The sequence below is a fragment of the Campylobacter sputorum genome (genome assembly GCF_002220775.1).
Taxonomy (GTDB): domain Bacteria; phylum Campylobacterota; class Campylobacteria; order Campylobacterales; family Campylobacteraceae; genus Campylobacter_F; species Campylobacter_F bovis.
The window spans coordinates 634,386-692,056 of sequence record NZ_CP019685.1 but is presented as its reverse complement, the minus strand read 5'-3'; the positions used below and the strand labels follow the sequence as shown (position 1 = coordinate 692,056).

At 28.4% G+C, this 57,671-nt stretch carries 57 protein-coding genes, 7 tRNA genes, 1 other RNA gene and 2 pseudogenes (2 of these 67 cut by a window edge); 23 read left to right on the top strand and 44 right to left on the bottom strand.

Annotated features, from left to right (window positions below; translation table 11 throughout):
- The 4 genes from CSPB_RS03535 to CSPB_RS03520 all read left to right on the top strand — a co-directional run.
- Positions 1–680: the 3' portion of a hypothetical protein gene (locus tag CSPB_RS03535; protein WP_151899138.1), read on the top strand. It extends 205 nt beyond the left edge of the window; only the last 680 of its 885 coding nucleotides appear in the window; its start codon lies off the left edge, out of view; its stop codon occupies positions 678–680.
- The gene (locus CSPB_RS03530; protein ID WP_089193165.1) at positions 677–1,447 is read left to right on the top strand and encodes a tetratricopeptide repeat protein; all 771 of its coding nucleotides are present in this window, start codon (positions 677–679) and stop codon (positions 1,445–1,447) included. Before CSPB_RS03535 ends, CSPB_RS03530 begins: the two co-directional genes overlap by 4 nt.
- 835 nt (positions 1,448–2,282) lie before the next feature.
- Positions 2,283–2,585, top strand: coding sequence for a F0F1 ATP synthase subunit C (locus CSPB_RS03525; protein WP_033915787.1), 303 nt, complete (start codon positions 2,283–2,285; stop codon positions 2,583–2,585).
- A 43-nt stretch (positions 2,586–2,628) separates the two neighbouring features.
- Positions 2,629–2,714 (top strand) — tRNA-Leu (locus CSPB_RS03520).
- Between the two features lie 2 nt (positions 2,715–2,716).
- Here the strand turns inward: CSPB_RS03520 and CSPB_RS03515 are convergent.
- The 5 genes from CSPB_RS03515 to CSPB_RS03495 all read right to left on the bottom strand — a co-directional run bounded on the left by CSPB_RS03515 (position 2,717) and on the right by CSPB_RS03495 (position 7,389).
- Positions 2,717–3,760, bottom strand: a complete 1,044-nt coding sequence (locus tag CSPB_RS03515) for an AI-2E family transporter (protein WP_089193164.1) — start codon at positions 3,758–3,760, stop codon at positions 2,717–2,719.
- On the bottom strand, positions 3,744–4,757 hold the full coding sequence (ruvB, locus tag CSPB_RS03510) for a Holliday junction branch migration DNA helicase RuvB (protein ID WP_033915789.1): 1,014 nt from the start codon (positions 4,755–4,757) through the stop codon (positions 3,744–3,746). Before ruvB ends, CSPB_RS03515 begins: the two co-directional genes overlap by 17 nt.
- Before the next feature lie 10 nt (positions 4,758–4,767).
- Positions 4,768–5,442: a tetratricopeptide repeat protein gene (locus tag CSPB_RS03505; protein WP_089193163.1), complete on the bottom strand. Its 675-nt coding sequence runs from the start codon at positions 5,440–5,442 to the stop codon at positions 4,768–4,770.
- A 9-nt stretch (positions 5,443–5,451) separates the two neighbouring features.
- Positions 5,452–6,246: a 3-methyl-2-oxobutanoate hydroxymethyltransferase gene (gene panB / locus CSPB_RS03500; protein ID WP_089193162.1), complete on the bottom strand. Its 795-nt coding sequence runs from the start codon at positions 6,244–6,246 to the stop codon at positions 5,452–5,454.
- Between the two features lie 78 nt (positions 6,247–6,324).
- Positions 6,325–7,389 (bottom strand): FUSC family protein, encoded by a 1,065-nt coding sequence (locus CSPB_RS03495; RefSeq protein ID WP_089193161.1) that lies wholly within the window; start codon positions 7,387–7,389, stop codon positions 6,325–6,327.
- A gap of 148 nt (positions 7,390–7,537) precedes the next feature.
- On the opposite strand from CSPB_RS03495, the gene CSPB_RS03490 reads away from it, so the two are divergent.
- Together CSPB_RS03490 and ssrA are read left to right on the top strand one after the other, a co-directional pair.
- Positions 7,538–7,945: an Hpt domain-containing protein gene (locus CSPB_RS03490; protein ID WP_089189263.1), complete on the top strand. Its 408-nt coding sequence runs from the start codon at positions 7,538–7,540 to the stop codon at positions 7,943–7,945.
- 32 nt (positions 7,946–7,977) lie between these two features.
- Positions 7,978–8,338: a transfer-messenger RNA gene (gene ssrA / locus CSPB_RS03485) on the top strand.
- 638 nt (positions 8,339–8,976) lie between these two features.
- On the opposite strand, the gene CSPB_RS03480 is transcribed toward ssrA, so the two are convergent.
- The 5 genes from CSPB_RS03480 to CSPB_RS03465 all read right to left on the bottom strand — a co-directional run bounded on the left by CSPB_RS03480 (position 8,977) and on the right by CSPB_RS03465 (position 9,410).
- A tRNA-Lys gene (locus CSPB_RS03480) sits at positions 8,977–9,052 on the bottom strand.
- Positions 9,053–9,058: 6 nt separating this feature from the next.
- Positions 9,059–9,135, bottom strand: a tRNA-Asp gene (locus tag CSPB_RS03475).
- 14 nt (positions 9,136–9,149) lie between these two features.
- Positions 9,150–9,225: transfer RNA gene (locus tag CSPB_RS03470), tRNA-Val, on the bottom strand.
- Between the two features lie 3 nt (positions 9,226–9,228).
- A tRNA-OTHER gene (locus tag CSPB_RS08525) sits at positions 9,229–9,303 on the bottom strand.
- A 31-nt stretch (positions 9,304–9,334) separates the two neighbouring features.
- Positions 9,335–9,410: transfer RNA gene (locus tag CSPB_RS03465), tRNA-Lys, on the bottom strand.
- Positions 9,411–9,575: 165 nt separating this feature from the next.
- On the opposite strand from CSPB_RS03465, the gene CSPB_RS03460 reads away from it, so the two are divergent.
- On the top strand, positions 9,576–10,784 hold the full coding sequence (locus CSPB_RS03460) for a GGDEF domain-containing protein (protein ID WP_089193160.1): 1,209 nt from the start codon (positions 9,576–9,578) through the stop codon (positions 10,782–10,784).
- 39 nt (positions 10,785–10,823) lie between these two features.
- Here the strand turns inward: CSPB_RS03460 and CSPB_RS03455 are convergent, their stop codons facing one another.
- From CSPB_RS03455 to CSPB_RS03425, 7 genes are all read right to left on the bottom strand, one after another.
- Positions 10,824–11,582 carry a flagellin gene (locus CSPB_RS03455; protein ID WP_089193159.1) on the bottom strand — a complete coding sequence of 253 codons (759 nt, stop codon included), beginning with the start codon at positions 11,580–11,582 and terminating at the stop codon, positions 10,824–10,826.
- Positions 11,583–11,632: 50 nt separating this feature from the next.
- The gene (hisD, locus tag CSPB_RS03450) at positions 11,633–12,922 is read right to left on the bottom strand and encodes a histidinol dehydrogenase (RefSeq protein WP_089193158.1); all 1,290 of its coding nucleotides are present in this window, start codon (positions 12,920–12,922) and stop codon (positions 11,633–11,635) included.
- Between the two features lie 25 nt (positions 12,923–12,947).
- The gene (locus CSPB_RS03445; protein ID WP_227484147.1) at positions 12,948–13,628 is read right to left on the bottom strand and encodes a 1-aminocyclopropane-1-carboxylate deaminase; all 681 of its coding nucleotides are present in this window, start codon (positions 13,626–13,628) and stop codon (positions 12,948–12,950) included.
- 166 nt (positions 13,629–13,794) lie between these two features.
- Positions 13,795–14,823 carry an OmpA family protein gene (locus CSPB_RS03440; protein WP_089193156.1) on the bottom strand — a complete coding sequence of 343 codons (1,029 nt, stop codon included), beginning with the start codon at positions 14,821–14,823 and terminating at the stop codon, positions 13,795–13,797.
- Positions 14,820–16,157, bottom strand: coding sequence for a MotA/TolQ/ExbB proton channel family protein (locus CSPB_RS03435; protein ID WP_089193155.1), 1,338 nt, complete (start codon positions 16,155–16,157; stop codon positions 14,820–14,822). Before CSPB_RS03435 ends, CSPB_RS03440 begins: the two co-directional genes overlap by 4 nt.
- Positions 16,158–16,167: 10 nt before the next feature.
- The gene (gene fbaA / locus CSPB_RS03430) at positions 16,168–17,232 is read right to left on the bottom strand and encodes a class II fructose-bisphosphate aldolase (RefSeq protein ID WP_089193154.1); all 1,065 of its coding nucleotides are present in this window, start codon (positions 17,230–17,232) and stop codon (positions 16,168–16,170) included.
- A gap of 11 nt (positions 17,233–17,243) precedes the next feature.
- The gene (locus tag CSPB_RS03425; RefSeq protein ID WP_089193153.1) at positions 17,244–18,056 is read right to left on the bottom strand and encodes a peptidylprolyl isomerase; all 813 of its coding nucleotides are present in this window, start codon (positions 18,054–18,056) and stop codon (positions 17,244–17,246) included.
- A gap of 126 nt (positions 18,057–18,182) precedes the next feature.
- Between CSPB_RS03425 and nth the strand changes: the two genes are divergently transcribed.
- Both nth and CSPB_RS03415 read left to right on the top strand, forming a co-directional pair.
- Positions 18,183–18,824 carry an endonuclease III gene (nth, locus tag CSPB_RS03420; protein ID WP_089193152.1) on the top strand — a complete coding sequence of 214 codons (642 nt, stop codon included), beginning with the start codon at positions 18,183–18,185 and terminating at the stop codon, positions 18,822–18,824.
- Positions 18,821–20,098 (top strand): M28 family peptidase, encoded by a 1,278-nt coding sequence (locus CSPB_RS03415; protein WP_089193151.1) that lies wholly within the window; start codon positions 18,821–18,823, stop codon positions 20,096–20,098. The genes nth and CSPB_RS03415 overlap by 4 nt, the downstream gene beginning before the upstream one ends.
- Before the next feature lie 38 nt (positions 20,099–20,136).
- Here the strand turns inward: CSPB_RS03415 and ychF are convergent, their stop codons facing one another.
- The 9 genes from ychF to CSPB_RS03370 form a co-directional block, all read right to left on the bottom strand.
- Positions 20,137–21,240 (bottom strand): redox-regulated ATPase YchF, encoded by a 1,104-nt coding sequence (gene ychF / locus CSPB_RS03410; RefSeq protein WP_089193150.1) that lies wholly within the window; start codon positions 21,238–21,240, stop codon positions 20,137–20,139.
- Positions 21,240–22,691, bottom strand: a complete 1,452-nt coding sequence (locus tag CSPB_RS03405) for a leucyl aminopeptidase (RefSeq protein ID WP_089193149.1) — start codon at positions 22,689–22,691, stop codon at positions 21,240–21,242. The genes ychF and CSPB_RS03405 overlap by 1 nt, the downstream gene beginning before the upstream one ends.
- Positions 22,675–23,286, bottom strand: coding sequence for a DedA family protein (locus CSPB_RS03400; RefSeq protein WP_089193148.1), 612 nt, complete (start codon positions 23,284–23,286; stop codon positions 22,675–22,677). Before CSPB_RS03400 ends, CSPB_RS03405 begins: the two co-directional genes overlap by 17 nt.
- Before the next feature lie 2 nt (positions 23,287–23,288).
- Complete coding sequence (gene apt / locus CSPB_RS03395) at positions 23,289–23,837, bottom strand: adenine phosphoribosyltransferase (RefSeq protein WP_089193147.1); 549 nt, start codon at positions 23,835–23,837, stop codon at positions 23,289–23,291.
- 9 nt (positions 23,838–23,846) lie between these two features.
- On the bottom strand, positions 23,847–24,179 hold the full coding sequence (locus CSPB_RS03390; protein ID WP_033915535.1) for a membrane protein: 333 nt from the start codon (positions 24,177–24,179) through the stop codon (positions 23,847–23,849).
- A 1-nt stretch (position 24,180) separates the two neighbouring features.
- A complete protein-coding gene (gene rpiB, locus CSPB_RS03385; RefSeq protein WP_089193146.1) occupies positions 24,181–24,618 on the bottom strand; it encodes a ribose 5-phosphate isomerase B in 438 nt (145 codons plus the stop codon).
- An 83-nt stretch (positions 24,619–24,701) separates the two neighbouring features.
- Positions 24,702–25,127: a glycine zipper 2TM domain-containing protein gene (locus tag CSPB_RS03380; RefSeq protein WP_089193145.1), complete on the bottom strand. Its 426-nt coding sequence runs from the start codon at positions 25,125–25,127 to the stop codon at positions 24,702–24,704.
- 55 nt (positions 25,128–25,182) lie between these two features.
- Entirely contained in the window at positions 25,183–26,301 is a 1,119-nt protein-coding gene (gene truD, locus CSPB_RS03375; RefSeq protein WP_089193144.1) for a tRNA pseudouridine(13) synthase TruD, read from the bottom strand.
- The gene (locus tag CSPB_RS03370) at positions 26,279–27,100 is read right to left on the bottom strand and encodes a thiamine-phosphate kinase (protein ID WP_033915610.1); all 822 of its coding nucleotides are present in this window, start codon (positions 27,098–27,100) and stop codon (positions 26,279–26,281) included. The genes truD and CSPB_RS03370 overlap by 23 nt, the downstream gene beginning before the upstream one ends.
- A gap of 93 nt (positions 27,101–27,193) precedes the next feature.
- Here CSPB_RS03370 and CSPB_RS03365 point away from each other — a divergent pair, with 93 nt between their 5' ends.
- Complete coding sequence (locus CSPB_RS03365; RefSeq protein ID WP_089193143.1) at positions 27,194–28,291, top strand: DUF5644 domain-containing protein; 1,098 nt, start codon at positions 27,194–27,196, stop codon at positions 28,289–28,291.
- Positions 28,292–28,323: 32 nt separating this feature from the next.
- Here the strand turns inward: CSPB_RS03365 and hcp are convergent, their stop codons facing one another.
- The 6 genes and pseudogenes from hcp to CSPB_RS03340 form a co-directional block, all read right to left on the bottom strand.
- Positions 28,324–29,655, bottom strand: coding sequence for a hydroxylamine reductase (gene hcp / locus CSPB_RS03360; protein ID WP_089193142.1), 1,332 nt, complete (start codon positions 29,653–29,655; stop codon positions 28,324–28,326).
- A 112-nt stretch (positions 29,656–29,767) separates the two neighbouring features.
- The gene (locus CSPB_RS03355) at positions 29,768–31,576 is read right to left on the bottom strand and encodes a menaquinone biosynthesis decarboxylase (RefSeq protein ID WP_089193141.1); all 1,809 of its coding nucleotides are present in this window, start codon (positions 31,574–31,576) and stop codon (positions 29,768–29,770) included.
- A gap of 103 nt (positions 31,577–31,679) precedes the next feature.
- Positions 31,680–32,189 (bottom strand): annotated as a pseudogene (locus CSPB_RS09060) (methyl-accepting chemotaxis protein); the annotation flags it as partial.
- 354 nt (positions 32,190–32,543) lie between these two features.
- Positions 32,544–33,533 (bottom strand): annotated as a pseudogene (locus CSPB_RS09055) (Cache 3/Cache 2 fusion domain-containing protein); the annotation flags it as partial.
- Positions 33,534–33,679: 146 nt separating this feature from the next.
- Complete coding sequence (locus CSPB_RS03345) at positions 33,680–35,854, bottom strand: DNA translocase FtsK (RefSeq protein ID WP_418219544.1); 2,175 nt, start codon at positions 35,852–35,854, stop codon at positions 33,680–33,682.
- A gap of 39 nt (positions 35,855–35,893) precedes the next feature.
- Complete coding sequence (locus tag CSPB_RS03340; RefSeq protein WP_089193139.1) at positions 35,894–38,020, bottom strand: flagellin N-terminal helical domain-containing protein; 2,127 nt, start codon at positions 38,018–38,020, stop codon at positions 35,894–35,896.
- 127 nt (positions 38,021–38,147) lie between these two features.
- Between CSPB_RS03340 and CSPB_RS03335 the strand changes: the two genes are divergently transcribed.
- Positions 38,148–38,888: a YaaA family protein gene (locus CSPB_RS03335; protein WP_227484146.1), complete on the top strand. Its 741-nt coding sequence runs from the start codon at positions 38,148–38,150 to the stop codon at positions 38,886–38,888.
- Positions 38,889–38,942: 54 nt separating this feature from the next.
- A tRNA-Leu gene (locus CSPB_RS03330) sits at positions 38,943–39,029 on the top strand.
- A gap of 9 nt (positions 39,030–39,038) precedes the next feature.
- Here the strand turns inward: CSPB_RS03330 and CSPB_RS03325 are convergent.
- Complete coding sequence (locus CSPB_RS03325; RefSeq protein ID WP_033915547.1) at positions 39,039–39,536, bottom strand: helix-turn-helix domain-containing protein; 498 nt, start codon at positions 39,534–39,536, stop codon at positions 39,039–39,041.
- Positions 39,537–39,670: 134 nt separating this feature from the next.
- On the opposite strand from CSPB_RS03325, the gene CSPB_RS03320 reads away from it, so the two are divergent.
- Positions 39,671–40,240, top strand: coding sequence for a YceI family protein (locus CSPB_RS03320; RefSeq protein WP_089193138.1), 570 nt, complete (start codon positions 39,671–39,673; stop codon positions 40,238–40,240).
- A gap of 15 nt (positions 40,241–40,255) precedes the next feature.
- Here the strand turns inward: CSPB_RS03320 and CSPB_RS03315 are convergent, their stop codons facing one another.
- Complete coding sequence (locus CSPB_RS03315) at positions 40,256–41,059, bottom strand: carbon-nitrogen family hydrolase (RefSeq protein WP_089193137.1); 804 nt, start codon at positions 41,057–41,059, stop codon at positions 40,256–40,258.
- Entirely contained in the window at positions 41,056–42,978 is a 1,923-nt protein-coding gene (locus CSPB_RS03310; RefSeq protein WP_089193136.1) for an ABC-F family ATP-binding cassette domain-containing protein, read from the bottom strand. The genes CSPB_RS03315 and CSPB_RS03310 overlap by 4 nt, the downstream gene beginning before the upstream one ends.
- Positions 42,979–43,097: 119 nt before the next feature.
- Here CSPB_RS03310 and CSPB_RS03305 point away from each other — a divergent pair, with 119 nt between their 5' ends.
- Genes CSPB_RS03305 through CSPB_RS03290 form a run of 4 tightly spaced genes read left to right on the top strand, consistent with a single transcriptional unit; the run spans position 43,098 to position 47,064 of the window.
- Entirely contained in the window at positions 43,098–43,763 is a 666-nt protein-coding gene (locus tag CSPB_RS03305) for a response regulator transcription factor (protein ID WP_089193135.1), read from the top strand.
- Positions 43,757–45,094 (top strand): sensor histidine kinase, encoded by a 1,338-nt coding sequence (locus tag CSPB_RS03300; RefSeq protein WP_089193134.1) that lies wholly within the window; start codon positions 43,757–43,759, stop codon positions 45,092–45,094. Before CSPB_RS03305 ends, CSPB_RS03300 begins: the two co-directional genes overlap by 7 nt.
- A 36-nt stretch (positions 45,095–45,130) precedes the next feature.
- Positions 45,131–46,453, top strand: coding sequence for an MATE family efflux transporter (locus CSPB_RS03295; protein WP_256363471.1), 1,323 nt, complete (start codon positions 45,131–45,133; stop codon positions 46,451–46,453).
- Positions 46,429–47,064, top strand: a complete 636-nt coding sequence (locus CSPB_RS03290; RefSeq protein ID WP_089193133.1) for a M48 family metallopeptidase — start codon at positions 46,429–46,431, stop codon at positions 47,062–47,064. The genes CSPB_RS03295 and CSPB_RS03290 overlap by 25 nt, the downstream gene beginning before the upstream one ends.
- 14 nt (positions 47,065–47,078) lie before the next feature.
- Here CSPB_RS03290 and CSPB_RS03285 read toward each other — a convergent pair whose 3' ends face one another.
- Complete coding sequence (locus tag CSPB_RS03285; protein ID WP_089193132.1) at positions 47,079–48,536, bottom strand: sulfatase-like hydrolase/transferase; 1,458 nt, start codon at positions 48,534–48,536, stop codon at positions 47,079–47,081.
- A 409-nt stretch (positions 48,537–48,945) separates the two neighbouring features.
- On the opposite strand from CSPB_RS03285, the gene CSPB_RS08520 reads away from it, so the two are divergent.
- The 4 genes from CSPB_RS08520 (at position 48,946) to CSPB_RS08795 (ending at position 50,222) form a co-directional block, all read left to right on the top strand.
- Positions 48,946–49,173 carry a hypothetical protein gene (locus tag CSPB_RS08520; RefSeq protein WP_151899137.1) on the top strand — a complete coding sequence of 76 codons (228 nt, stop codon included), beginning with the start codon at positions 48,946–48,948 and terminating at the stop codon, positions 49,171–49,173.
- 638 nt (positions 49,174–49,811) lie between these two features.
- A complete protein-coding gene (locus CSPB_RS08580; protein ID WP_161492181.1) occupies positions 49,812–49,958 on the top strand; it encodes a hypothetical protein in 147 nt (48 codons plus the stop codon).
- Between the two features lie 14 nt (positions 49,959–49,972).
- Positions 49,973–50,137 carry a type II toxin-antitoxin system YafQ family toxin gene (locus CSPB_RS08800; protein WP_319803224.1) on the top strand — a complete coding sequence of 55 codons (165 nt, stop codon included), beginning with the start codon at positions 49,973–49,975 and terminating at the stop codon, positions 50,135–50,137.
- On the top strand, positions 50,109–50,222 hold the full coding sequence (locus CSPB_RS08795; protein ID WP_227484145.1) for a type II toxin-antitoxin system RelE/ParE family toxin: 114 nt from the start codon (positions 50,109–50,111) through the stop codon (positions 50,220–50,222). The genes CSPB_RS08800 and CSPB_RS08795 overlap by 29 nt, the downstream gene beginning before the upstream one ends.
- A 316-nt stretch (positions 50,223–50,538) precedes the next feature.
- Here the strand turns inward: CSPB_RS08795 and CSPB_RS08940 are convergent, their stop codons facing one another.
- Positions 50,539–51,099 carry a type II secretion system protein gene (locus tag CSPB_RS08940; protein WP_089193131.1) on the bottom strand — a complete coding sequence of 187 codons (561 nt, stop codon included), beginning with the start codon at positions 51,097–51,099 and terminating at the stop codon, positions 50,539–50,541.
- Between the two features lie 151 nt (positions 51,100–51,250).
- Here CSPB_RS08940 and CSPB_RS03270 point away from each other — a divergent pair, with 151 nt between their 5' ends.
- Positions 51,251–51,928, top strand: a complete 678-nt coding sequence (locus tag CSPB_RS03270) for a lipid-binding SYLF domain-containing protein (RefSeq protein ID WP_089193130.1) — start codon at positions 51,251–51,253, stop codon at positions 51,926–51,928.
- A gap of 121 nt (positions 51,929–52,049) precedes the next feature.
- Here the strand turns inward: CSPB_RS03270 and CSPB_RS03265 are convergent, their stop codons facing one another.
- The 7 genes from CSPB_RS03265 to CSPB_RS03235 are packed head-to-tail and all read right to left on the bottom strand — an operon-like array spanning position 52,050 to position 57,310.
- Positions 52,050–52,421 carry a fluoride efflux transporter FluC gene (locus CSPB_RS03265; RefSeq protein ID WP_089193129.1) on the bottom strand — a complete coding sequence of 124 codons (372 nt, stop codon included), beginning with the start codon at positions 52,419–52,421 and terminating at the stop codon, positions 52,050–52,052.
- A complete protein-coding gene (locus tag CSPB_RS03260; protein ID WP_235606497.1) occupies positions 52,418–53,095 on the bottom strand; it encodes a lysophospholipid acyltransferase family protein in 678 nt (225 codons plus the stop codon). The genes CSPB_RS03265 and CSPB_RS03260 overlap by 4 nt, the downstream gene beginning before the upstream one ends.
- Complete coding sequence (locus tag CSPB_RS03255; RefSeq protein ID WP_089193128.1) at positions 53,073–54,368, bottom strand: SH3 domain-containing protein; 1,296 nt, start codon at positions 54,366–54,368, stop codon at positions 53,073–53,075. Before CSPB_RS03255 ends, CSPB_RS03260 begins: the two co-directional genes overlap by 23 nt.
- On the bottom strand, positions 54,365–55,030 hold the full coding sequence (gene purQ / locus CSPB_RS03250; RefSeq protein WP_089193127.1) for a phosphoribosylformylglycinamidine synthase subunit PurQ: 666 nt from the start codon (positions 55,028–55,030) through the stop codon (positions 54,365–54,367). Before purQ ends, CSPB_RS03255 begins: the two co-directional genes overlap by 4 nt.
- A complete protein-coding gene (purS, locus tag CSPB_RS03245; RefSeq protein WP_089193126.1) occupies positions 55,027–55,263 on the bottom strand; it encodes a phosphoribosylformylglycinamidine synthase subunit PurS in 237 nt (78 codons plus the stop codon). Before purS ends, purQ begins: the two co-directional genes overlap by 4 nt.
- A gap of 8 nt (positions 55,264–55,271) precedes the next feature.
- On the bottom strand, positions 55,272–55,991 hold the full coding sequence (gene purC, locus CSPB_RS03240) for a phosphoribosylaminoimidazolesuccinocarboxamide synthase (RefSeq protein WP_227484144.1): 720 nt from the start codon (positions 55,989–55,991) through the stop codon (positions 55,272–55,274).
- Positions 55,992–56,002: 11 nt separating this feature from the next.
- Positions 56,003–57,310 carry a S41 family peptidase gene (locus CSPB_RS03235; RefSeq protein ID WP_227484143.1) on the bottom strand — a complete coding sequence of 436 codons (1,308 nt, stop codon included), beginning with the start codon at positions 57,308–57,310 and terminating at the stop codon, positions 56,003–56,005.
- Between the two features lie 192 nt (positions 57,311–57,502).
- Here CSPB_RS03235 and CSPB_RS03230 point away from each other — a divergent pair, with 192 nt between their 5' ends.
- On the top strand, positions 57,503–57,671 hold the 5' end (the start) of the coding sequence (locus CSPB_RS03230) for an ATP-dependent Clp protease ATP-binding subunit (RefSeq protein ID WP_089193125.1). 2,408 nt of this gene lie beyond the right edge of the window; the window shows 169 of its 2,577 coding nt (coding positions 1–169); the start codon lies at positions 57,503–57,505; the stop codon falls past the right edge of the window.

Genomic DNA, 57,671 nt, shown 5'->3' with positions numbered 1-57,671 from the left:
AAATTAATGATTTCTTAGGGCTTATATCAAATTTAAAAGAACAAAAAAATTGCCATGTAGTTTTGATTTTTAATATTGATAAACTTGATGATAAGATATTTAATGTATTTTCTGAAAAATGTATTGATTTAAATTTAGATTTTAATCCAAGCATTAAAGATCTATTTGAAATTGATAAAAAAGAAATTTCCATAGATAAATATTTTAATAAAGAGACTGTATTATCAGAATTTGAGAAAATAGAACTTAAAAATTTACGCACGATTTTTTATATATTTGAGGCACTAAATGATTTTGCCAAGTTTATGAAAAATCAAAAATTTTATGATAAAAATAAAATTTTAATTAATCTCATCAAATCTTTTATAATATGCAAAGAATTTACTATACTAAGCGATATAGAAAAAGGTAAGTTTGAAAATAATGAAAGAAGATTAGATATTTTTGATGTTTTTATAAATTTCGATGGTCAAAAAAGCAATGAAATTTTAAAAAATTATCTAAAGAAAAACTATAAATCTCCAAATTTAATTAAAAATAATAAATCACAATTTGATTTGTATTATGAGTATTTTGTAGAAAATAGAATTGATATTGCCATATTTGAAGATAGTATAGAGTATTTTAAATGTTCTTGTATTACAAAAAAAATTGAAAATATTTTAAAGGATAAAAATTGAAAAAAATTATTTTAATGTTATGTATATTTTTTATAAGTTGTTTAGCAAACGAAGAAAAACTTTATAATTCTATTATTGATATTTGCAAATTTAAAGTTGACGATTTTGTATGCAATCTTATAAATAATAGCAATATAGATTCTGAAACTTTTAAAGCCGGTATTCAAAAAACTCTCAAAAATTGCAATTCTGGTAATGGAATAAGTTGTTCTAATTTGAGTATATTGTATGAGACAGCTAATATGTATAAAAATGCTTTTAATTATGCCAAAAAAGATTGTGATTTGGATGATAAAACGGCTTGTAGAAAACTTGGCTTATATTATATATCTGGTAAAGGAACAAAACAAAATATACAAAAAGGATATAATTATCTTATTAGAGCTTGTGAAAAATTAAACAATGGAGATAGTTGTAGTTTACTAGGTTTTCTTTTTATAGAAGTAAAAAAATATCAGTCGGCTTTAAAATATTTTACAAAAGGTTGCGATTTGGATAGTGCAGAAAGTTGTGCTAGTTTAACTTATTTGTATTCTAATGGTTTAGGAACTAATATGGATATGAAAAAGGCATTTGATTATTCTAAAAAAGGTTGTATTGATTTAGAAGACGGTCTTTCTTGTGGTTCACTTGGTTTTATACTTATGGGAAATGAAAGTAAAGATAGTAGAACTGCTGCAAAAAAATTTTTTGGAATTTGTTGTTCAACAACCAAAGCAAAAGAATGTTGCAATGAATATCAAAATCTAAACGAGCAAGGATATTAGAAACTAAAATAAAGAAGATATTAATAATATTATTTGCAATAAATTCTACATTACATTCATCTGAAATAAAAGAACTTCAAACTAAATGCAAAAATGACAAAGAAATTAACAGGACTTTACGCTTGTATAAATCTTGCTAAAAAATATTTAAAAAATGATATAAATAAAGCAATGAAAATTTTCATACAATATCAAAGCCTATCAATAAAGAAAGTTTTATAAAACAAGCTCAATATTTAGCAGAATTAAAATGTTCTAGCGTAACTAACTACAGAAAAGTAGCTATAACGAGTTGTTCTGTTCTAGGAGAAATTTATTTTGATAGAAAAATGGCTATAAAAATATTCATATTGCAAAAGAGTATTATAACTTAGCATGTAATTCAAATAACCCAGATAATATTGGAAAATTTATATCAGCTACAAGTTGTTTAATGTTTAGCAAAATTATGAAAAATGAAAAATTAAATAAAGAAAGTGAATATTTTTATAATTTGGCTTGTAAAAAACAGCCAAATCTTTGTGAATAAAAACATTTAAAATAAAATTCTTTTAAAGTATTTTTCCATTTTTTAGTTCAATATTTAATACTTTATAGCTTTTTTAATAAGTTATTTAAATTTTATCTCCTTATTAAAATACATTTTATAAAAACTATATTTATATAGCTACAATAAATAAAATTATAAAATATTTTAGAAATTTTTGTGTTTAAAATTTGATACAAAATAAATATTAATCAAAACAAAAGGAAATATTGTATAAAATTAAAACTTGCGAAGTTTTAAGTAGGGGTAATGATCCGAACTAACTTTAGCTTTTTATGGAGGTATAGTATGAAAAAGATAGTTTTTCTACTTGTTGCATTAACTGGTTTTGCATTCGCAGCTGATGGTGAGATGATTAGATCATATTCTGTTTTAGCTGCTGGTTTAGGCTTAGGTATCGCTGCTTTAGGTGGCGCTATAGGTATGGGAAATACAGCTGCTGCTACCATTTCTGGAACAGCTAGAAACCCAGGAATTGGCGGTAAATTAACAACAACTATGTTTATTGCTCTTGCGATGATTGAAGCACAAGTTATTTATGCTTTGGTTGTTGCACTTATAATCCTTTATGCTAACCCATTATTAGGCTAGTATTTACTTTCCCGCAAATTTGCGGGAAAATCTATTATTTTGTGCGATCATGGTGGAATTGGTAGACACGCTATCTTGAGGGGGTAGTGCACTCCGTGTGTGCGAGTTCAAATCTCGCTGATCGCACCATATCAAACTTCTTTATCGTTTAGTATCATATATAGTTTTAGTGTTGATAGAAAAAAAGTAACAATTGCAGGTCCTAATATAATTCCCCAAAATCCAAAAGTAGATATTCCTGCAAACATAGAGAAAAATATCAGCAATTCATTTATATTTGCAGGTTTTTCTACCATTTTTTTGTTTATAAAAGCTATTATTAGCGGTTTTATAAAGTTATCCGCTATTGTTGATATCACAACAATACTATAAACTAATATAATAATACCGCCAATCAAATTACCTTGAGTCATTTCAAAAATAGTAATTGGGACATAAACAAGTGCGCCACCAACTATTGGTATGAGCGAAGCAAATGCAAACAAAACACCAGTAAGTAGTGGATTATAGCCATATATACTAGAAATTATCGCAAAAAGTGAGCCTTGTAAAACAACATTTATGATAGTTGAATATATAACAACGCTCATTGTATTTGCAAGCTCTGAAAATATAAAATCTAAATCATTTTTTTCCATTGGCATTATATCTTTTATAAATTTAATCAAAAAAGGACCATATAAATTTGCAAAAAAGTAAAATACAACAATAAGTCCCATATCTATAACAAAATTTGCACTAGATTTGCCTATGATGCCTACATAATCTATAGATTTACTAATTAGTGCTTTTATATCTATACTAGAAATAAATGCCTTTATTCTTGGCTCTAAAAAAGAAAAACTATCTGGTAAATTAGAAATAAAATTTTTAATATTTTCTATAATAATCGAAATATTATTCATATCTATCTCGCTAGCGTGTTTTGCTAAAGAAATAACAGCATAAATGAGTGGAACTAAGAAAAATACACACAATAATATTGTTATAAGAATAGCAGAAATGATCTTTCTTCCGTTTGTTATTTTTATAATCTTTTGTTCCAAACTAGCAGTAGAAACAGCCATCAAAACACCTATAGTTATAGTGAGCAAAAATGACTTAAAAAGATACAACACACAGCAAGATACAAATAGTATAATTGCTATAAAAAATTTATTATTTGTCGTTTTCATCAAAAAGACCTTTTATATGTTTTATACCAAAAAAAGATAGAGTTTTTGCACTAGCTATCCTACCTTTTGCGGTTCTTTGTATATATCCATTTGCTAACAAATATGGTTCTATAACATCTTCAACCGTTCTTTCATCTTCACTAAGTGCCGCTGATATAGTACCAAGGCCTATTGGTTTATTGGATGAGGCTAAGACATTTAAATATTTAATATCTTTTTCATCAAAACCAATATCGTTTATACCAAGGGCATTAAGGGCTCCTTTTGCTCTATTTTCATTTATTTCATCTTCGTGATTAACCTCAGCAAAATCCCTAATACGCCTTAACAATCTCAAGGCTATTCTAGGTGTACCGCGAGATCTTTTTGCTATTTCAAGGGCAGCTTTTTCATCACATATTTTATCTAATTTCAAAGAAGCACTTTGTATGATTTTGCAAAGTTCACTATCTTTATAAAACTGCAACCTAAAGTCCATACCAAACCTATCTCTAAGAGGAGCAGATATCATTCCAGCACGAGTTGTTGCCCCTATGAGAGTAAATTTTGGTATATCTATTTTTATGGTTTGAGCAGCTGGACCTGAACCTATAATGATATCAAGTCTAAAATCCTCCATTGCTGGATATAAAATTTCTTCTATAGCAGGAGACAACCTATGAATTTCATCAATAAAAAGCACATCTCCTAGCTGTAAATTTGTAAGAATTGCAGCCAAATCCCCGCTTTTTTCTATAGTAGGAGCAGAAACCATTTTTATATTTGAGTTCATCTCATTGGCTATTATACAAGCAAGCGTAGTTTTACCTAAACCTGGAGGACCATAAAAAAGCACATGATCCAAACACTCATTTCTTTTTTGAGCCGCTTTTATAAAAACTTTTAAATTTGCTTTTATTTTTTCTTGCCCTATATAACTATCAAAAGAAGTTGGACGAAGCGAACTCTCATATTCGTTTTCAAATGTTGTTTTTTCTATCTCTACTATTCTGTCCATTTTATATATTCTACTTTTTTATATGATTTTTTAAAAAATCATCCCCAGAAAGTTCTTTTTCGTATTTGCAACCTAGATCATCTCCTAGTTCACATCCTTTCTTAAAATACTCTAATGCTTTAGTAAAATCTCTTTTAACACTAAAACCATTTGCATACATTCCCCCAACATTTGTACATCCCATAGCATTTAACAGCTTGCAGCCTTTTTCATAATATTCATAAGCTTTATTAAGACTCTGTGTTGCTCCTTGTGCATTTTCATACTGAAAACCAGCATTTGTACAAGAATAACCATCTCTTAATTCGCAAGCTTTTTCAAAATTTTTTAAGGCTTGCGCTAAATCATCTTTGCTAGATTTACCGCCTTTATATTGAGATATGGCTAAATTTTTACAACCTAAAGTATCGTTTAAATCACAAGCTTTTTTATATAAACTCATAGCCTTTTTCTCATCTTTTTTATAACCCAAGTCATCATTATCAAAAATAAAACCTAAATTTGTGCAACTTTGTGCATCTTTGTTATCACATAAATTACTCCAAATATCATGTGCTTCTTTAAATTTGCCCTTATTATAGTATTCGTAAGCTTTATCAAATTCTTTTTGATTTATTGAACCTTCAAAAGCAATCAAATTAATTGCAAACATTAAAAATAAACTTACGATAATACTGATTTTCATATACTTCCTTTATTTATTATATTCAAAATTTTCACTTGGAAAAAGCGAATTTTTCACTTCATCTTTGTATGATTTAACAGCTTCTTTAACTAAAGTGGCACCATTTAAATACTGCTTTACAAATTTTGGTCTAAAATCTTCAAATAAACCAAGCATATCAGACCAAACTAAAACCTGTCCATCAACATGCAAACCGCTTCCTATGCCTATTACAGGAACTGGAACTTGTTTTGAAATTTCAGCTGCAACGCTACTTAAAGTTCCCTCTAAAACAAAACAAAATGCACCTGCTTCATATATAGCAAAAGCGTCATCTAGCAATTTATTAAGCCCATCTTCACCTCTGCCTTTTATCCTATATCCACCCTCAAACCTAACTTTTTGGGGCATAAGACCTATATGACCTACTACGCTTATCCCCTCATTACAAAGAGCTTTTATATGTGGAGCTATATTTTTTCCACCTTCTATTTTTACTGCATCACAAGAAGTTTCTTTATAAATTTTAATAGCATTTTTTATTGTATGTTTTATATTTGTTGTGCTACCAAATGGCATGTCTGTAACTATAAAACTATTTTTTGCACCATTTTTTACAGCTTTTGTATGATAAATCATATCTTCAATAGTTGCACTTATGGTATCTCTTTCACCCTTAAAACTCATATTTAAACTATCACCAATTAAAATCATATCGGCAAATTCATCAAATAATCTTGCAAAAAGAGCATCATAAGCTGTTATCATAACTATTTTTTCTCTGTTTTTTTTAGAAATAATATCAGTTGTGCTAAGTTTTTTCACATTTTCTCCATAAGAATTATATTCAAAAGATTCTATCAAAAAATAACTACAATAAGACTGAAATAACTAAACTCTTATTTATTTTTTTATAAAAAACAAAACTATATGTCTAAGAATAATATTTCTAAATTTAATGCTATGTAGACAAATTCCACCTATAAAACCTATAAAGCTACCAAACACTATATCTTCAAGCCTAGCTACTATTAAGTATGTTGCATCGGCACTTAAAACGCCATTTATCTCAGACATATAAACCGTAAGAGGCGTTATAAAAATAGAAGCAATGCCATAATTTCTAACAATACTAAACTCTATCAAAAAAGTTAAAATTGCTATTAAAATTGCTATTTTATATCCATCTAAATACATAGATAATAGTAAATATGTTAAAAATATACCAATACAAGTACCTAAAATTCTATGTATCTGTCTTGTCCATTTGCTTTTTAATGTCATTCCTTGAAGTATGGCTAGTGTTGAAATAGGCACCCAATAAGGTTTTTCAAAACCCATAAAATTTCCTAAGAATACACTAAATGATACAAACACGCCAATTATGACAGAATCTAGCACAACATTATCAAATCCATCATATTTTATTTTTGGTATTGGGTCTGGTTTTATAAATTTAACAGTGCTTAATCCATATAAAAATGAAACAAAACAAGCCCAAATAGTTCCAAGCATAAAATAACCACTAATTTGTATCAAAGCTTCTGTTTTAAAAGGCATAAAAGCTGCAAGAGTAGCTATCATTATAAAAAAGAAATTTCCAGGATTTGGCAATTTATAAAATCTCACTATCATAGTTGTTATTGTTGTAATAATTCCTAAAATAATAGGAAGTAAAGATGGCTTTATATGCGAAAAACTACCAAATACAAATGATACAATCATACCAAAACTACAAGCCATAAGCACTACCATTCTGTGATAAATAGGAGTTTTTAATGTATATAAAAAAACAAGTCCAGCTAAAGAAGCAACGGTTGCTTGTTGGATATATCCAAAAATTTCTCCAATAAAAATCGGTCCAGATGTTGATATAGCCGCACTAAGAGGCATATGCCAAGGACGATCTGTTTTATTTATTGTAAATAAATTTTTTATTTCATAAAAAATTTTATTGAGTATACTCAAATATTTCTCCCAAATTTTATAATAAATTTCAAAATATAATAATTTTGTGTTATACTAACAAACATATATTAAAATTTAAAAAATATATAAATTTTATTTTATCAAAAAATTTTATACTCAATCTTAATCAAGAATCCAAGGAGTAAAAGTGGGAATATTAAAAACCATAGAGGTAGATTTTCCTAGTGATTTGGTAGAAGACTTTTTGTCACACTATAGTCTTATGTGTGAACTTATGGAACCTTTGATTATAAAATTAGAAAGAGAAGATTTATATAAAGATAGCATAAATGAGCTATTTAGAATTTTTCATAACATTAAATCATCTGCTTCTTATATGAAATTAGACACTATATCAAAACTAGCAATGATGTGTGAAGATGTGATGGAAGAAGCAAGAATGCTAAAAGGTCCAGCAAATACAGAATTTACAGACTGGCTACTTTTAGTAAGTGATCAATTCACCTCTTTTTCAAATGATATAAATGAAGATAAAGAATATTTTAGCATATTAAATCCAAAAATAATAGCAATACCTACAAAACTTGACATTTAAATATTTTTATAGTATATTTTGCGAAATTTTATGGGGATGATTTGGCTTCGACAGGAGTAGATTACCCATAGTTGCATGTCGCTTTGGATATAGCGTATAAAATCCAAATTAAATTTAAACGCAAATAACGTTAAATTCGCTCCTGCTTACGCTAAAGCTGCGTAGGTTCAGTTGAGCCTTGCATTGTACTGATACTATTTAGGCACAAAAGCAAGTAATTTTAAATAGTGTAGTTCAAATGCCTGACAAGCATTTGTGCGAATTTTTTGTCTTAGTTTAAAAGAAAGCTTTGGAAAGTGAGCTCTTTTAAATGAAATTTTCACTTTTGCTAAACATGTAGATGCTGTGGATGTTTATTTTTGGACTGCGGTTCGATCCCGCACATCTCCACCAATTTAACAAAAAATCATCAACTAAAAAAAATAACAAAATTCAAAAATTCTCATACTTCTAAAAAATTATGCAAATAATGGATTAGTTAACATTTAAGCTTTTTATATAGTAAAAAAAATGAAAATAAAAATTGTTAAGATTAAGTCACAAATTTTAAAAAAGTTTATATCAAAGTTTATATGATTATTTAACTTTTTTACTAAAACTTTTATAAAACAATAAACTATATATTATCACAGCCTTAATAAGTTAGCAATATTAAAAAATCTAATTAATTATAAAATTAATAAGTAAAATATAAAATTTTATAATGATTTTAATATCCTAAAAATAGACAAATTGTAGTAATGATAAAAATAGCCCTCCTATAACAAGAATTTTATATCATTGTCTACATATCTTTTTATATCTATATAAATTTGAAACATCATTCAAATAACACAAAAAATCATTTTTTATATATACTGAACTAAAAAAACTTTTATAAATTTTATAATGAAAACTAACATAAATAACTATCAAAAATATTAAAAATAATAAATTTAACATTATTTATCCTTAATTTGCAATGTATCGAAAAAATATTCTTATTTATTATAATGACATAAAAAAGTAATTTATAAACTAATATAAAATAATGGTGTCCTGCGTTGGATTCGAACCAACGGCCCCCTCATTAAAAGTGAGATGCTCTACCGACTGAGCTAGCAAGACAAGAAGTGGCGCAGCGGACGAGGCTCGAACTCGCGACCTCCGCCGTGACAGGGCGGCATTCTAACCAGCTGAACTACCGCTGCACCAAGTAATGACATGGTGGTCGCTATAAGACTCGAACTTATGACATCCACCTTGTAAGGGTGGCGCTCTACCAACTGAGCTAAGCGACCAAATGGCGACCCTTGCAAGATTTGAACTTACGTTATTACAAAGAGATGTAATGTCCTGAGCCACTAGACGAAAGGGTCAAATCACAAAGTAACGCACTTTATATAACAATGGTGTCCTGCGTTGGATTCGAACCAACGGCCCCCTCATTAAAAGTGAGATGCTCTACCGACTGAGCTAGCAAGACTTTTTAAAAAAACGAAATTGTATTATATACAAATATTGATATTTTGTCAAGAAAAATACAAAATTTTTATATGTTAATAAAATTGATACAAAAATCTACATTTTATTAACAAAAAATATAGATTTATAAACAAAATTAAAATATAACAAATTTATTTGCAAATTTATGATAGAATTAACAGAAATTTATATAGAAAGTTTAGTTATGGCTATATCATCAGTAGATAAAAAGATTGTGGACTTACTCAATAAACCTAAAATAAAAATGTTTGTTTGGAATGAAACTTTTGAAACCGGTATTGATATAGTAGATAAACAACATAAACATCTAGTTGATTTGATAAATAATATAGCAGAACAGATAAATTTATCAACACTTGATTTTAAAGATATGATTTTTTTCTTACAAGAGGTTATAGACTACACCGTTTACCATTTTAATGATGAAGAAAAGCTTATGAAGAAAGTTAAAATCAATAAAGATTTTTTCTCAAATCATAAAAAAAATCATAACACATTTATACATACAGTTAAGGAATTAGCTTCATCTATAAATGAAGAAAATATGCTTATGAACGCAAAATCTCTATTGGATTTTTTGATTAATTGGCTTGCGTTTCATATACTTGGCCAAGATAAAATGTTTGGAGCACAATATCATATGATAAAAGATGGCTTAACTCCAGACGAGGCTTATGAAAAACTTACTAAAGATATAGATAATAAAACTGAGCCCTTGGTTCACTCACTAACAACTCTTTTTAGTATTTTAACAGATAGAAATCAAGAACTTATGGAGCTTAAAAATAATCTTGAAAAAAAAGTAAAAGAAAAAACAAAAGAACTTATGGCTAAAAATATCGAATTAGAGTATCTTTCACAAACAGACCAACTTACAGAGTTAAAAAATAGACGCTTTGGAATGGAAGTATTAAAAAGATTTTACGAACAACTATCTGAGGGGGGGGGTGTATTAAGCATTATTATACTTGATGCCGACAATTTTAAATGTGTAAACGACGAATTTGGTCATAATGTAGGAGATAATGTATTAATAGCTCTTTCTAATGTATTAAAAGAAAATATAAGAACAGATGATATAATTTGCAGAATTGGTGGAGATGAATTTTTGATAATTTGTCCATATACAAATAAAAGCGGTGCATTAAAATTGGCAAAACACTTGCTTAAAGCTATAAATAGTATAAAAATAATACTTGGAAAAAGAAATTCAAAAAAAATTTATTGGCAAGGTAGTGCTAGTTTAGGAGTTGCTAGTAGTGAAGATAACGCAAAATCTTTTCAAGATTTAATAAAAATAGCAGATATAAAAATGTATAAAGCAAAAAATAGCGGAAGAAATTGCGTAAGATAATAAAAACCTAACTTGTTATAAGCTAGGCTTTATAATTATTTATCTAAGCAAATTTGCTATTTGATTTTGTGCATTTTGTAAGTTAAATGCAGAAGCATAAGCTCTAGAGTTTATAAGCAAATTAGCCTGATTGAAATCATTTACATTGTTAGCAATGTCGTTATTTTGAAGATTGCTCTCGCTTGCTTGAATATTCACATTTGTATTCATAGCAACATTTACACCACTCATTATACCATTTTGCGCTGAACCAATATCACTTCTAAGAGAGTTTATATTACTAATAAAATCTTGAATACTTTGTTGATTATTTAGATCTATTGTGCCAAAACTTGGTGCATTTAAAGATATACTTGCATTTCCATTACCAGTAACAAATTCCATGCTTCCACTAAAAACATTTTTACCATTAAAACTAGCACTAGAAACAGCATCTTTCATAGAATTAACTAAAGCATTTGCTTCATTTTGAATCATTTTCTTTTGATCACTATTTAAAGCAGCACTATTCATAGAAACTGAAAGCTCATTTATCCTATTGGCACTTTTAGTGATATTACTTAAAGCACCATCGGCAATTTGAAGTATTCCTATCGCATCATTTGCATTCGCAACGCCCTGCTCTATTGATGAACTCTGTGTTCTAAGTGAATCAGCTATGCTCATGCTAGCACCATCTGTGCTAGAAATAGCTCTATTAGCAACTACAGCTTCTAATGCCTTGTTTGCATTGTTTTGAGCTTGGTTTAAATAGTAATTTCCGTTTGCTGAGTTTGTATTTAAACTATTTATCTGCATAACATCTCCTTTGTTTGCATTTTTGATAATTATAACACAATTAAATAAACTTATTGTTTATTAAATCGTAATTCTACTGATTTTTTATGAGCACCAAGCCCCTCAGCTTCTGCAAGAGACATACATGCTTCACCTAATTCATCTATACCATTTTTACTAATTGATATAATTGAACTTTTCTTAACAAAATTATTGACACTAAGTGGAGAAAAAAATCTAGCACTCCCTCCAGTTGGCAAAGTATGATTTGGTCCCGCTAAATAATCGCCCATTGCTTCAGGCGTATTATGCCCTAAAAATATAGCTCCAGCGTGTTTTATCTTATGTAAATAATCAAATGCATTATCAGTTGCTACCTCAAGGTGTTCAACTGCTAATTCATTCATAAGAAAAACAGCTTCACGCATATCTTTTGCAACAATCATAGCAGCTTTATTTTCTATGCTAGCTCTTGCAATTTTTTCTCTTTGCAATGTCGGTAAAACAGCATTTATTTCATCTTTAATCAAATTTGCAAATTTCTCATCATCAGTTATTAAAAAACTACTTGCTATCTCATCATGCTCTGCTTGAGAAAGTAAATCAACAGCTATATGTTTATAATTTGCACTATTATCAGCCAAAACACCTATCTCACTTGGTCCTGCTATCATATCAATATTTACATCCCCAAAAACAAGTTTTTTAGCAGTTGCTACATATATATTTCCAGGACCTGTTATAACATCTACTTTTTTTATACTTTGTGTTCCATATGCCATAGCTCCAATTGCTGAAGCACCACCAACTTTATATGCATTTTTAATACCAAGTAGATACATAGTAGCTAAAAGCAAGTTATTTACACTGCCATTTATAGCAGGAGTGCAAATTGTTATCTCTTTTACTCCAGCAACTATTGCAGGAATTGCATTCATTAAAAGCGAACTAGGATATGCTGCTTTTCCACCAGGTATATAAAGTCCAGCCCTATCAACTGGTGTAACTTTTTGACCCAAAATTGTGCCATTTTCTTCAAAACTAAGCCAAGTTTTTTCAATCTGTTTTTCATGATAAGATTTTATTCTATCATATGCAATTTTTAATGCTTTTTTTAAATTCTCATCTAAAGAATTATATGCGTTTTTCATTTCATCATTAGAAATTTTTAGAGCATTTGTAGCATCCCATTTGTCAAATTTAGCAATCTGCTCTACTAAAGCCTCATCACCTCTTTTTTTTATATTATCCATTATGTCTTTAACAACTGGTATAACGCTGCTCATATCATTATCTGATCTATGAACTAATTTGTCAAACTCACTTTGAAAGTTTTTATCTGTTGATTTTAGTATTTTCATATAAGTCCTTTTTATAATAATTATACTATAAATTTGAAATACCTTTATATTTATAACGCTCTAGTTGGCTTATATTGCCTATAATTCCACCTTGATGTATATAAAGAATAGGATTTTTAAATTTATCTAAATTTGAAAAAAGAGTTAAAAATCCAACCGGATCATAAATCAAATCAAATTGTATTTTTGTTTCATCAAACAACTCTTTCCAAATTTCATAAAGTTCTTTTTTGATATCTCCAAAAGTATATTTTTTTGGAGGATTTAAAATTTGAACCTTAGAGTTTGGATCAAGTTCATAAATTTGCTCTTTTAAATAATTTGTATCGCCAACGCAAGGTGTGGTAAAAACATTAAATTTTATATTTTTTGATAGATACGCTGCACTTGCACCAGTTCCACTTGGTAAAAAGATATCAAATTTAATGTTTTGTTTTTTAGAAAAATTATCTATAAACTCGGCTTGTTTTACAAAACCAAATTCGGCTTCTTTTTGAGCTACGCCCTCTTTTATAAAAAGTGTTTTGGTATCGACTAAATTTTTTGCAAAATTTTCTCTATCTTTATCCACAAAATATTTCATACCATTTTCAATGGCAAATTTAAAGTTTCCAACGGGATTTTCTTTTAGCTTATTGCCAATATGATCGCATACATAAATAAAATCTAAATTATGTCTTTTTGCAAAAACACTTATGCTATACATTGCATTTGACTGATTTGAGCCATAACTTACTATTTTATCAAATTTACTAATGTCAAAATGTAAAAAATACTCTAACTTTCTAGCTTTATTTCCATTAAAATCACCGTCAATTAAATCATCTCTTAAAATGAAAAAATTAACATTTCTAAAAGAAATTTTATCAATTCTAGTTATTTTTAAGCTCCAGAAATTTCTCTATCTCTTCCATAGCTTCTTTGTTTGAGATGGAAAATTTTATTTCTATTCTTCTTGATGCAACTTTATCTTCTATTCCATCTTTTTTAATTGTATCCAAAAAACTTCTTCCGCTTGCTACAAGATATTTTTGTAAATTTTTGTCATTATTCCAAGTGTATATAAATTTCATAACCTCATAAGCTCTTTTTTGAGATAAATCAAGATTGTAAAGATAGCCGCCATCACTATCTGTATGCCCTTCTATCATAATTTGATCGATATTTGGACGAATTTCATCGCTAAGTAAAACATTAAGATATTTTTGCAATGTATTTTTTAAATACTCTTTTGAATCTTCTTTAAGATTCCATGAAACCACATCAAAAAGTACTGATGAAAGAAGAGATATAGCTCCACTATTTTTGTCTATTTTAATGTCATTTCCAAGCTCTTTTTGCAAAGTTTCTATAACTTTTACTCTTATGCCACTTAAACTTTTTACTTTTTGTTTTGTAACATTAAAATCGCTATAAAGTTCATTATATTTAATATCTTTATCAGCAATAACACTTTGTAAATTTAAAATCTCATTTTGAAGCATAATTACAGTTGAGTTAAGATCATTAAGCGTTAGGTTTGCATCTTGTAATTCTTGCTTGAATGTCAAATTTGAGCTTTCAAGTTTGGTAGCATTTGATTCTAAATCAATAAGTCTTGCACTAATCCACTCGTTTAAAATTTCTAGTTGTTTGTTTTGGTCTTGTGCTGCATTTAAATTTTGCAATACATCGCTAAGAATTTTCTGTTTTTTTTCAAGTTCTTTATTGCTAAGTTCTAAATTTTGTTCTTTTAAAATTAAATTTTGTTTAAGGATACTTAAATCGTGTTTTGCAAAGAAATATCTAATAAAAATAGCTCCCAAAACAAGAATAAATACAAAAAGTAATCCAGCCATCAAATCAGCATAAGCTATCCAAAAATTACTATTTGTATCGTTATGAGAGTTTTTTACTTTCATTTACTACTTTCTTGGGACATATCTTCATCTAATTTATTAATTTTATCTAAAACTTTATTAACCTCTTCATCTAATTTATCAACATTTTTCTTATATTCACCAATCATCTCTTCGCTATTTGTATCATAAATATCAGAATTTTCTTTTTCAAAAACCTCTTTAAAAGATTTCATTCCCTCAAAAATGCTCTTTTGAAAACCTTCCATAGATATCTTTTGCTTATCTAAAATATTTTCACTAAATTTACTTAATGAAAGATTAAATTTATAAATATTTTCTTCAAAAGTAGATATTATTTTTTCTATCTTACTCAATCTATCTTCAGAAAGATCGTGCAATCTAGTATATTGTTTAGAAAAATCAAGTTGCAATTCTTTAAGATTTGAACTAAATGCATGAAGTATGTTTAACATTTCTGCATGAACTTTTACTATATCTTTTTGATCTCTTTGCGAGCGAAGAAGCATATCTGAAGTATGTTTTATATGTTCTGAGCTAAGTTTGACTGCTTTTTCTTCTGTAAGAAGAATATTTTTAAATGTTTCAAATTTTTTCTCAACAGAATTATTTAATTCATTAAAAAACTCTTGATTTGCAACATAACCGAAAATAACGCCTATTTTATCAAAATGTTTTAAACTCTCACTTAGATATCTCTGTTCTATATCTTCTTTTGTCCAAAAAAATCCGCTTGTATCATTTCTAAGTCTATTTATAATTTTCTCAAATCTACTCATACCATATTTTTCAAAAAACAACCACCATAATGCAAGGAAAATACCATAAATAGATATATAAAATGCAGTTCCAACACCACTAAGAAGCCCTGAGATTTCTATTTCTAAATTACCAAAATTCTCAGTTTCAAATTTTGGCATAGAAATAGCAATACTAAGAAATGTCCCAAGAATTCCAAGCATTGGAAAAACAACTGCTCCAACAGATGCAAAATGCTCGTTTCTTGCATGTCTTGAATGGTTTTCTACAAATTCATCAAAACCGGCATTTGATCTTTTTTCACCAGCTATTGTAAGTAAATTTTTTATGATGTATTTTCTTAAATCTTTTTTAAATTCATCAAGTTGATGCTCGAAAATACTGCACCCAAGCTCTGCACTATGTCTTGCAAAAATCAAAGATACAATATAAATAACACCCATCATAATTACAGTATGCAAACCAACTTCAAAATTTATATATTTAAAATATCCCAATAAAAACACAATATAAAAGATAGTAGGCAAAACTATAATCTTAAAATAAACCAATCTAGTTTGACTAGCCTGAATCTCACTTAAATTTAACTCAGAAAATGCATCATTTTTCAAATCCATTAAAACTACCTTAATTTTTATTGACACAATTTAAATTTTCGTAAGCCACACTAAGTCTTTTTATAACGCTTTCTTCGCCACATCTTAGCCATTTTCTAGGATCGTAATATTTTTTATTTGGCTTATCTTCACCATCTGGATTGCCGATTTGACCTTGCAAATAAGCTCTATTTTCAAGTTCATATTCTCTTACACCATCCCAAAATGCCCACTGAGTATCTGTGTCTATATTCATTTTAACAACGCCATATCTTACGGCATCTTTTATGTCTTTTATCTCACTTCCACTTCCACCATGAAAAACAAATTTAATAGGTTTGTCATCTTTTAAATTTAATTTTTCTTTTAGATATTTTTGAGAATTAGCTAAAATTTCGGGTCTTAAAACAACATTTCCTGGTTTATAAACACCATGAACATTACCAAAACTAGCAGCTATACTAAAAGCATCTCCTATCTTAGAAAGTCTTTCATACGCTAAAGCCACATCTTTTGGCTGTGTATACAAAAGTGCATTATCAACGCTAGTATTGTCAACACCATCTTCTTCGCCACCAGTTACTCCAAGTTCAATTTCTATTGAAACACCAAGTTCTTTAAAACTTTTAAAGTATTCTTCACAAGTTGTTAAATTTTCATCTAAACTTTCTTCGCTTAAATCAAGCATATGAGAGCTAAAAAGTGGTTTTTTATGCCTAGCAAAATATATTTTATTTGCCTCAACTAAACCATCTATCCAAGGAAGTAGTTTTCTTGCAGCATGATCTGTATGCAAAATAACTGGAATCCCGTAGTGTTCAGATAAAATATGAACATGTTTTGCTCCTGCAATCCCGCCTATTACACCAGCATTTGGACAACCTTTGCCTGCATAAAAACTAGCGCCTCCATTTGAAAATTGGATAATAACGGGCGAATTAACTTTCTTAGCTGTTTCTAAAACCGCATTTATAGAGTTGCTACCAACCACATTTACAGCAGGAATCGCAAAGCCATTTTCTTTAGCATAATCATATAGTCTAACAACATCATTACCAAATAATACACCTGGTTTTACTACATCTAAAACGCCCATTTTATCACCTTTTATTTAGAATAAGTTATTTTTGCATTTTGTTTTAAATCTTGAATCTTACTTTGCATTTTGCCTTTAAATTGCTGCAATTTAAGTGAATTTTCTACCTCATCTTTTACATCATTATAAGGTATTGTTCCTTCTGGTCTTTCATCTTCTTTTAATATAACATGATAACCAAATTGTGATTTTACTGGATTTTTACTAAGTTCGCCTTTTTTAAGACTTGCTACAGCATCAGCAAAAGGTTTTACCATTTTTGATTTTTCAAACCATCCAAGCTCTCCACCTTGTCTTGCACTTCCATCATCTATTGATTTTTCTTTAGCAAGTTCTGCAAATTTATTTTCTAAATCTTTACCTTTAAATGCTTGTAATGATTTTATAGCATCTTTTGCTCCTTTTTCATTATCTATAGCAAATAGTATATGTTTAGCTTTTAATTGTCCAGGTCTTTTAAAAAGTCTATCTTTGTTTGTATCATAAAATTTTTTAATATCTGCTTCACTAACTTTTATATCATCAAAAATCTTTTTCATATAAATATCAGCCATTATTTTTTCTTCTAAATTTTTCAAAGATTTTGTATATTCAGGCTCTTTTTGAATACCGATTTTTTTAGCATCATCTACTATAAGTTTATATTCTATTGCTTGATCAATAAGTTGCTTTTTATGTTCTGGCGACATTTTATTTAATTGTATACCAGGGATTGCCTCAAGTTCTTCAGATGTTATGTTTTGCCCATTAACAGTTGCTAAAACCGCTGCATTTAAACTAATAGCCGTAGCTAAACTAAGTGTTGTAAAAACTAATTTTCTCATAAATTTTCCTTTATTTTTTTGTTTTAAATAAACAGTTTTAATTATATCATAAAACAAATTTATCATTTATAAATAAAACTTACTTTTTTAAAAAAAATTAATCAATATTTAGATAAACTTAAATTCATGAATAAAAAAGATATTTTAACAATAAAATCTCGTCTTATAGAAAATTATAAAGATGCAAAAAGCGAACTTAAATTTAATAACCTTTATGAACTTATAGTATGCGTTATGCTCTCGGCACAATGCACTGATAAAAGGGTAAATTTAATAACTCCTAGTTTGTTTGAAAATTATCCTGATGTCATCTCGCTTTCAAAAGCAAATTTAAATAGTCTTAAAACAATAATAAATTCATGTAGTTTTTTTAACAACAAAGCTTCAAATTTAATAAAAATGGCAAAAAATGTGGTTGAAAATTTTAACTCAGAAATTCCATTAAACGAAAAAGATTTGATGAGTTTAGAAGGTGTTGGACAAAAAACAGCACATGTTGTATTGCTTGAGTGGCAAAATGAAAATGTAATGGCTGTTGATACGCATGTTTTTAGAGTTGCTCATAGACTAAATTTAAGCAAAGCAAAAACTCCACAAAACACAGAACTTGATCTTACAAGATTGTTTAAAACGGATCTTAATAAACTTCACCAAGCTATGGTGCTTTTTGGAAGATATGTTTGTAAAGCCATAAAACCACAATGCGATAAATGTATTTTAAATGATATTTGCAAAAGTAAAGATAAAACATTTAAGGAGAAAGTATGAAAAAAGTTATGGATTATTTTAAAGAAATTTGTGCAATTCCACACGCTAGTTTTCAAACAGATGAATTAAAAGAATATTTGTTAAAACATTGTGAAAAATGCGGTTTTGAGGCTAAAGTTGATGAAGCTGGAAACATTTATGCCATAAAAGGCGATCCAAAAGTATGTTTGCAAAGCCACTATGATATGGTGTGTGTGGGAGATGCACCAAATTTGGTTTTAGAGCAAAAAGATGGATTTTTAAGAGCAAAAAACTCGAGCTTAGGGGCAGACAATGGAATTGGTATTGCGATAAGTATGGTTATGATGGAAGAGTTTAAAAATTTAGAAGTTATTTTTACCAACAATGAAGAAGTCGGACTTTGGGGAGCTGCTAAATTTAACTATAAAATAAAAAGCGGTAAAGTTTTAAACCTTGATAGCGAAGAAGATGATAGAGTTTCCATAGGTTGTGCAGGAAGTGTAGATATGTATGCAAACAAAATTATCAAAAAAATACCTCACAATGGATTTGTTTATGAGCTTAATTTAAGTGGTTTTCCTGGCGGTCATAGCGGCACACAAATAGATCAAAACATACCAAATGCAATAAAATTTCTAGTTAAATTTATAAAAGAAAATAACGGAAAGATATCTAAATTTGATGGTGGCGAAAGAAGAAACTCAATAGCTGCAAATGCTAGTGCAATAGCAGTTTTTGATACAGAGATAAAAAACACACCAGAATACATAAAAGCAAATTTAATAGGAAAACAAGATTGTGAAATTTACGACTTTAGTGATGATTTATTAAATATGCTTGTACTTTTTTCACAAGGCGTTAGAACTTATAATAAAGAGTTAAAAATACCAGGAGATAGTATAAATTTATCAACCGCTAAAGAAAAAGAAGGTAAGTTTGAAGTGCTATTTTTTGCAAGATCTATGTCTAAAGAAGGCTTGGAAAATAGCAAATTTGAAACAAAAACTCTATGTGAGTGCTTTGGTTTTGACTTTAAATTCCAAAACCAAACAACACCTTGGAATCCTCAAGTAAACGAATTTAGTGAAATTGTATTAAAAGCCCTTAAAAAATACTCACCAAATGCCAAATTTGCAGCAGTTCATGCTGGTCTTGAATGTGGTGTTTTTATAGGCAAAGACGAGAGCTTACTCGCAACTTCTATAGGACCAAATATATTTAATCCTCATAGCATAAATGAAAAAGTAGAATTAAAATCAGTTGATATTATTGAAAAAGCAGTTAAAGATATATTAAAAGATATCGGTGCATAAAATTTACCTTATGGATTATCCATAAGGTAAAAAATAATCTAAACATTAAATCTAAAATGCATTACATCGCCATCAGCTACTATGTATTCTTTGCCTTCTAATCTTAACTTTCCAGCCTCTTTTGCACCACTTTCGCCTTTATAAGTAATAAAATCATCATAACTTATAACTTCAGCTTTTATAAAACCTTTTTCAAAATCATTATGTATAACAGAGGCTGCTTTTGGTGCCTTCCAACCATTTGTTATAGTCCAAGACCTAACTTCTTGAACTCCAGCTGTAAAATAGTTTATTAAATTTAATTTTCTAAAAGCTGTTCTAATAATTTGATTTAATCCACTAATTTCGCCACCAATTGATTCTAAAAATTCAATAGCTTCCTCATCTTCAAGTCCTATCATATCTTCTTCTATTTTAGAACAAATTTTTACAACTTCATGACCACTTTTTGCAGCATATTCTCTAACATTTTTTACATATTTATTATCTTCTACAATAGCATCTTCATCAACATTTGCAACATAAATAACTTCTTTTGCCGAAAGAAGTCTTAGCTCTTTATTTAAAGAGATAAACACTTCATCATCTTTTTTATCAAAAGAAGATGCATTTTTTCCATCATTTAAATGTTCTAACAACTCATTTGCTATACTAAGCAATTCTTTTGCACCTTTTTGTCCGCTTTTTGTGTCTTTTTCTAATCTAATTATTTTTTTACTAAGTTGTTCAATATCTGCTAAAATAAGCTCTGTTTCTATAATACCAATATCTCTTATAGGATCTATGTTTCCCTCAACATGAGTTATATTTTCATTTTCAAAACATCTTAACATATGCAATATAACTTCAACTTCTCTAATATTTGAAAGAAATTTATTTCCTAATCCCTCTCCTTTACTAGCTCCTTTTACAAGACCAGCAATATCTACAAATTCTACCATAGAATGCACTATGCGATTTGGATTTACTATCTTTGCAAGTTCATTTAATCTAAAATCAGGCACAGGAACTACGGCCTTATTTGGCTCAATAGTACAAAAAGGATAGTTTGCAGCCTCAGCATTTTGTGCTTTTGTAAGAGCATTGAAAGTTGTTGATTTTCCAACATTTGGAAGTCCTACTATGCCAACGCCAAGCCCCATTATATCTCCTTTGCTAACTCTTGCATAAAATACAGGTTCATTCTAACCCCAGCTCCACTTGCACCAAAAGTATTATAACCCCAAGCTTTTTCAACATAAGCAGGTCCAGCAATATCAAGATGAATCCACTTATCTTTATACTCATCTTTTATAAATTTATCTAAAAATAGCCCTGCAGTTATTGATCCGCCGTATCTACTAGATGCGTTATTGCTAACATCTGCGATATTGCTTTTTATAAGTTCACTTAGATATGGATTAAAATCTAGCACCGTTGCAAGCTCTCCACTTTTTTTCATAAGTGTTTTAAATTTATACTTTAATTCATCGTTATTTCCTAAAATTCCACTAGTATATTCTCCAAGTCCAACAACACAAGCTCCGGTTAATGTAGCCATATCTATAAGTATGTCTGGCTTAAAATCTTGAGCATAACTAAGACAATCAGCCAAAACAAGCCTACCCTCGGCATCAGTATTTCTTACTTCTATACTTACACCGCTTCTTGATATCAATACATCATCTGGTTTAAATGAATTTCCACCTATCATATTTTCAGTTGCACCCAAAATAGCATGAATTTCAAAAGGAAGTTCAAGTTCACTTGCTCCTTTTATAATCCCAAGTGCAGCTGCTGCACCACTTTTATCACTCTTCATAGTAACCATATAATCGCTTGGCTTTAAGCTAAGTCCACCACTATCATAAGTTAAACCTTTACCAACAAAAATAATTCTTTTAAAAGGTTTTTTTGGTTTATAAATAAGATGTATAAGACGGGGAGGATTTGTGCTTGAGCGATTTACTGCTAAAAAAGCATTCATTTTTTCTTTTTTCAAAAAGTTTTCATCAAACACATTGCACTCAACATTTTTTAAAGTTTTTGCAAGAGTTTTGGCATCTTCTGCCATTTTGATAGGTGTATAAATTTCAGGAATTTCATTTACTATATCTTTTGTGAAATTTGTAGCTTTTGCCATTATAAGACCATGCGAAATACCATCTTGAATTTCTTCTTTACTTATTTTTTTGTCGTTATACTCATCATTAGAAAAAATAACTTTATTTAAACTGATTTTCTTTTTTTCGCTCTTATATTTATCAAAATTATAACTAGATAATTCAAAACCTTCAACCACACTTTGTATGCTCATTTTTATACATTTATCTGCATATATTGCTATTTTTGCACTTTTTATATTTAAATTTTTAAGCATATTAAAAGCTTTTGAAGAAGCTATTCTTAACTCATCATACTCTAAGCTTTTTATACCTACATAAAGTCTTTTTTTATCACATAAAAAAAGCTCTGAATCACCTTTGTAATTAAAAAATTTAAACTCTGCGCTATCTTGTATAAATTTATGTTTTAAGTTTTTATCTATTACAAAAATAATTTCAATATCAGCTTTTATAAATTTAATATTTTTATTTTCAAATTGAAATTGCATTTTTTCTATACTTCCTTTCGTTTAAAATTTTTGCTTCTATTTTTTTCATAGTGTAAAAAAAGCCAACAACTATGAGTAGTATTATAGGAACAGCAAAATACCATCTTTCCTCTATAAAAGTAACTATATCCCAAATTTGTTGACCAAAATACCAAGCTAATGCTATTGTAATTGCAGCCCAAACCCAAGCACTTATTAAATTTATAAAACCAAATTTTTTAGCACTATATCTAGTTATACCTATACTCATAGGAATAACGGTTCTAAAACCATACATATATCTTTGTAAAAAAATTATAGGCCAACCATATTTTTTAAGCAATAAATGTGCTACAGCAAATTTACGCCTTTGAGAGTGAAGTTTTTTAGTTATATATTTTTTATTATATCTACCTATATAAAAATAAATTTGATCTCCTAAAAATCCTCCAAGTCCTGCTGTAAAAATAGCAAGACCTAAATTTACATGCCCTTCATGGGCCAATATACCGCCAAGTATAAGTGCAAGTTCTCCTTCTAAAATACACCAAAAAAATAGTATCAAATATGCATATTGGTGGTATTGAAGCATTAAATCTTTTAAATAATCTTCCACGCCTATACCTCTAAAACGCTATAGACATTAACTATTTTTTTTAAATCTCTACTTCCGCCTAAATTAATCAAATCTATTAAAAAACACGCTTCTATACAATTTCCACCAGCTTGTTTTATTAAATCAACAGAAGCCTTTGCTGTTCCACCTGTTGCTATAAGATCATCTATTAGCAATACTCTTGCCTTATCTATACCACTAAATGCATCAACATGAATTTCTATCTCATCTACTCCATATTCAAGTGAATATTTTTGAGAAATAGTCATATATGGAAGCTTTCCTGGTTTTCTAATGGGTATAAAACCTATACCTAATCTTGCACAAAGTGCTCCACCGAAAATAAAACCTCTACTTTCTATACCTGCAATAAAATCTATATTTTTGTTATTATATCTACTACTTAAATGATCTAATAGCATATTAAATGCAACTTTGTTATTTAAAAGAGTAGTAATATCTTTAAAAACAACTTTAGGTTTTGGGAAATCATTGATATCTCTTATACTATTAAGAAGATATTGTCTGCTTTTTTCATCAAGTTCTTGCATAAATTTTCCTTATAATAATGCCTCTATTTTACCTTCTAACTCTCTTATTCTTTGTCTTAATTTATCATTTTCTATTCGGTATTGAGAATTTCTAGTTCTTAGCGAAACAACATCAGATTTTACTTTATTTAGCTCTTCTGTAAGTATATCTATATTACCCAAAGAACGCTGAAGTTGAACCTGAAGTTTTCTTATAAGAAGTTCAGTGTCATCTATATTACTCTTCATAAAATCTTTTATAGAGGATTCTTTTTTAAGAAGCGAACGAAAATAATATGCCTTTACAAAAAGATAAATACAAGCACATATTAAAAAAGTTAAAACAACCCAATTTGTAAACATATCAAACCTTTAGTTTGTCAATTCGGCGCTGATGTCTTCCGCCTTCAAATTCAGTGGAAAAAAAAGTTTCAACGATATCTTTTATCTCGCCAATGTCCAAAATTCTACCACCAAAAGCAAGAACATTAGCATCATTATGAAGTCTTGAAAGTTTTGCAGTATAAGTGTCGTGACATAATGCACACCTAATGTGATTATACCTATTTGCAGCAATTGAAATTCCTATCCCACTACCACAAATCAAAACTCCATAAATTTCACTATCTGTTATTTTTAGACTAAGAAGTTTAGCAAAATCAGGATAATCCACGCTTATATCAGCATTATCACATCCTAAATCAACTAAATTATAGCCAAGTTTTAAGAGTAAATTTTTAGTATATTCTTTAGCCTCAAACCCGGCATGATCACTTGCTATAAAAATTTCTTTTATTTTCATTAATACTACCCGATAGATAAAGTTTTTTATTATAGCACTTGTTGTTTTAATGCTTAATTAAGAAAATAAAAATCAAGATAATTTTATCTAACTTCTATTGTTATGCTATTTAGTTTTTTATTTGAAATTTCATAATACTCTTTGCCATTATAATATCCGATATTTTTATATCCAGTTAAAACTTCTCTTTGCGTTGTATTATCACAATTATTTTTTGATTTCATATTTCCCTGAACTTTATTTCCTGTATAACCACCAGCCGTAGCGCCTACTATAGTAGCTATAGTTTTTCCAGTGCCACCGCCTATTTGATTGCCTAAAACACCGCCAGCTACACCTCCTATTACAGTTCCTAAAATATTGTTTTCATCAGAAGAACCGCTCACATCACAATTTGTGTTAGATGCTTGTTTTTCATAAAGAGGAATTACTTTTGTAACATCAATTTGTATTGTTTTTGCAAAACCCAAAACACAAAAGCATGTTAGAATACAAAATATCTTTTTCATCTTTCATCCTTTAAATTATATTTGTGGCGATTATACATTTAATTTATAAATATTTTTACCAACAATCATCAAAAATATCTCTATGAAGAATTTCTTCTAAAATAACAGTAGCGTATGAACCTTTTGGTAAATAAAAGCTTAAGCTAAATTGTGCCATATCCTCATTGTATTTATATTCTAAATCATCAAGATAACTCCAAGCAAATCTTCTTGTTCCATTAAGTTTATCCATAAATTTAGTTGTCTCATAAAAAATTTCATCTTCTAAGTGTTTTGCTAAGCCTTTGGCTTGTATGGTTTTACCTCCAAAAATAAGCCCTATACTCGTTATATCTCTTTTAGCAAATCTTTCAAGCTCACTTTGCAAATTCTCACAAATAAAGCATTTACCAAATGGATAATGCCCTAAAACTTCGCCATCAAAAAGCTTATAAAACTGGGTTTGATTTTTTAAATTTCTAATAACATCTTTATCAAATTTATAAATATCTGCAATCTCTTTTTGGCTAAACTCAGAACAAAATTTTGAAATTTCAACTCTTTTAGACAACCAAGCATTAAAAAGATTACTTTGATATGCCGAAATCATGAGTTTTGAAATTTTAGTATTTTTTATCTTTTTTTTTCCGCTTAATATCGCCTTGCCCTCGTCTGCATTATCGCCAAATTTACCAAACCTTTGATAACCAAAATAATTTGCAAAACCTATTTTATTAAGAGTAGCAAGTGCATCTGAGAGTTTTTGTGCTTCTATTGAATTTACTTTTTTTAGTTTTATAAAAAAATTATTTCCTTTTAAATGCCCTATTCTAAGCTTGTTGTTATGGCAATTTAAGCTTAATATTTTCATCTTTTGATGCGAAAAATTTTCTAATGTTTTTTCAAATTTTCTAGGCATTGATATAAACTGGGTTGTCATTCCTTCTTTATCTTTTAGACCAGCATAACCAAAATCTCGCATTTTCACGCCACTTACTTCACTTAATAAATGCAAAGCATCATAAGTTGTAAGATCTTTTTTTTGAATTTCAACTATGAGATGTTCTCCATCTCCACTCCACTCATAAAGCGGTACTTCTCTAACAACAAAATCATTTGAATTTTTAGAAAAATATGCATTTATAGGCGAATGGTTTAACACAAATGTTTTATTAAAAATGTTCTGTTTTTCCATATCTTTTATATCTTCCTTTTATAACTTTTGCAAATGGCGTTACTTTTATCCTAGCTTTTTTAGCCTCATTTAAAACTCTATTTAATTTTCTTTTTTCTACACTAAAAAGTATCTCATACTCCTCGCCACTTCTTAGTTCAAATTTACTAAGTTTTTTAATAAATTTAAAATTTACACCATTTATATCAGCCAAGCGTTCTAAATCTCTACTTAAACCATCGCTTATATCCATAGCTGCATTTATAAATTTACTAGATTTATAAAAAAACTTATCTCTTAAAATAGGTTTAAAAAATCTTGATTTTAAGTTTGGCTTTCCAAGTCTTTGAAGTATTTGTAGGGATTTTAAAGATGATCCAAGCTCACCTGTAAAGCACAAAATATCTCCCATTTTAAGATTTTTTCTCATAGTTGGCTTTGAAATAAGCTCTCCTATCATGGTTACAGATATACTAAGCAAATCACTGCTTATAGTATCTCCGCCTATTATTTCTATATTAAATTCATTGCAAGCCTTGTTAAATCCATCATAAAGAGCTTTTATATCATCTTTTTTTATATTTTTAGGGACACTAAGTCCTATTAAAGCATACTTTGGTAAAGCATTCATGACTATGATATCAGAAATATTTACAATCATTGATTTATACGCAATTTCTTTATGACTTAGCCAACCTTTTTTAAAGTGTGAATTTTCGCAAAACAAATCTTTAGCATAAACTAAATTTCCAACAACAGCACAATCATCGCCTATAAACTTGCTTTTAAAATGAGATATTATAAATTTTTCTTTATCCATAGTTTCATATTTTATAAAAAAATTATTTAAACATGGCTTCATAAAATCAATTTAAGTTAAATTTGAATAAAATCATATAAAAAAAGGATAGATATGCTTGAAGTTTATATGTTTAGATTTGATACTAAAAAAGATATATTAAGATACTATAAACCTTATGAATTTAAAGACATATATTTTACCACTTTAGAAGAAATGTTTGAAGAGATAAAAAAACAAGACCCTTACTTTGAATTTGATAATACAACTCATGTAAAAATCTCAAATATCTGTGTAAATATAAACGAAAATATTCAAAACATTATAAATTATTTTGGAAAAAGCATAACCATAGAGCCGCTTAGCACCCTTAGGGTTTACAAAGATTTAAAAATAAATGATGATGATTTTATGGCTCATTTTGATAAATTTTCTACATTTTGCGACAAAGAAGATTTTGAATTTTATAAAAGTTTGCAATGGCTATATTACGCATCTCCATTAAGAGCCTATAAAGATGATTATATCGCAGAAAGTGCATTTGTATTTGTAAATGAAATGATAAAAAAATATCCACAAAAACAAAAAGAGTTTTTAAAAATCATAAACGATACCAAAAACGGAATTTATCATCACATAGATATATCAAAATATATATTTAATGATGTTTTAAATGTAGAAAATATCATACATACACTAAAACAACGCCTAAAAGAATCATCACTATATCTCGAAATAAAACCACCACATATTACAAGCTCAAATTTCATACATCAAAATGAAAAGGAGTGTTTATCGACTGAGAAAAAAGATTTTAAGCATAAACTTAATGATTTTAATATAGCAGTATACTCGCAAAAAAAAGATGATATCTTTAAATTTACAAAAATGCTAGGTGCAAAAAATATAAACTTTGATATGGATAAATTTCCAGATGTATCAAATATATTAAGCTTAGAGCCACAAATAGCTTATAATATAGCAGGAGATATAATGCTTGATGCAATAGATAATGGTGCTGATTTTATGGTAGTAAATGATGAAATTAGTTTTTATCTTTTTGATACTTGCTCTAAAAAACTTCAAGCTCAAACAAACAGAGAATTTGGAAACTTTTATGTATTAAGCTTAAAAGAACTATATGAGATATGTTTTGGCGATAATATCCCAAATTCTATAAAAACACATAAATTAAAAGTTTGGCTTATATAAAGTGCGTGGATTTACCACACACAGTAAATTTACTAGCCTAGAAATTTCTTTAAATCAGCCTTAGTGTCGCCACTTATCAAAGCTATATTAAATTTTTCAACTAAGAAATTTAAAATTTTATCGTTAAAAAATTCAGGTAAAGATGGACCTACATGGACATTTTTTATACCAAGATATAAAAGCGCCATTAAGATTATCACAGCTTTTTGTTCCATCCACATTAGCACTATTGAAACTGGCAAATCATTTACAGCTATGCCAGTAGCTTTACTTAGCGCAAATGTTATTTTAACAGCACCGTTACTATCATTACATTGTCCTAAGTCAATATATCTTGGGATGTTTGTTCCTTCAATCACACCAAAATCAATATCATTAAAACGGAATTTTCCACAACTTGAAGTTAAAATAATGCAGTCTTTTGGAAGTGATATTGCAAGCTCTCTATAGTAATCTCTTCCTTTTCCAGGTGCATCACAACCTGCTATTACAAAAAAGCGGCGAATTTTACCATCTTTTAGGGCTTCTAAAATTTCTCCTGCCATAGGTAACATAGCTTTGTAATGCCCACCTGTTATAACATATTCATCACTATCAAAACCAGTTATTTCAGGAAGAGATAAAGCTTTTTTGATTAAAGGCGAAAAATCATAATTTTGTATATGAGTAACGCCATTTGTTCCAGCTATAGAGTATCCAAAAAGTCTATGTGCATATTCACAGTTGCTTCTAAGTGGCACAATACAGTTTGTTGTCATTAAAATAGCACCTTTAAACTCATTAAAAAGTTTAGTTTGATCAAACCATGATTTACCAATATTCCCTTTTAAATGTTTATATTTTCTAAGCTCTGGATAGCCGTGTGCTGGGAGCATTTCTGAGTGAGTGTAGATATTTATACCTTTTCCTTCAGTTTGTTTTAAAAGTTCATTTAGTGCAAAAAGATTGTGTCCGCTAACTAAAATTGCTTTACCACTAGCTTTGTTTTGAGTAACTTTTACAGGACTTGGGGTACCAAAAATAGTTGTATGTGCACTACTTAAAATATCCATCACTTTTACACCAGCTTTACCAACTTTTAAAACTTGTGCGATATGCTCATCAAAGTTAAAATTTGAGTTTGTAAGCGTAAAATAAAGTGTATCAGCTATCACATCATCAACTTCTTTTGTGTTAAATCCTAGTTCATTTGCATGTTGGCGATAAGCACTCATACCTTTTAGCCCAAAAATCATCATATCTTGCAAATTTGCTAGTGTGCTATCTTTACCACAAGTTCCCGTGCTTTGACCCTTTGAGCCACATCCTCTAGGTGCACTCATCTCACATTGATGACAAAACATCTCTAAGTTTTCTTTACTCATCATAATATCCTTTTTAAAAATTTATGATGGTATTTTAGAGTAAATTACTCTTTAATTCCATGATTGATATCAATCATTAAAAAAATCATTTAAATACTATTTTATGTATGTTTTAGCCAAAAATTTCAAATTTATAAAACAATTCTTTATCATCTTCTATAATATTTTTATTTATTAAATTTTCTATAACATCTTTAGAACAATTAGTCTCTTTTGGCCAAGCTCTCTCATAATTATCCATTTTTGATTTTGAAGTTGCATCTATGCATATTTGCTCGCCATCTATAAAAATATCTCTTAGGGCGTCTATATTATTTGTAACTCTCCAAACACTCATATAAAGATTTTGGATATTTGCATTTTCATCAAAAAAGATTAAAATTTTAAAATATTCTTTGAGTTTATTTAGCTTTTCAAAGCTTTTTTTAACTATATCAACTTTGTTATAATTTATAAAACATATAGGATTTTTTGTATCTGTGAAATATTGTTTTAAATTTAAAATATTTTCATCTTCTTTTGCAAACAAAGCAAGAAGTTCATTATCATTTAAAGTATTTACACTGTTTGGATTTAAATTTATGGTTGCATCAATGGCTAATTTCCCACCAAAACACGAATTTGGACTAGCATGATCAAGTTGATCACAAACTCCTTCGCTAAATATAAGACTTTTTGAACTAATGCGATTTAAAATATATTTAGCAAGTTCTACAAAATTTTCTAACTTTGGTGCTTTTTCATCTACAAAAATCGCATGCTTTACAAAACTCATCTGCCCAACACCCCAAAATGTATGCATCATCTGTTTAGCATGGGCTGGATACAAGCAGTTCATTTTAGCAAGTATTAAGTTATGAAAAACTCCATTTTCTGGCATTTTATAATCAATCAATTCTGGAGCAGTAGTTTTAAAAAGTGGTAAAAATATCCTTTCTGTTGCATAACCCATATATTTATCTTCCAAAGGTGGTTTGCCAACAACAGTAGCGTGAAAAATAGGATCTTCTTTATGAGTTATAGCCTTAACCTCCATAACAGGAAATGGCTCAACTGGTGTATAAAATCCAGTGTGATCACCAAATGGACCTTCTAGCTCAAAATTTTCAGTATCTATAAATCCTTCTATAACATAATCAACATCATGTGGAATATAAATATCATTTGTTAAGCTTTTTACTAATTCAGCAGGCGTTTTTCTTATAAAACCATAAAGTAAAAGCTCAAAAATATCTTTTGGAAGTGGAGCTTGTCCGCACCAAATATACAAAGGATCGCCTCCTATTGCAACACTTACTGGCATTTTAACCCCGGCTTTTTTATATTCTTTATAAAAATTTGCACCATCTTTATGAATTTGCCAATGCATTCCAAGTCTATTTTTATCATAAACTTGCAAACGATACATTCCTAAATTTTGAGTTTCTCCATTTAGAGTTTTTGTATAAACTTGACCCATTGTTATAAAATGTCCGCCATCAAGTTCCCAAGTTTTAAGGATAGGAAGGCTAAAAAGATCTACTTTGTCTTCTAAGTGTTTTATCTTTTGACACTCACCCTCTCCTTTTAATCTTTTTGTAAAAACATTTTTTAAGCTTAAAAGATAAGACAAAAAATGAATTTTTTCCATAAAACCTTTAGGTTTTTTTATCTTCAAAAGATTGTTTATTTCATCTGCTATTTGCTCAGGATTTTTTCCTAATATAAGTTCTAAGGCTTCAAAACTGCCAAATATATTTGTAAGAACGGGCGGAAAAATAGTGCCATTTTTATCAACAGGGTTTGTAAATAAAAGTGCTTTTGAATCATCTTTTTTTACTTCTAAGTAACTAATGTGGGCTATTTCTCTATCTATGTCAACTTTATCTTCTATAACTTTTAAAAGACCGGTTTGTTTAAATTTTTTTATCCAATCTTGCATAAATATACCTTTTTTCATTTTAGGCACAATTTTAACACATAATCTTTAATTTATTATTACTAAAAAATCTCATATTTGTAAATTTACAAATATGAGAAAAAAACTAAACTTTGAAAGTTGAAAGTTTTGAATCTAAATTTGAACTTATCTTGTTTAAAGTATCTATTTGGCTATTCATATCCTCAACAGCCATATCTGTTTTTGCGTTGTTTTTTACAACTTCGTTTAGTTTTAAAATATCGTTATAAATTCCATCGATAGAAAGTTTAAAATTCTTAGCCAACTCATCATTTTCTTTTATTGTAATGTTAAGTTCATTTGAAACATTGTTGATTGTATTTGTGATATTTTCAGATTTATTCATAATTCCAGCAAATGATGCACTATTTTGCTCTATAGTTTTACTTGATTCATTTATACTTGTTATAACAGCGCTTACTTTTTGATTTATATTGTCAAGAGAAGCTTGTGTATTTTCAGCTAAATTTCTAACCTCATCGGCAACCACGGCAAATCCTCTTCCTGCTTCACCAGCCCTAGCAGCTTCAATAGCTGCATTTAACGATAATAAATTTGTCTGATCGGCAATATCGCTTATGATTTCTAAAACTTGTTTTATCTCATTTGCTTGATTTTTTAGTTCTATAAATTTAGCCGTTGCTTCATTTTCATTTTGAGAAACCAAATTTATATCATTAGAAAACTGCTTCATAAGTGTATTCATATTTGAAACATTTTTGTTTAATTCTAAAAATTTATTTGAAATTTCATTCATAGATTGTGTATTTGCATTCATAGAATCTAAGCTTTGATTTATATATTTTGAACTCTCATTTAACGAATTTGAGTTAAACTCTACTATAGTTTTTGTTTCATTTGATATATTGGATAAATTTTTACAAATGTCTGAATTTTTTGATGAACTACCTTTTATAGACGCAACAATACCGCCAACTTTTTCTATAAAGCCGTTAAATTCACGAGCAACATTTCCTATCTCATCTTTTGATGATATCTTTACTCTCTTGGTTAAATCACCATCATCACTATTTAGCTCTTTTGCTTGATTATATAATACATTTAGGTTATTTGTTATTACAAATTTACTAAGCAAACTTGTAGCTATAATCAAGATAACAGTAACCACTAAAATAGCTATATAAAATATAAAATTTAATCTATCTACATCAGATTGAAAATCACTAATTGGTGCAAAAGCTGTTATATCCCAAGAATATTCATCAAATTTATGCTTAGAAAATATATATCCTTCTTTAGGTTCAAATTTATTTACAATATTTCTTATTTCCCCATTTGGCATTTTTATTGTTATAGCATATTGTCCTGTTTTTGCTACCTTTGAATCTATAAAATGTTTTTTTATAGATTCTAAACCATCAGTAAAATCAAATCCTATAAAAGTAGCACCAATTATTTTTTTATTTATATTATATATAGGAGAATAACCAGTTACATAGTTTTTGCCAAAAAGATTAGCTAAACCAAAATAATCTTGTCCATTCATTAAAGACTTGTAAGCTTCGCTATTTGTGTCTAGTTTTGTGCCATAAACCCTATTTCCGTTTGTATCTTTAACAGAGGTTGTAACTCTTACAAATCCCCCCCCCTCATCTAAAACAAAAATTGTAGCTACACCTGATGAAGCTTTAGTAAAATTATCTACTACTTCAAAATTTTCTACAACACTTTTGCCATTCATAAGCATTAGTGGCACATTTACGCCATTAGCGTTTGCTATAGAGGTATTATCTATTTCAAATTCCCCCAAAGAAGATTTGAAAGAATTAAACATCTGCTTAGCTAAAGCAAGGTTGTTTTTATGAAAAATATCTAAAACACCTATTGTTTGAACAAGGGTAGAATCTATAGAATTTTGAAAATCCAACTTTTTATTTTCAAATATTATACTCTTATAATATGTAGAAAAAATAACCATACACAACACTACAATTCCAGCAGTAGCTAAATTTAGCTTTAAACCTATTTTCACATCAATCTCCTTAATACAATATAATTTTTATTGTTGTTTTATTATATATAAATTTAAATAAATTATAAATTAGATTTATTTTTGAAGAATTATTATTTAACTATATCTCTTTGACCTTTGGCGTTTGGTTCGGTTAAAACCCCCATATTTTCAAGCTGTTCTACTATAGTTGCAGCTCTATTATAGCCTATCCTAAGCCTTCTTTGTATATAACTAATAGAAGTTTTTTCTTCGCTTAAAACTATATTTTTTGCCTCTTCATATAGTTCATCAAGTTCTCCATCTACAACCCCCGATCCACTTGAAGAGTTAGAAGAGTTATCATCGCTATCTTTTAAAAATTTATCATCATAAACAACCTCTTCTTGTGATTTTAAAAACTCAACTATCTTTTCTATCTCTTCTTCGCTAGCAAAAGGTGCATGAAGCCTTATAAGTCCAGTGCTTGATGGAGGAGTAAATAGCATATCGCCTCTACCAAGCAAACTCTCAGCACCCATTTGATCAAGTATAACTTTACTATCTATTTTTTGCCCTACTCTATAACTTACACGAGATGGTAAATTTGCCTTTATAAGCCCAGTAACAACATCTACACTTGGTCTTTGTGTTGCAACTATGAGATGAATTCCACTTGCTCTTGCCATTTGAGCAAGCCTGCCTATATAAAACTCCACATCTTTACCGCTTGTCATCATTAAATCAGCAAGTTCATCAATAATAACAACTATATAAGGAAAGGTTTCACCGCCTGATTTTTTAATCTTTTCATTATAATTTTCTATATTTTTAGTCCTTGTATGACTCATAATCTTATATCTTCTTTCCATCTCATTTACTAAATTTGCTAAAGCCGTAATAGCTTGTTTTGCTTGAGTTATCACAGGCGTTAAAAGATGAGGTATGTCATTGTAGATAGAAAATTCAAGCATTTTTGGATCTATCATTATAAGGCGTAAAGTTTTAGGACTATTTCTATAAAGCAGACTAAGAAGCATAGCATTTATACCAACACTTTTTCCACTTCCTGTTGTCCCTGCTATAAGCAAATGAGGAAGTTTCTTAAGATCGGTTATAAAAGGATCTCCTACTATATCTTTTCCAAGTGCGATAGTAAGAGGACTTGATGCATTTTTAAATATATCGCTTTGCAAAATTTCCTTTAAATATATAGTTTGTATGTCTCTGTTTGGAATTTCTATACCAACTACATCTTTACCAGGAATTGGGGCTTGTATACGGATAGTTTTTGCCATAAGTGCCATTGCTAAATCATCTTGGAGTGTTAAAATTTTACTAACTTTTATATGTGCAGCTGGCTTAAACTCAAAAGTTGTAACTACGGGACCAGTATATGTTCTAACAACATCTCCATCTATCTTAAATCTTTTTAATTTATCTAAAAGATCTGAAATTTTACTATCTATTTCTGCTTCATTTATACTTTGAGTTTTTTTAGGAGGATCTTTTAAAAAACTAAGCGGAGGCAAAGAGAAATCATTTGGTTTTTCTATCTTACCTTTTTCAAGCTCATCAAGAAGCTTTTTGTTTTCAGCTACTTCATTTACAAGTTCTACATTTTTTATAGTTTTAGGAGTTTCTTTAATCTCTTTATCTTGAGTTTTTTCTTGTTTTATCTCTACATTTTTTTCTTCTATATCTTCTAAAACTTCTTCTTTACAAACTTCTATATTTTCTTCTTCGTATGAATTTTTATTGCTATTTTTATCATAGTTTTGTTCAAAAGAGTTGTTTTGAACTGCTGAAATATTTCTAGGCTTAGTTTCTTGTTTTAAATTTTTAACAGGCTCTATAAAAGCATTTTTAAATATCACTACTATATTTTCTTCAAAAATAAGAACAAGAGATATTATAAATATCATCAAATTAAATACAATTCCGCCTATAGTTCCAATAAAATCTCTAAGTCCAAGCATAGAATAATATCCTATCACGCCTACTTTATAAGGATCTTTTATGAAATTGCCTTGAAAAAGTAAAAATGAGAAAAAAAGCAACAAAATACCTATAATAAGCTCAGCAAACCTAAGATTAAAACCTTTAAAATTTTTACGAAAATATATAGCAAGCACTATAAGTAAAAATGGATATATATAACAAATTAGTCCAAAAAGCTTATAGTTGTATTTACCGATAATATTGCCAAATATCCCAACGAATGAAGAATCTGGCAATATCGTAGCTACGCCAAAAAATATCAAAAAACAAACTACAAAAGTTAATATACTCTCTCTTAAAATAATCAATCCTTTTTTAATAAAAGATGGATTATAACAAATTTTTCATTACATATAATTTAACAAACTAAGTTGTTGTATCTTTGCACTTGCTTGAAGCATTGCTTGATAAGAAAGTATATGTTGTGTCATTTTAAGATATGTTTCAGCATAATCAGCACCTATTAGCTCATTTTTTATATCAGAAACATTCACTTTCATAAATTTAGCTCTAGTTTCAGTTGCTTCAAGTGAGTTTGTCATAGAACCTAATTTTGTTTGACTTTTTATAACATGATCACTTATATGATCTATCCTTTTTAAAGCTCCTTGAATTCCAGCATTTCTAGGATCTTCACTATTAGTGTCTGATCTATAATAACCAAATCTAACAGCCTTTATCATCTCATCTAAATCATTAAATATATCATTACTTGGTTCATCTATAGTAATTGCATTATTTGCTGAAAATGTAAAATTTGGACCCTTAGTAGTTGTTCCAACTGCTGTAAAATTTCCACCATTTGGATCATACAAGCTTAATTTTATTTTACTTGTAGCATCTGTCATATCTTTTATATCGATTCTACCTTTATAATCCATACTAACCTCAACGCTACCTTTTGTATTATCTATAGCTTTATTGTATTCATCAAATGTAGCCCCATCAGCTGGTATATTATCACTAACAGCCATTGCTATAATGTCGTTTAGTTGTTTAAATGTTACTTCTCCTACTGAAGTTTGCATTCCTTGCAAATCTCCAAAATTTTTTGGTAATTTGTTATTTTTCCACTCCCCATGATAAATAGGAGTTGTATTGTCAATTCCATCTCCTTTAAAATTTACCTTTGCATTATCTTTATCTGTAAAATCAAGCGTTATGGTATATTCTTTACCAGATTTTGAACTAACTTTCATTTCTAATTTTGAACCAACCATCTCTCCTGCTGCAACTTCACTAAGTTTGGTTGTATCTTTTGCAAAGCTACTATCTGAGTTTAAAGTTTGAGATATAGTTCCAGTAACATGGCTCCCATTATTTTGAAATCTAACTTTATCGTAATCAAAAGCATTTGTTTTAGCCCCAGTACTATCTGTATAATTACTGGTTATAAACTCTGTTATTAAAAGATTATTTTTAGGATCGTTTTTTAACTGCTCTAATTCTTCTAATGTGTTTGCATTACCAGCTATTCCGCTAGTTCCAGCTGGTATAACATTTACATCATCGCTTTGCTGCGTAGCTGCTACCATATAAAAATCAATCGCTTGGTTTCCCTTTTTCAAATCAACAATATTTATCTGACCATCTTTATTTAAATAAACATCTACTACTTTGTTATTTTTAGTATTACCAAACTCTTCGCCTATCTTATCCATCAAATCTTGCATACTAGAATCTGAAGTCATTTCAAATTTTGCATTAAAACTCTCATTGTTTGGCTTTACACCTTGAAGATAAAAAACAGTATTTTGATATTTATTTTTATCTGTAAAATCCATGACAGTTTCTAGCTTCCTATCTACTTTATAATCTTTTCCAATCAAATGCATTATTTTACTGTCTGCTGTTAAATGTTTTATATTTTCATCGTCGCTTTTATCAGTAAGTTTAATGTTTGTTGTGATATGTTTAGAATAATCACTATCTGTTCCATAAAAGATAGTTTCTCCTGGTATATTGTAAGCTAGGGTTGTATGAGAGCCAACAACTGCTTTTACCTCTTCATTATTTCCCATATATGCATTATTTTGACCAATTGGTTTTGTTGTTACACTTGAACCTGAAAATAGATACTGACCATTTATTGATGTATTTGCTATATCAACAAGGAAATTTTTGATGCCTTGAAGCTCATCTGCTAAAGCACCAAGCGAAGTGGAAGAATGTGATTCGTTTCCAGCTTGTATAAGTTTTACTTTAAAATTTTCTAGCTGTTTTACAAATTCCTGAAGAGCTTTATCCGAATTTTTTGAGTAATGAATGGCCTTTTTCGCCGCCTCAGAAACTTGATCTATAGTTGAAATTTCATAATCAAGTCTAACGCCATCAACATAAACACTACTATCATCGTATGAATTTTGTATCTCTAAGCCACTTGTTAATTTAGCGTTAAATTTATTTATCGCACTAGCGCTATTTTGATAGTTTCTTAGCACTTCTGTATTTGTTAATTGATTTGTAATTCTCATATTTCATCCTTGTAAACACAACTTAATATAAGTTAAGCAATTTTAGTTCCAAAATATTTTCACTTTTTTTATATCGACATAAATTTTAAAAAATTTATTTTGATATAATAACTTCAAAGGACAAGCCATGATAAAAATTCTGTTTTCGCCAAGCGAAACCAAAACGACACTATCTAAACAAAAATTTATAAGCAAAAAGTCTTTTATATTTGAAGAACTTTTTGATAAGAGAAAATTTGTCATAGACAAATATAGCGAATTTATAAATACTGCTAGTGATGAAAAATTATCAAAAATGTTTGGTTTAAAAAAACTTGATGATATAAATCAGTTAAAAAATGACATCTATAAACAAGGCGTCATAAAAGCGGTTTTAAGATATAGTGGTGTTGCTTACGACGCATTAAGATACAAAAATTTAGATAAAAAATGCCAAAAATACATAGATGAAAATGTCTTTGTTTTTTCAAATTTGTTTGGATTTATAAAACTCGGAGATGAGATACCAAACTACAAAATAAAACAAGGCGAAAAGATAGGAGATTTTAGAGTTGAAAAATTTTACAACGAAGAATTTTCACCATCAATAGATAAATTTTTAGAAAATAGCGAAATAATAGACCTTAGAGCTAGTTTTTATGAAAATTTTTATACTATAAAACAACCTTATGTTACATTTAAATTTATAAAAAATGGCAAAGTTGTAAGCCATTTTGCAAAGCATTATAGGGGAGAAGTTCTAAGACAAATTGCTATAGCGAATTTACAAAATCTAAATGAGCTAGGTAAGATAAATTTCCAAAACTTACAACTAATAGATATCAAAAAAATTAAACATAAAGAAGAATATTTATTTGAAATTTTATAAATTTAAACAAACTTTTATATCTTTTAAAGTAAAATCATAATTTACTTTAAAAAAGCCCGAGTGGTGAAACTGGTAGACGCGCTAGACTCAAAATCTAGTAAGGGTAACCTTGTGTCGGTTCGAGTCCGACCTCGGGCACCATTTTTAACTTTAAATTAATTTAGACAAGCAATTTTCAAGCTTAAACATAACATCATCATTAAATTCACTAAAAGAAAATACATCCTCACAAAAACAATCATTTCCATCGCTTGGATTACAATACTCCTTTAAAGCATTCATATACCCTGCTCTTATACATACTTGTTTATTTTCAAGCATTCTTGCAGCACCAAATATAAATGCACCCATATCACAAGAAATTTTCAAATTAGCTTTTCTAGCACTTCTTATCCACGCTAAAAAAATATCATCATATCTTAAAGACATAGCACCAATACCGCTAGGAACGGTAACTATATCATATCCATCTAGGGACTCAGAGTGAATATCTGGCAATATTTTTAATCCAAACTCGTCTATTATCTCATATTTTAAAGCACAACAATCAACACTCAAAGAAGCTATATCTGCTCTCTTAAAAAACTCATAAATTTGAGAAAAAGAGAGTAAACTCATCTTATCATACATGATAATTGCTACTTTCATAAAAATCCTTTTTTATATACATTCTATATAAATTTATTTGAATTTGTAATAAAATGATAGATTATTTATATAAAAATTAATTTTTGTTTATAATAATTTTATATCATTAATAAAATTTATTATAAAGGACTAAAATGAAAGAAACAATCATAGCTTTTGCAACTGCTACTTCTTTATTTGCAGGTTCTGCATTAATTGGTGCAGAATACAATGTTGATAATGCTCACTCATCTATAGGCTTTAAAATCAAACATATGCAAGTTTCAAATGTAAAAGGATTTTTTACAGATCATACATCTATTATAGACTTCGATGAAAATAAAAAATATCCAAATAAAATTGAATCAATTATAAAAGTAGCATCTGTAAATACAGGTATAGAAAAAAGAGATAATCACTTAAGAACAGCTGATTTTTTTGATGCACAAAAATTCCCAGAAATGAAATTTGTTATGAAAGAATTTATCCCAGGCGATGAAAGTGAGGGGAAAATTAAAGGAGATATGACAGTAAAAGGAGTTACAAAACCAATAACTCTGAATTATGATTTTGGCGGAATTACTAAAAACAAAGATGGTAAAAATATGATAGGCTTTTCTTTGGATGGCGAGATAAAAAGAAGCGACTTTGGCGTAGGCGAACAATCTGTAATGGTTGGAGATAAAGTAAATATAAATATCGAAATAGAAGCAGTAGAAAAATAATCTAATTTTATAAATCTATGATAATTTTTTATCATAGATTTTAAATTTAATATCATTTAATATATTCATTTTTTCTTTCACTAATAAAATTTCATCTAAATTTATATCATAACTTTGTATATTTTCTTTTTCATCAAAACTCATAAGTTCATCGCCAAGCGGATTTACAAGCATTGAGTGTCCGCTTAAAATTACCTTATCCAACTTTCCGCAAGCAGATGAAGAACACATAAAAATCTGATTTTCTATAGCTCTTGCTTTTATCAATGTTTGCAAATGATTTTTCCTACTAAGAGGCCACTGGGCTGGCAAAAAAACTATACTAACGCCATTTAAAGCAGCTATTCTAAATATCTCTGGAAATCTCAAATCATAGCATATAAAACAACTGCATTTAACGCCATCTATATAAAAATAACTTATTTTATCACCATTCTCAAAGTAATTATGCTCGTTTGATGGAGTAAAAAGGTGTATTTTGTCATACTCATTTATAACATTTCCATTTCTATCAAAGCTATAATTTGTATTATAAATTTTGTTATTTTTTAAATTTACAACACTCCCAGCTACGATATTTACACTATATTTTTTAGCAAATTCTCCAAAAATTTCTTTTGATTTTTTGCCATTTTTATCGGCAAGATTATATAAATTTTCTTTTGGAAAAAAGCCTAAATTTAGCGTTTCAGGCAAAACTATGACATCTGGTCTATCTTTTATAGCGTGTTGCATTTTATTAACTATGTTATGATAATTTTTATCACTTTTACCCATAATTATATCAGTTTGAATTATGCAAATTCGTAATTTTTTCAAGATAAGCTTTCCTTAAACTCTAAAACTTCAAAATACTCATTTTCTAGTTTTTCAAGCTGTTTTTTATAATCTTCAAGCTCATGATATAGTTTTTCAAGCCCTATTTCTTGATAAATTTGAGGTGTAGATAGTGCGTGATTTAGCTCTTTTATCTTGTTTTCTATATTTTCTATCAAAGCAGGATGTTCTTCTAAAATTTTATTTTGTTTATAGCTAAGCTTGATTGCGTTTGATTTTTGCTTTTGTTTTATCTCTTCGTTTTGTAAATTTGATGAAATTTCATCTATCTCTTTTAACTCATCTTCATATTCTAAATACTCACTATAAGCCATATGAGTTTGATTTATAACGCCATCTTCAAAAACCCAAAGCTTAGTTGACAACTTATCTACAAAATATCTATCATGACTTACTATTATAACAGCACCACTAAAGTTTAGTAAATAATCTTCAAGTATATTTATGGTAGCAATATCAAGATCGTTTGTAGGCTCATCAAGGATTAAACATTCGTATTCTTTTGTGAAAAGTTTAGCTAGTGCTAAGCGGTTTTTTTCTCCACCACTTAATGTGCTAACTGGTTGATCTAAAAATTGAAATAAAAAATTTTTAAGATATCCAAAAACATGCATAAAACGACCCTTTACCATTATGTGATCGCCACCATTTGGACAAAAATTTTCTATCAAACTTTTATCTTCATCTATATTTCGCCTAGTTTGATCAAAATATCCTATATTTATATCTCCTCTTTTTATTTCTCCACTATCTAGCTCAATTTCTCCTAAAAGCAGTTTTAAAAGTGTGCTTTTGCCGCTTCCATTTCTACCAACTATACCTATTCTCTCGCCTTGTAAAACTCTAGTACTAAAATCATCTATAAGTTTTTTTCCGCCAAGAGTTTTTGAGATATTTTTGCATTCAAAAAGCATTTTTTTGCGGTTTTGACTAGAACTTTGACTAAAATTTTGAGTAGCTCTTTGAAGCTCAAGTTTAACCTTTCGTATTATACTTGGGTTTTTCTTTGCTTCTTCTCTCATAGCAAAAACACGCTGTTTTCTACCTTCATTTCTTTTTAATCTTGCTTTTACACCTCTTCTTAACCACTCTTCTTCGCTTTTTAGCTGTTTTAAAAGAGTTTCATGAGTTTTTGCTAAAGATTCAAACATTTCTTGTTTTTTAATCAAATAATTACTATATCCACCACTAAAACTTGTGATTTTACCATCTTCTATCTCCACAACCCTAGTTGCAACCTTATCTATAAAATATCTATCATGAGAGATAAATACTATAGTTTGATTTGAGTTAAGAAGCATATCTTCTAAAAATTTAACCATATAAACATCAAGATGATTTGTAGGTTCATCAAGTAACATTACATCAGGTTTTTTTAGTATCAATGCACCAAGTGCAGCACGCCTTATCTCACCGCCACTTAGGCTCATTATAGCTCTATTTTCAAATTCTTTTAGTTTAAAATTTTCAAGCACTCTTTGAATTTTATTTTCTATATTCCAGCCATCTTTGCTTTCTATAAATTTCATAAGCTTATCAGCAGTTGCTAAAAATTCTTTATTATTTGTATTTTCTGATATTAGATGTAAGGTTTTTTCATACTCTTTCCTAGCTTCAAAAATTTCATCTAACTCTTTTTTTAAAACCTCTTTTATGCTCATATTTTCATCAAAAGATGGATTTTGAGAAAACATCTGTATATTCACACCATTTTGCGTTATAACTCTACCATCATCAAGGCTGTAAATAGAACACAATATTTTCATAAGCGTGGATTTTCCGCCACCATTTTTACCTATTATTGCTATTCTTTCTTTATCATTTATACTAAAATTTATCGCATCTAAAATAACTTTTGAACCAAATTTTTTACTTCCATCTATAATGTCGATTATCGCCACTCATTTACCTTATTTAAATTTAAAACATTGTATAAAAAAAGCACTAAATTTGCACTAAATTTAGCTTTATTGAATAATTAATCATATTTTAGATAAAATACACAAATTTAGGAGCACTTATGAAACAACTCATAGCAGTAATTGATGATGAAGAAGATATTATAGATTTATTAGAATACAATCTTAAAAAAGCTGGTTATGAAGTAGTAGGATTTTTAAATACTACAAAGATAGAAAAGTTTTTAAATGAAGAAAATGTTGATCTTCTTATAGTAGATAGAAATTTAAAAGATATAGAAGGAAGTGATTTTGTAAGGGAATTAAGAGCGAAAAACTACACTATTCCAGTTATCTTTCTTAGTGCAAAAACAACTAACAATGAAAAATTACAAGGATTTGACGCTGGTGGAGATGATTACATAACAAAACCTTTTAATATAGATGAGCTAATTGCTCGCATAAAAGCTGTTCTTAAAAGAACTTCAAAAAACTCTAAAACATACGAGTATAGAGATATTTTTATAGATACTCAAAGTAGAGAAATTTTAGTTGAAAATAAACATATTGAGCTTACTAAACTTGAACTAAATTTACTAATAGAACTTATCAAAAATAAAAATGTAGTTTTAAGCAGAGATTACTTACTTCAAACTATATGGGATGGCGAAAATACCAATGATAAAACAGTAAACATAGCCATAAAAAGACTAAGAGAAAAAATAGATCCAAATAAAAATAAAAATTATATCAAATCTATTCGTGGCGAGGGGTATATTTTGTGCTAAAAATAAATCACCTTTTTTTAGCTAATTTTTTCATCATTTTTCTTATCACATTTGGAACATATACATTTTTTTCATACAAAACACAAAAAGATGCTACAGAAATTTCCCAACAACAAAAAATTACAAATATTTCCAAAATTCTAAATCACGAAAGTTTAGATTTAAATGAAGAATTTATAGATTATGTATCAGCACAAACAAAGCTAAATATAGGAATTTTCGATAAGAAAAACTCACCTATTATATTAAGTGATAAAAGTTTAAAAGATATAATTTTAAAAAAAGAATTAAAAACCGCAGAGATATTTGAATTTTTAACTCCAAATTCTAAACAAATGCTTGGACTTTATTTGCAAAACAAAAAATACAACATATTAATTACCTCAGAAAAAAAGCAAACAAAAACAGATATGAGTCTTTTTACAAACAAAGGTTTTAATATAGCTTCGATTTGTTTTATAATTCTTTTTATCATATATAAAATTTTTCAAACGCGCATAGAAAAAGAGATATATAAGATAATTGACTTTTTAAGCAATATTTCACAAAGCAATTACAATGTAGCTCTAGAAAATACAAAAAGTACCGACTTAAAACTATTATACGATAGTTTAAATTTAACAAAAGAAAAATTACAAGAAAAGGATAAAAAAAATCGAAAAAAATCAGCTAAAATTCGCTTTAGAAATATGCAACTTGAAGCAATTTTAAGCTCAATATCTCATGAGTTTAAAAATCCAATTGCGATAATTAAAGCTAGTATTCAAACTATACAAAATGATCCAAATATGGACATAGCAACAAAAAATAAATTCATAAACAAGATAGAAAAAAACTGCATAAAACTAACAAATCTTATAGATAGATTAAAAATAAATTTAGAAGATGAAGAGATAAATATAAAAAAGACAGATTTTGATATATCTAAACTTGCAAAGGAAGTCACTCAAAATCTGCAAGAAAAATATCAAAATAGAAATATCATCATAAATAGCGATAATAATAGCATTATGAACGCAGATAAAACTATGATCGAGCAAGTTATAGCAAATTTAGTAGAAAATGCACTTAAATACTCAAAAGATGATATTTTAATAGAGATAAAAAATGGCAAATTTATGGTTATTGACAAAGGAATAGGCATACCACAAGATGAGATAAAATTAGTAACAAAGAAATTTTACCGCGTAAATAAAAACAACTGGAATAACTCTTTTGGATTAGGGCTTTATATAGTTAAATTTATGCTTAAACTTCACGATATTTCATTAATCATACTAAGTAAAGAAGGTGTTGGCTCTCAAATAGGCTTTAAATTTAAACTTTTTTGATAAAATTAGCTCTTAACTCATTTTTACGGATAAAACTTGAAAACTTTTTCTCTTAGCAAATTAGCTTTTCCAATCTATCTTGATATGATTTTAAAGCTTGCAACTATAATCATAAATACATATATGATAAGTCTTATAGATGTAAATTTAATTGGAGCTATGGGAGCTGGAAATCAAATTTTTAGCCTTTTTGTAACTGTGTTTAGTTTTTTAGCTGTTGGGTGCTCTGTTTTTGTAGCTCAAGCACTTGGGGCAAATTTAAAACTAATTGCACTAAAAGCAACTCATATAAGTATATCTTTTAATGCCCTACTTGGCTTAATCTGTGGCATTTTGGTTTTTATTTTCTCCAAAGAAATACTTCATCTTTTAAACATTCCAGACATACTTTTAGTAGATGCGACATATTATTTAAGGGCATTATCTGTGGTATTTTTCATAGATGCCATAGCCATACTAATATCGGCTATAATTAGAGTTTATGGCTATACAATGCATATTTTAGTTGTTTCTATTATAATAAATTTAATAACCATTATAGGAAACGCTATAGTTTTGTTCGAGCCTTTTGGTATGCCTCATCTTGGACTTCTTGGAGTTGGAATTTCAACAGCTTTTGGTAGATTTATCGGTATTTTTATGCTGTGTTTTGTGTTATTTGGGATAATAGGACTTAAATTTTACTTTGCAATGCTTTTTAAATTTAAACTTTCAATACTTCAAAAAATACTATCAGTTGGTATGCCAAGTGCTGGCGAAAATCTGCTTTGGATAGGTCAGTATCTAGTTGCTTTTAGTTTTGTAGCAAGTATGGGCGAAAATTCTCTAAGCGTTCAAACTATATACTTTCAAATTTCAGCTTTTATATTTTTTGGAGGAAGTGCTATAAGTATAGCAAACGAAGTCATAGTAGGAAGGCTTGTTGGATCAAATGAGCTAAATTTAGCATACAAAAAAGCATTTCTTGCACTTAAAGTTGGTATTTTTAGTACGGCGGCATTTTTGTGTATAGTTTTGTTTGCAAAAGAATTTATAATGAACCTATACCACCTAAATGATGAACTAAAAAATATAATGAGACCATTATTTTACTTAAGCCTTATTTTAGAGCTTGGTAGAACTTTAAATATCGTGATGGTAAATTCTCTTCGTGCAAGCGGGGACGCAAAATTTCCTTTTTTAATGGGGATAATTTTTATGTGGGGAGTTTCTTTGCCTGTTGGATATTTTCTTGGAATTTATATGCAAATGGGAATTTTAGGAGTTTGGATAGGTTTTACTTGTGATGAATGGTTAAGAGGACTTGCAAATACTTATAGATGGAAAAGTAAAAAATGGCAAAACAAAAGACTTGTATAAATTTTCATAACTTTGAAATTTATCTAACAATAAAAAAGATAAAATACGCACGACTTAAAGTTAGTAAAACTGGCGAAATTTCGCTTAATATCCCTTATAATTTCAATGAAAATTTAGTCTATGAAATGCTAAATAAACACAAAGAGTGGCTAGAAAAAACTTTATCAAAAATAAAATCAAATTTTTTACCAAAAGATAAAATTAGATTTTTAGGTAAAATTTATAACCTTAAATTTGATGAAAATACTAAACAAACAGAGTTTATAAAAGACACACTAGTAACTAAAAATGAAGCAAATTTAGAAAAATTCTTAAAACAAAAAGCTATGGAAATTTTTACTCATTATATAAATTCATACAAACCATATATCAAAAAACCCATAAACCGCATTTGTATACGCAAAATGTCGACGCGTTGGGGAAGTTGCAATACTAAAAAAGGTTATATAAATTTAAATTTAAATCTTATTTTTAAAAATGCGGATTTGATAGAGTATGTCATATTACACGAGCTAACGCACCTTTTATATCCACATCATAAAAAAGAATTTTATGAATTTATAAAAAATCTAATGCCTGATTATAAAGATAGAGAAAAAAGTCTAAGATAGTTTTGTTTTTAAAACTACTTATACTCTACGCTATCACCTATCATCATTGCACCTTGATAAAATAGACCTGGGATACTTTTGTTGATTGACTTTTCTTTTAAGATATTTCTACCTAAATTCATCTCATTGCTTATCCCCATATAGCCCAAAAAAGTAGTAAAAGTATCAAGTGATGAACCATAATTTTGCACTATTTTTGTGCCATTTATATCATCATCCAAAATCGTAAAAAATAGTTTAGAATCTCCCATTTTTTCATCACTTATTCCATCAACGACACTATAAGGCAACAAGTGATCGCTTTGCATAACTATGATTGTGTTTTTAGAGTATTTTGAAGCCCTGATTTTATTTACAAACTCGCCAACCAAAAAGTCAGTGCATTTAGCAGCATTTAGCATAGAATTTGAGCCATCAAGGTATTTTAAATTTTCACATTTTTTTGAGATAAAGCCACTTGGAACATGCATTCCTACATTTAATACAACTTGCAAAAACTTATCTTTACTTTGAGAAAGCCTTAAAAAGTCATCAAAGACAAACTCAAACATCTCATCATCATCCACGCCCCACTCGTTTAAGTTTTTAGCACCTCTTTTTAAGAGCTCTTCTTTGCCTTGCATTTCATCATACTTCATATATTCTAAAAACCCTCTTGTGTTTTGAAACTCTAAACTGGCACCTTTTATAAAATAAGTGTAATACCCTAGCTTTTTTAAAAGCTCATTTGCACAAATCATATTTGAGTTTTTAAACTCACAATTCGATATCCTAACATTATCATTTTTTGCGTATTTCAAAACAGAGTAAGGATACCCACACGCACTTGCAAAAAGTCCTTCTAATGTAATACTTGCACCATTATTTATTTGATTTATATTAGAAAATTCAAGTCTATTTGATAAAGTATTGATATTTGGCGTTAAGTTTTCAAATTTAGTAGTGAAATTTCTACTAAAACTCTCTAAATAAATATAAACTATATTTTTATTTTTTAAAGGTTTTTGAAAAACTGGCTTTTTATAAACTTCATTGAATTTCTTAATAAAAGCTGGATGATACTGAAAGTTTGAGATTATATACATTTGAAAAAGCGAGTTTGTAAGCGGATTAAAACAAATCGCTAAAATCACGGAAATTCCCCACAAAACATTTGCAAATTTAAAGCTTTTTTTAAATGAATTAACTCTTTTATAAACTATCACACTAAATAAAATACTAGCAAAGATAAGAGCTAAAATAAATAAAATCTGTTTATAAAAACTTAAAAGTGGTGCACCTTTAATGCTAAATAAAAAGATATTTAAATTTCCAAAATTTAAGTAACTTCCAGTGTAGTGAAACAACAAAACATTAAAAATACTAATTAAGCAAAATAAAAAACAAAAAGCAACTCCAAAAATCTTAATAAATTTATGTTTTACAAAAAATAAAAATAGTAAAGATAAGATAAAAAACGAAATTGAAATCATTTAATTTTCCACAAATTTTGCTTTTAAATTAACAAAATTTCTATGTTTATAAAAAACAAGATTGTGCAATCTTTAAAAATCAAATTCTCCACCTTGCTATATTTGTATCTATTTTTGCAATTATATAAATTAAAACTTTGAAATCATTTAAACCAATTATTATAATAAATTTTACCTTAAATATCATTGCGTAATACACAAATTTAAAGTAATAATTTAAAAGAAATTTAGTATAATGAAAGCAAAAAGGGCTCAAAATGCAAACTACTAAATTTTCATTTGAACTCCCAAATGATAATTTGATATGGTAGGAGTAAATTCAAGCAACTCAAATAATATTATTCAATCAATGGTAACAAATTTGGAAAGAAAAAGTTTTGTGCAATAAAAAATATGATATAATTCGTCTATGAGTAAGATTGATAAAAATAAAACTTATATTGATTTATTAAAGAGCTTTCTAGTTACTTTATTAGTCGCTCTTTTTGGTATGGCTAGTTATTTGTTCTTAAATTTTGATAATCTTAGCATTACAAAATCTTTGATAGTATGCGTTGCGATAGTCGCTGATTGTATAATTTTGGGATTTGGGGCTAAGGTTATAATCAAAAAAATCAATGAATTGGAGGACTTATAAAATGCTTTTTGCTATTTTTGGAATAGTTGCATTTTTTGGTATGACTTATTATTTGATAAAAAAGATTGATTTAGCTTAAAAAAGAAGAAAAATAAAGCTAATGAGTTTTTATACACTATTAACTAAAATATTATTTTAATTCTATAATTCGTCTATCATATAAAATAATTGAATAAAAATTATTGGAGATAAGAAACATATCCAATAGAAAAAAGCATAAAAGCTTGTCCAGCTTTATATAAATGACCTGAAAATAGACCTAAAAATACTAATTAAGCAAAATAAAAAGCAAAAAGCAACTCCAAAAATCTTAATAAATTTATGTTTTACAAAAAATAAAAATAGTAAAGATAAGATAAAAAACAAAATTGAAATCATTTAATTTTCCACAAATTTTGCTTTTAAATTAACAAAATTTCTATATTTATAAAAAACAAAATTGTGCAATCTTTAAAAATCAAATTCCCCACCTTACTATATTTTGTATCTATTTTTGCAATTATATAAATTAAAACTTTGGAATCATTTAAACTAATTATTATTAATAAATTTTTACCTTAAATATCATTACATAATACACAAATTTAAAGTAATGATTTAAAAGAAATTTAGTATAATGAAAGTAAAAAAGGAAAAATATGATTATAACCATACCAAATGCAGACGCAAGTTTGATTGCTATGTTAAATGCTATAAAACAAAGTGATGAAATTATAAAAAATCCTAGTAAATTTAAATTTTACACAAACATTGATAAGCTTTTTGATGAGCTAGAAAATAACTAAATTTAAAGTCGCATATACAAAAAACTTCAAAAAATCTTTTAAAAAAAATAAAACACGATAAAGACTTAGTAAATGAGTTAAAAAAAGTCGTTGATATGTTAGCAAATGATGAAATTTTAGATAAAAGATATAAAAATCATAGCCTAAATGATGAATATAAAAAATGCTATAAGACCTGATTTTTTGCTAATTCATAGAAAAGAAAATAAGATTTTAGTATTAACTCTTGTTGATTTGGGAAATCATAGTGAGCTTTTTAGTTAGTTTTTTATAAAATAAAATTTTGGAAGTAACTTTGAGGATTTACAGCAATATATTTGTGCTAAAATAGCGGTTGCTAAACTCCTCCATCATCACAAAAAACAAAAATTTCCCTCACATTGATTAGATTAATTAGAAGTAGTAAAATTTAATTTTAGTCAAAATAAATTAAAATATTGATTTTATAAATTTAGAAAAATTTGAAACTTTTATACAAAAATATTTAGGAATTCTTATAGAGAAAAGGATTTTATATTTTAAATTTAAAAAGCCCCTCAAAGCAAGGGGCTTATAGTGTTTATAAAATTTCTAAAAGAAATTAGAATTTAACACTCATTCCACTTACTGCAAACTCTCCGTTATTACTATCTGCATCTTCTATTACAGCAGCTGAGTTACTAGTTTTAGCAGTTTTGACAGCTGGATACTTAAATTTACCATTCAAAATCTTATCAATTGATCCCATACTATGAATTTTTTTACAAATAGCATTGTTATTATTTATACCTGTAACTGCTATATGGGCTGGTTTACCGCTACCAACTTCACTTTCATTTATAGGAACTGCTTTATGTAATACAATTGTAAGACAATCAGTTCCAGCTGCTGCCAAATTTCCAGTTGCGCCTTCACCACCATCCTTACCTTCTACTGCTGCTGTGAGTTGAACATTTGTCATTTGTGCTAAATCGTCTGCAAAAGCACCTTGTGAAGTATAGTAAGCACCTAAATCACTTATAATAGTAGAAAGATTTGTCGCTGCTTTTACAGCCTCAGCATCATCTCTAGTTGCTGAAAGTCTTGGGATAGCAACTGCTGCTAAAATACCTAAAATAACGATCACGAAGATCAACTCAATCATAGTAAAACCTTTTTTCATGGTTTTCTCCTTGTTTAAAATTTCACTTTATATACTCTTATATAAAATGCTTAGCAATTGTATTATAAATGCAATGAAAGTTTGCTTAAATTTATCTAAAAATTAAGCAAAAAAATGTATAATAACAAATAAATTTTTTAAGGAATTTAAAATGAAAAAACTTTTATTCATAGCCACATTTTTAGTTAGTTTTTTAAATGCTGATATAGTTCAAAACCAAAAAGTATATGCAGCTACAAATTTATTGCAAGATTTTGCAATTGATAGAAAAATAACTCCAAATAGTAAAAATATGAAAAATGTAAGAGCTATAGCAGTTATACTTGGACTTAAAAAAGGCGGAGCGGTGCTATCTTTTCAAGGTGGAAAAGGAATTTTTGTGATGAAAAATCATGATAACACATGGTCTTCTCCTCTGTTTTTTGACTATAAAGGTGCTGGACTTGGTTTTCAACTTGGATACCAATCAAGCGATGTTGTTATGCTATTTTACACATCAAGATCATTTAAAAACTTTTTTGACTCTCAATTAACACTAGAAGCAAATGCGGATGCGACTTTTGTAAACGGGGTTGGAAGTGGTTATAAAAATGAAATGGGTGAGCTTGCAACATATATAAGAAGTAGTAGCGATAACAAAGGTGTGTTTATAGGTGCTAGTATCGATAGTGCTATGATGAGAATAAATGATCAAGATACAAACGACTACTATGAGAGAATGTATGATTATGAGGATATACTAAATAACTCTCCAAAAGATTCAGTTCAAACAAAGGCTCTTAAGAAAATTTTAGAAAAATACTTCGGAACAGAGCATAATTTCAGATAAATTTGAGATAGCTTTAAGCTATCTCTAAAAACTTCTTGCTTAATTTAAAAACTTGCGTGAAAATTTAGCCTTGCTTTAAATACAGATAAATTCGGCTTTGTCACTAAAAAGCGTTGTATTTTTAAATGTAAAATGCTTTGGCGATGAAATTTCCTATACAACAAAAAGCTAGGCACAAGAAAACATTTAAAAAGATATTTATACACAGCTTTATAAATTCGCCATTTTGTAAATATATAAAATTTTCGTAACTAAATGTGGAAAATGTGCTAAGTCCGCCCAAAATTCCAACAACTATGAAATTTTTTAAATTTGATGATATAAGAAAACTTAGAAAAAATCCTATAAAAAATGAAGATATTAAATTTACTATAAGAGTAGAAAAATAAAAGTGTGTTGGCAAAAGTTTAATGCATAAAATACCAACATAAAATCTAAGCAAAGCACCTATAAAACCGCCAAATCCAACAGCAAACAATGAAGCTATATTCATCTATTTTTATCTAAACACTCTTGCATTTTTATTCTAGTTTTTTCAAGCCAGTTTTCATCGCTAGTATCTATCATATCAAGAGCTATAACCTTTATAACTCCTTTGCTTAATGTAAAGTCTTTGCTATCTAGAATTTTTCTAGTATTTACAAGAACTACTGGTTGAACTTTTAAATTTAACTTTTGAGTTAAAACCTTAGCACCAGTTTGAAACTTAAGAAGCTTTTGCCCCCTACCCCTTGTTCCTTCTGGAAATATAGCTATAACACGCTCATCATCCAATCTATCTTTGACATCTTTTAAAAGCTGAACTATCGATCGCGGATTTTTACGATCAATTGGTATCATTTTTGGTAGTTTTAAAATAAGTCCTATTATGGGAATTTCGCCTATTTCTTTTTTAGCAATCCAACTCAAATTCCCCGGATACATGCTTTCTAAAACTATTATATCAAGCAAACTTTGATGATTCATCAAAATCATATTTGCACTATTATCAAATTTACCATGAAAATCTATCTTAATACCTATAAAAGCAAGTTGAAATTTAGCCCAAAGAGTTCTTATTTTATGATTATGCTTTCTAAATATAGCCATTAATAATATAACCAATAACACAGAGAGAATAAACTCAACACTATAGATAAAAGCTCTAATTTTTAACCAAAGCTTCACTTTTTACCCATCCTATTTGACCATCTTTCATCAGAATTTTTTTATAATCATCTTTGCTACCAAGTATCTTTACGCTTTCATTATTTTTTGATATATAAAAAATAGTAGATCTTTCTGTTGGGATAATCCGAACATTTGAGTTTGCCATAAGTGTTGCTTTGCCAAAAGGATTATAACTATAAATGGCAATTGCTATAAAAAAAACGCTTAAAACAAGCATATAATACTTTCTTTTCCATACAAACATAGCAGCAAAGAAAAGTATCAAAGAATACACAAGCAAATCTTTATAAAATTTAAACTCGCTTTCCTGCGGATTTAATCCTATTTGAGTGCTTATCTCATCACCCTCAACTTCAACTTTTAAAGAGAAATTTTCGAATGTCTTTGACTTTGTATTATAGTAATTAAAATCTAAACTTTTTAAAGTGGGATCAAATGTCACAAAATAAAATGCACTTTGATTGCTATAATCTCCTTTTATAGAATCCACACCTTGTTTTATTATGTGTTTATTGTTTAAATGAAAAAGCGACAAATCGCCGTTTTTTACTCTTGCTTCAACAACCATTATGTAATTTTTATCATCAAAATGGCTTGTTTTGTATTTTAAAATTTTTAAATTGTCTGCAACTATTTGCGAGAAATTTGAATTTGTATTTAATACATTTATTTTTGGAAATTGCGGAGATATAGAAGCAGATTGATAAAATTCTCCATTTTTATTTAAAGTTAATTTTAAATCCATATTAGTATTTGAGCTACTTTTTACAACAGCCCAAATAATGGCTTTGTATTTAGCATTTCCTATATCAACCCATTCAAAGTTTGAATTTAAAATTTCTAAATTTGAAGATGTGGTTATATCTGTATGCATAGATATATCTATATTATCACTAATATCTGCAATAACATCAAATTTAAAAATCTCATTTTGCAATACACTTTTTGGCATATTTGATACATTTAAATTTATTTTAGTAGGTTCAACTTTTTCGTAAATTTGTTCATCTTTTAAATTTAAATTTACCTCATCAGTTGGAGCTACATTTTGCATTTCTTCTACGCTAATTTGATTATTTTGGTTATTTTGTTGCGTTTTTTTATCTACTTGTGAATCTTTTTGTGTAGATTTAAAAAGATCTAAAATTTTTGTATCTTTTTCATCCTTTTGGGTATTTTCTTTAGATAACGCTTCATTAAACATATCAAATACACTAGGTTCGCCAAAAAGAGTTGATATGAAAATTATAGATACTAAAAAAAATCTCAATATAAGAGTCCTTTTAGCATATTTATACCATCTTCACTTCCTAAAAGTTTTTCTACAGCTCTCTCAGGATGAGGCATAAGACCAAAAATCTTTTTATTTTCATCACAAATTCCAGCAATATCGTCAACTGATCCATTTGGATTTAGCGAATTTCCAAACTCATCGCAATATTTAAGCAAAACTTGCTCGTTATCATACATAGCTTTTAAGCTATCTTCATCAACAAAATAATTTCCCTCGCCGTGTGCTATAGGGATATTTAAAATATCATTAATGTTAAATTTAGAAAGAAATTTATTTGAATTACTAACAACTCTAAGATAATGAAACTTAGATATAAAAGAAAGACCTATATTTCTGTTCATTGCTCCATTTAAAAGCTTTAACTCTAATAACATTTGAAAGCCGTTACAAATTCCTAAAACATAACCACCTTTTTTAGCATGTTTAACAACAGCTTTCATAATAGGACTAAATTTAGCAATAGCCGCAGTTCTTAGATAATCTCCGTAACTAAATCCACCAGGCAAAACTACCAAATCAGCATTTATAGTATCTTCTTTATGCCACAAAATTTCAGTTTCGCAATCTAGTTTATCAAAAGCGTATTTTGTATCTCTCTCGCAGTTTGTGCCTGGGAAATTTATAATGGCTACTTTCATAATACTATCTCATAATCTTCTATAACTGTATTTGCAAGCAATTCTTCACACATTTCTTCTATATCTTTTTTGATATCGTTTTCATCTGCTTCTTTTACATCTAAAACTATTTGCTTGCCAATCCTAACACTATTTACGCTATCAAAACCAAGAGAGGCAAGAGCATGCTCTACTGCCTTGCCTTGTGGATCTAAAACTCCACTTTTTAATCTTACATTTACAACTACTTTCATTATCGCCCTTAAGATAAAATTCTTCTTAAAACTTCTTCATAAGCGACTTTTACATTGCCAATATTTTGTCTAAATCTATCTTTGTCTAGTTTTTCATTTGTTGTAGCATCCCAAAAACGACAACTATCAGGACTGATCTCATCAGCCAAAAGTATATTTCCATCTTTGTCTACGCCTAACTCTATCTTAAAATCAACTAATTTAAGATTTTTTTCCTCAAAAAATTTAAATAGTATTGAGTTAATTTTTCTAGCTATTGATTTTAATTTTTCCAAATCATCTTGAGTTTTTACCGCACCAAGGATTATACAATGCTCATCATTTAGTATAGGATCGCCTAAATCATCGTCTTTATAACAAAACTCAACTAAAGGAAACGGAAGCACTGTGCCTTCTTTTATACCAAGTCTTTTTGTAAGAGAACCTGTTGCTATATTTCTTACAATAATTTCAAGTGGAACAATTTTACATTTTCTAACAACTTGTTCAGTATCGCTTATAGTCTCAACAAGAGCTGTTTTTATACCATTTGATTCAAGAAGCTTAAAAAGCTGTGTGCTTATTTTATTGTTTAATGCACCTTTTCCACTTTCGCTTGATTTTTTTTCTCCATTAAAAGCAGTTAAATCATCTTTAAATTCAGCTATTAAATAATCCTGGTCTTCATTAACAGACCACATTTTTTTACCTTTTCCCTCGTAAATCATATCTTTTTTTGTAATTTTCATTTTTAATCTCCTTAATGATTAATTTGTATATTTTGAATTTTAATAGTATCTATAGCAGTTTTAAGCTGTATATCTTCCATAACCTGAGTTTTTGTTATCATATCTTTTTTATCTTCTTCTGTTTTATTACCAGTTTTATTTGATTTTTCAACTTTTTCAAGCTCACTTTGTAGATGTTGCTTTAAATCACTCTCTTTTATGTTAAAATCAAACTCTTTTCTTGGAACAGCCCCAGGATAAACTACAAGATCTGGTTTTACACCAACAGCTTGTATAGTTCTACCACTTGGCAAATAATACCTTGCTATAGTAAGCCTTATAGCTTCTTCTTTGCCAAGAGGCATTACCATTTGAACGCTACCTTTTCCAAATGTATTTTCTCCTATAATAACAGCTCTTTTATGATCTTGGAGTGAACCGCTTACAATCTCACTTGCACTTGCACTTCCACCATTTACTAAAACGGCAAGAGGTGCGTCTGTTATTTTTTTAGAAGATTTTGCATTAAAAATCACATTTTCATTGGAATTTCTACCTTTTTGAGAAACTATAACCCCATCTTTTACAAACACATTTGTAAGATTTACGGCTTGATCTAAAAGCCCACCAGGATTGTTTCTAAGATCTAAAACAATTCCTTGTACTTTTGGATACTTTTTAACTACTTCTACGACTTTTTTTTCTACATTTTGATCAAAATTTGAAACTCTTATGTAAAGTATATTTTCATCTTCTATCATTTTAGCTTTAACAGAATCAACTTTTATAATATCTCTTGTTATCTTAACTTCAATCGGTTTTGGCTCACCTTTTCTAACAAGCGTAAGAGTTATATCTGTTTTTGGTTCGCCACGCATTTTTTTAACAGCTTCTTCTAAATTTGTATTTATAGTAGAATTTCCATCTATCATTAAAATAACATCTCCAGCTTTTACGCCAGCTTTATAAGCAGGTGTATCATCAATAGGGGCAATAACTGTGAGTGCGCCATCTTTCATACCAACAGTTATACCAAGTCCGCCAAACTCTCCACTTGTTTGAACTTGCATATCTTTGTATGATTTTTCATCAAGATAACTAGAGTGTGCATCTAAATTTGATAAAAGTCCAGAAATAGATTTATCTATAATATCACTTAAATTTAAGTCATCTACATAATAGTTTTCAACTATAGACATTACTTTTGTCATTTTCGCTAAAGATTGTGTATTTTTAAGAATAACGCTATCTTCTTTTGCAAAAAGCTCTGTTATGCATAATACAAAAAATACTATAGCTCCAACCAAGCCCAACCTTAAACCATCTTTTGAAAATTTCAACTTTAATACTCCTAGCTCTATTTTAAAACAATATTTTAGTCTTAATTCCCTAAAAAAGATATAAAAATATCTTGATTTTTACTATTTTAATTTAAAAAAATTATGCATAGTTAAAAATATTTATTAAATAAACTTGACATTATTAGACTAAAATTATATAATATCAGCATTATAAATATAAAAGGATTAAAAATGGCGAATGTATTTGAAATTCTAACAGATCAAATGAGAACAAATTTAGAAAATAGCGTAGGTTTAGCACTTCATAGCAAAAATAGCGAAGTTAAAGTTATCCATCTGCTTTGGAATTTGACAGTTGATTCAAATTCTATTTTAAATCAAATTTTTAATAAACTAAATA

Coding starts and splice junctions, on each gene's coding strand:
- CSPB_RS03320 (WP_089193138.1), top strand. CDS start 39,671: ATGAAAGAAACAATCATAGCTTTTGCAACTGCTACTTCTTTATTTGCA.
- CSPB_RS08795 (WP_227484145.1), top strand. CDS start 50,109: ATGAATATAAAAAATGCTATAAGACCTGATTTTTTGCTAATTCATAGA.
- fbaA (WP_089193154.1), bottom strand. CDS start 17,232: ATGGGCGTTTTAGATGTAGTAAAACCAGGTGTATTATTTGGTAATGAT.
- CSPB_RS03380 (WP_089193145.1), bottom strand. CDS start 25,127: ATGAAAAAGATATTTTGTATTCTAACATGCTTTTGTGTTTTGGGTTTT.
- CSPB_RS08580 (WP_161492181.1), top strand. CDS start 49,812: ATGATTATAACCATACCAAATGCAGACGCAAGTTTGATTGCTATGTTA.
- CSPB_RS03270 (WP_089193130.1), top strand. CDS start 51,251: ATGAAAAAACTTTTATTCATAGCCACATTTTTAGTTAGTTTTTTAAAT.
- CSPB_RS03290 (WP_089193133.1), top strand. CDS start 46,429: ATGGCAAAACAAAAGACTTGTATAAATTTTCATAACTTTGAAATTTAT.
- purC (WP_227484144.1), bottom strand. CDS start 55,991: ATGAAAATTACAAAAAAAGATATGATTTACGAGGGAAAAGGTAAAAAA.
- nth (WP_089193152.1), top strand. CDS start 18,183: ATGAATAAAAAAGATATTTTAACAATAAAATCTCGTCTTATAGAAAAT.
- ychF (WP_089193150.1), bottom strand. CDS start 21,240: ATGGGGCTTGGCGTTGGCATAGTAGGACTTCCAAATGTTGGAAAATCA.
- apt (WP_089193147.1), bottom strand. CDS start 23,837: ATGCAAGAACTTGATGAAAAAAGCAGACAATATCTTCTTAATAGTATA.
- CSPB_RS08520 (WP_151899137.1), top strand. CDS start 48,946: ATGAGTAAGATTGATAAAAATAAAACTTATATTGATTTATTAAAGAGC.
- CSPB_RS03425 (WP_089193153.1), bottom strand. CDS start 18,056: ATGAGAAAATTAGTTTTTACAACACTTAGTTTAGCTACGGCTATTAGT.
- hcp (WP_089193142.1), bottom strand. CDS start 29,655: ATGAGTAAAGAAAACTTAGAGATGTTTTGTCATCAATGTGAGATGAGT.
- CSPB_RS03265 (WP_089193129.1), bottom strand. CDS start 52,421: ATGAATATAGCTTCATTGTTTGCTGTTGGATTTGGCGGTTTTATAGGT.
- CSPB_RS03455 (WP_089193159.1), bottom strand. CDS start 11,582: ATGCAGATAAATAGTTTAAATACAAACTCAGCAAACGGAAATTACTAT.
- CSPB_RS03435 (WP_089193155.1), bottom strand. CDS start 16,157: ATGGATTTGAAAAATGATGCATTTTCTGAGTTAAATTTAAGTGAGATT.
- CSPB_RS03335 (WP_227484146.1), top strand. CDS start 38,148: ATGATAAAAATTCTGTTTTCGCCAAGCGAAACCAAAACGACACTATCT.
- CSPB_RS03340 (WP_089193139.1), bottom strand. CDS start 38,020: ATGAGAATTACAAATCAATTAACAAATACAGAAGTGCTAAGAAACTAT.
- CSPB_RS03405 (WP_089193149.1), bottom strand. CDS start 22,691: ATGCAATTTCAATTTGAAAATAAAAATATTAAATTTATAAAAGCTGAT.
- CSPB_RS03525 (WP_033915787.1), top strand. CDS start 2,283: ATGAAAAAGATAGTTTTTCTACTTGTTGCATTAACTGGTTTTGCATTC.
- truD (WP_089193144.1), bottom strand. CDS start 26,301: ATGGAAAAACAGAACATTTTTAATAAAACATTTGTGTTAAACCATTCG.
- CSPB_RS03415 (WP_089193151.1), top strand. CDS start 18,821: ATGAAAAAAGTTATGGATTATTTTAAAGAAATTTGTGCAATTCCACAC.
- CSPB_RS03505 (WP_089193163.1), bottom strand. CDS start 5,442: ATGAAAATCAGTATTATCGTAAGTTTATTTTTAATGTTTGCAATTAAT.
- CSPB_RS03515 (WP_089193164.1), bottom strand. CDS start 3,760: ATGAAAACGACAAATAATAAATTTTTTATAGCAATTATACTATTTGTA.
- purQ (WP_089193127.1), bottom strand. CDS start 55,030: ATGAAAGTAGCCATTATAAATTTCCCAGGCACAAACTGCGAGAGAGAT.
- CSPB_RS03365 (WP_089193143.1), top strand. CDS start 27,194: ATGCTTGAAGTTTATATGTTTAGATTTGATACTAAAAAAGATATATTA.
- CSPB_RS08940 (WP_089193131.1), bottom strand. CDS start 51,099: ATGAAAAAAGGTTTTACTATGATTGAGTTGATCTTCGTGATCGTTATT.
- ruvB (WP_033915789.1), bottom strand. CDS start 4,757: ATGGACAGAATAGTAGAGATAGAAAAAACAACATTTGAAAACGAATAT.
- CSPB_RS03460 (WP_089193160.1), top strand. CDS start 9,576: ATGATAGAATTAACAGAAATTTATATAGAAAGTTTAGTTATGGCTATA.
- CSPB_RS03305 (WP_089193135.1), top strand. CDS start 43,098: ATGAAACAACTCATAGCAGTAATTGATGATGAAGAAGATATTATAGAT.
- CSPB_RS03370 (WP_033915610.1), bottom strand. CDS start 27,100: ATGGATAAAGAAAAATTTATAATATCTCATTTTAAAAGCAAGTTTATA.
- hisD (WP_089193158.1), bottom strand. CDS start 12,922: ATGAAAATACTAAAATCAACAGATAAAAACTTTCAAAGTGAGTTTGAC.
- CSPB_RS03285 (WP_089193132.1), bottom strand. CDS start 48,536: ATGATTTCAATTTCGTTTTTTATCTTATCTTTACTATTTTTATTTTTT.
- CSPB_RS03355 (WP_089193141.1), bottom strand. CDS start 31,576: ATGCAAGATTGGATAAAAAAATTTAAACAAACCGGTCTTTTAAAAGTT.
- CSPB_RS03390 (WP_033915535.1), bottom strand. CDS start 24,179: ATGTTTACAAATTGGGTTGTTTTAACTTTTTTAATATGTGCTTGTATT.
- purS (WP_089193126.1), bottom strand. CDS start 55,263: ATGAAAGTAGTTGTAAATGTAAGATTAAAAAGTGGAGTTTTAGATCCA.
- CSPB_RS03445 (WP_227484147.1), bottom strand. CDS start 13,628: ATGTATAGCATAAGTGTTTTTGCAAAAAGACATAATTTAGATTTTATT.
- CSPB_RS03440 (WP_089193156.1), bottom strand. CDS start 14,823: ATGAAAGTAAAAAACTCTCATAACGATACAAATAGTAATTTTTGGATA.
- rpiB (WP_089193146.1), bottom strand. CDS start 24,618: ATGAAAATAAAAGAAATTTTTATAGCAAGTGATCATGCCGGGTTTGAG.
- CSPB_RS03325 (WP_033915547.1), bottom strand. CDS start 39,536: ATGAAAGTAGCAATTATCATGTATGATAAGATGAGTTTACTCTCTTTT.